Consider the following 57,671-nt stretch of genomic DNA (forward strand, 5'->3'; position numbering starts at 1 on the left):
TGCTCCCGGGAGGACCGCGCTGCAGGCCCCATCCTGGGGCCCAGCGCTTGACAGGCATCCATGCCTGTCACCTCCCTCCGCAAGCCCTGCGCTCGGCCTCCTGAAGTCGCGATCTGCGGCGCCTGAGCTACCGCGCGCTTAGAAGCCAAAGCAACAGCAACAGCAACAGCAACAGCAACGGCAACGGCAACGGCAACGGCAACGGCAACGGCAACGGCTAGTTGTATGGGACGATTTTAGTATCGCCCTGGCCATGGCTCATCCTCTGCCAGCCCTGGTGAATCGTCGTGCTCGTTCGTTCATGTAAAAAAGCGGCGGATAAGCCGCGATCACGCCTAGGACGAACGGACACGCCATGACACTTCGCAACCCGTCAATTCCCCTTGCCCAGATGTTACGCCTAACCTTGCTAGGCATTGCTCTCTCGCCCCTTGCTCACCAGCCCGCCCTGGCAGCTGATCAAGTGCAGACGATCTCCTTCGATATCGCCCCCGGCCCGCTCGGCAGCGTACTGGAGGAATACGCCCAGCGCGCCGCCATTTCGGTGTCATTCGCCCGTACAGCCCTCGCCGAACTTCGCTCAAGCGGCCTGCAAGGAAACTATGGCGCATGGGAAGGGCTCGATCATCTGCTGCAAGGCACTGGCCTGCGCCTTGGTCGCGACGCTAACGGTGGCTACCTTGTGCTTGCCCCTGCCCCGGGCACCAGCGGGGCAATGGAACTGACCGCCCTGAGCATTTCCGGCAAGGCCCCCGGTGCCCTCACCGAAGGTTCGGGCGCGTACACCACCGAATCGTCCAGCAGCTCTACGCGCCTGAACCTGTCACTCAAGGAAACCCCACAATCGATCACGGTCCTGACGCGCCAGCGCCTGGACGACCAGAAGCTCGATACCCTCACCGACGCACTGGACGCTACCACCGGCATCACCGTCATTCGCGAAAGCCTTGGGGCCGACAGCACGGCGTACTTGTCCCGGGGCTTTGCCATCCGCAACTTCGAGATCGACGGCGTCCCCACGTCGGCGAACATGGACAACTACACCCAGAACACAGCCATGTACGACCGGGTGGAAATCGTGCGCGGCGCCACAGGCTTGATCAGCGGCATGGGCAACCCATCGGCCACCATCAACCTGATCCGCAAACGCCCCACCGTTGATCCTCAAGTGCAGTTGAGCGCAGAGGCCGGAAGCTGGGACCGCTACGGCCTGGGCGTTGACGTGAGCGGCGCGCTCGATGAAAGCGGCAGGCTGCGTGGCCGCCTGGTGGCCGATCACAAGGACCAGCACGCCTGGATCGACCGCTTTGACCAACAGCTCTCGACCCTGTATGGCATCACCGAACTGGACCTGGGCGACGAGACCCTGCTGACGGTGGGCCTCAGCCATCAGGTCACCCACAGTACCGCCCCCATTCGCACTGGCTTCCCGCTGTTCACCACGGACGGGGCGCGCACGCATTTCTCCCGCTCGTTCAATACCGCGCCAGACTGGAGCTATTACGACCGGCAGCAAAGTACCCTCTTCACCTCGCTAGAACATCAGTTCGCCAACGGCTGGAGCGGCAAGGTGGAGTACAGCCATGCGCGCAACGACTACGACACCGTGATCGCCTACGTCGATGGCGAAATCGACCCAGCAACCGGTGCCGGGGCTACGATCAACCCGACCCGCTGGAAGGCCGCGCCCACCCAGCACAGCCTGGACGCCTACCTCACCGGCACCTTCGATGCCCTGGGGCGCGAGCACGAAGTGATCGGCGGCGTGACCCTGTCACGGACCGAGGAAAGAGGCACATCCAACTTCGGCGGCTGGCAGAGTGCTCGAACGGGCTACGACGACACCATCGACAACATTTTCAACTGGAACGGATCGTCCCCCAAGCCGGTGTTCACCCAAATCGGCACTACCGACATGACCGAAACCCAGTACGCAGGCTACCTGACCTCGCGGCTGCACCTGAGCGATGCCGCCAGGCTGATCCTCGGGGCACGCGTGGTCGACTGGAACAGGGTGAACAAGAGCGCGCTCTATACCGGCTCGCGTCAACGTACCGAGCGAACCGAAAACGGTGTAGTGATCCCCTATGCTGGGCTGGTCTATGACCTGAACGATACCTGGGCTGCCTACGCCAGCTACACGCAAATCTTCAACCCGCAAGGTAACCAGATTCGCGATGTCAAGGGCTCGCCCCTCGACCCGCAAGAAGGCACAGGCTACGAAGTGGGGTTGAAAGCCGATCTGCTCGACAAACGCCTGACCGCAAGCCTGGCCCTGTTCCGGGTGGAGCAGGACAACCTGGCAATCGCCGATGGGCGCTTGCTGCAGCCCAACGGGTTTCAGGCGTATCGCGCCGAGAGCGGCACCACCAGCGAAGGTGTAGAGCTTGAGCTCAATGGTGAGCTGGCCGATGGCTGGCAGGTCATGGCAGGCTATTCCTACAACGTCAGCTTCGATACCAACGACCAGCGCATCGTAACCGAGATTCCGCGCAATAGCGTGAAGCTGTTCACCACGTACCGCCTGCCGGGCGAGCTGGACAAATGGACTGTCGGCGGCGGGATCAACTGGCAAAGCGAAACGGGCTATGCCCTGAGCTACGCCACCACCCAGAGCAGTTATGCGCTGGTCAACCTGATGACGCGCTACCAGGTGACGCCGCAGCTATCAGCCAGCGTGAACGTCAGCAACCTGTTCGACAGACACTACTTGACGACCACGGCAGGCGGGATCTACGGCGCCCCACGCAACGTCATGACGACGCTGCGCTACAACTTCTGAGGCCCATGCCCGTCGGCGGATGAGCGGGCCCGTCAATGACGGGCCGCGTAGTTATGCCAACTCTCCCTCCCAGGGATGCTCCGACAGCAGCCGCAAGGTCAGCGACAGTGTCAGCTGACGCTCGGACGCGCTGCGCTCATCGGCCAGGTTACCCACGGCCTCGAGGATCTGCTGCTCGGTCATACCTTCCTGGCCCTGCAAAAGCCCCTCGAGCCGGACGTGATAGGGCTGGTTCAGCGTCTCGTATTCGCCTGAATACGAAGTTCGCAGAAAATCGATCCAGAACGTGCGCTGCAGCAGCGAGTCTGCAATCCGCGCATTGCTTTCTGCCAGCAGAATGCTGCGCGCGGCGTCACGCAGATGCACATCGTTGACGTCGGAAAATACCCGGTGATACATGTAGCGCGACTGAGCCGGCAGCCCCAACGGCCGGACCAATCCGGCCCGGTACGCTAGGTGTATCTCCACTTCATCGATCAGGCCGTAGGGGTTGGTGGCCCTTTCCCTGGCAATGTGCTGGGCTGCAACGCGGTCCACCTCGTCCAGGCGATAGAGCTCGCGACCAATGCGCACCAGCGCAGGCGCCGTGTCTGTGGCGGCAAGCCCTGCGGTGCGAGTCGTGACCAGTGCACGTACCTCGAACAGGCTAAGCATCAGCAGCATCTGATCAGCACAGGTGCGCGGCCCTGCTGCCTGCTGGAAGACAGCTTCACGGACTTGCGAGTTTTCAACGCAAACCTCGATCAACGCCCAGATGCGCCTGCGCAGATCGATGCCTTGAAAGTGATAATCGTTCGAGCGCCCGAGGTCGTTGAAGAACCGCATCAGGTCATCGCTGCCAGGTTCGTCGGCCAGCGCCTTCCAGTGCTCGGAGCGGAGCACACGCTCCTCAGGGCTGGAGTCAGCCAACCACCGTTCGAGGGATTCCTGCCCGCCAGGGCCATGACGGCGCAGGGGCAAGGCCGTTGCACCCGCATCGCCCAAGGTGCCGCGCAGCTCGGTCTGGGTTGGTTCGGGAACAGGGTTGTCATGCAGGCTGAGCCCGGCCAGCCGCCGGTGGGAGTGAGCAAGGGTTGGGCTCATGTCCGCAATGCGGTTATCGCGAAGATCGATTTCTTCCAAGGCAGGATGCATGTAAACCTCGACCGGCAGCTCAGCCAGGCCCGTGTCACGCAGGTGTAGCCGCTGTAGATCCAGCAGCCGTCCCAAAGGTGGCAGTTGGCCGATCGGGTTGTGCGACAGGTCAAGGGTGCGCAACCGGGTCAATGCACTGAGCCTTGCCAGGCCTGCGTCGTCGATAACGATCTGGTTGCGCGTCAGGCGCAGCTCGGTGAGCTGGGTCAGTGCCTGGACGCCCTCTGGAACACTGCTCAGCAAGTTGTGGCTCAGATCCAGGGTGCGCACATTAGGGAATCGCTCGAGAAACCCCTCGGTGATGTTCGACAAATGGGCGCGGCGCAGCGTCAAGTGCGTAACGTGATCGAATATAGCGTGCGCAGGCAGCACTGGCAGGCTGTCAATGCGTTCGCTGTCGATGACCAGGCGGTACTCGCCGTCGACGTCAGGTCGCTTGCGCCGCCAGCACTGGCGGATGCGACGGGCAATCTGTCGACGGCGCTCGGGCAGCGGTGCCGTAGTCGCTTCCCGGCGCCAGGCAGTCAGATTGTCACCCAGATCCACAAGGCATTGCTGCAAGGTACGCAGGTGATCCCATGGTTGCTGACCCTGCAAACGTACCCGCTCAAGATACACTTCGATGTCCATCTCGCTGAGTGTCGGAAAGATCTGCTGGTAGCCCTGAAGCATGGCTCGCCGCGACCCTTCCGGACGACCACTGAGCGCATAGCCAATGCGACCATCGCCAAGACGCATCGGGGGCCTGGATTTACCGGGCGGCGCCATGCCCAAGAGCTGCGCAGCCTGCACTCGGTCAGCAAAAGCATGGTCTGCAAGCGCATTGGCAAGCTTGGCTGGCGTGGCCGAGACTGCCCCCATATCTGCGCGTTGTGATGGATCAAGGGTGCGCAGAAGTGCGTGAAAAAAACCGTCATCAACGACGGCACCGGGCAGAGCGCGTCCTGTGTGATCGGCTGCCAGATAGCCCTGTTTCGTAAGGATAAGAAAACGCGTCTCAGACGCCGCTGTAGCGCCCACGCTGGCCCGTACGTCGCCGTCTAGCTTCGTCTCGCGCACTTCCACCCTGATTGACGAATCCCAAGGCCAGCTGGCGTCCAGCAAACCCAAAGCCAACTGCTCGGTGTCTCTGTTCACGGCGTTCGTCTGCTCGAAACCGGCGCACGCGCGGTCCAGGCGAGCGTCATGCAAAGCCCATCGGGCTCGCTCGGCCAGCGCAAGCGGGACTTTGTGCTGTTCCAGCAGTTGTTTGCGTTCACCATCGCCGGCAGTGGCGAGCAACTCTCGGCCTGCCCGGGTGGAAAGCGTAGGAAAGTCCCGGTGCAGCGGGCCTGCTGCCCGCTCAGGGACCGTCTGTACAGCCCGCCAGTGAGCTTCGAATGCTTGCCCACGTAGCCGCGCAAACGCGTCATGCAACTCATAGCGCTGCACGGCATCACACAACCGCGCTGGTGCGGGTGCATTTTCCAGGTGCAGGCGTCGCAGGGAGGCTTCGTTCATGCCTACGCTACGCAGTACTGCTCGCGCAGCCGATTGCCCGACCAGAGCAAGATTCGAACCTAGACGTCTCATTAGCACATGCGCTTCATGCCACTCCTGAGGGCGCTCAAGCGCATGTCGCATACCGCCTGTACCATTGTCCTCCAGGCCGATAGTGGGTGCGTGGTCACGCTCGGGATGCTCGATGGCGAGTCGCTGACCACTTGCCTCGAGTCGGTAAGCACTGCTGTCGATACCTACATGGAGGCGGTCATGCAACAGGCCACGCTGCCCCTGTGCCAGGTGCATGTCCGGTACCGCATAACCCGGCAGATCGACGCGGGCCAAGCGGTGTTCGCCGGCGCGCGACAGTACGGGGACGAGTTCATCTATCACACGCTCCCGCGCCACTGCATTCCCGGCCGCCCCAGCCGCTGCGCTCACCCCGATCATGACCACATTCTGCGCCACAGACACCAGGTGACTGAGCGCTGCCTCCCGATCGCCCAGCGTCCAATCATGATAACCCTCGATTACCTCATCGGTGATCTGACGTGCTGCCAGCGCAAGTAATGGCAGCCCGAGTTCCGGTACGAAAAAACTCGCCAGCCCCAGCAAGTCAATGCCCAGTCCGTGGAGGAAATGTGTGCGTCGGTCGCGCGCACTGCTATCTACGGAGCCATTGGGCACGGCCAGCACCTGAGCATTATCAAGTACGGTATCTACTTGCACTTCACGCAGATACCGGATCAAGTCGCCCTGAATGGCTTGGTGTCGCCCGTCCAGTGCGATTGGCTCTTGGGCAGCCGTGCTGGCCAGCAAGTGCTTGAAACCCTTTACAAAGTGCAGTCGGTCGCGCTCTTTGACAAAGCGTTGGAAGAACTGCCGGTAGGCAGGTTCACGCAAACGCATACCCAAGCTGCGGAACAAGTCCGACCACGAAGCAAAGGTAGCGATGGCACCATGCGGATCGTCCGGTACCCACAGAAGCAGGCCCTGCGCCGTGGAGGAGCCGTGATCAGTCTGCGGTTCGAATACCGTGATGCCAGTGATGACCCGACCCAGCAGCCGAAGCTCGCTGAACGTACCCAGCGACTTTTCGCCTTTCCCTTCAACGGCGCCGCTCAGGTAGTCCAGGAGTTGCCCGGCAACGACACCTTGCACACGCGCCAGCTCAGTTGCAGCCAGCAGGCTAGTGCGCCAACCTTCTTCGAGCACGGCGTTAACGTGACGTCGGCGGCTATCGTCGGCGAACAGCACGTGCTTGAGGTGTTGCTGATAAGTAGCGCCCAGATCCAGGGATCGACAGACCCCCGCGAATGCACGGGGACGCAAGGCAATCATATTCCCATCGGCGTCCACCAGGTCCGATTTCGGCAACCAGGCTACTTCAGCAGTCTCACGTCTATCGAAATTATGCAACGCACAGACTAGCAACGGTTGCACCAAGGTCGTCGGGACCACGTGATCAGGCACGGTGCCGAGACCGGATGGGTAACGCACATGCACCGCGCGGCGCAGCTTGGCGGTACGAACGTCTACCGGACGATGCAGAAGTTTCTCCAATGCGGCCTCCAGCAGCGTGCTGGCGAACGTATCGAGCGGCTTTATGCCGGCGAATACGGCTTGAACCTGCTCGCGGGCGCGCTGCTGGGCGCTTAGTGCCTGGTGCAGGATCTTGATCTGCTCAACCGTAGCGCTCGTCATCCAAGGCGGTAATCGATTGGCGATGAATGTATCAACGGAGTCATCGGGGAAGGGCTGGTTGGTCATGTAGCACCTGCACGTAGTAAAACCGAAAGTGAGCCAGCTCCGGCAGCCAGCCCCGAGGTAATTATCTAGAGCCATCGAAACAGCAGCGGTGTTCCACGCAACTGCACGTCCCCTGAAACGGTCATTTGCGCTACAATCGCGCCCGGGTGCTAGCTGCTTGGGGCAGTGACGCAGGTTAAAAAAGCTACGCAGGTCGGGCCGCCATGCGGGAGTCATTGCGCCTATGCAAAACACCAAGGTCCCCAAAGCACAGCAACTGGCCGAGCGTGCGCTGGCCAGCCTCGAACGTTTCCTGCACATCGAAGCCGTCAGTGGTGTGGTACTGCTGATCGCCGCCATCGCCGCCCTGATCTGGGTCAATTCCCCGGCCGCCGCCAGCTACGACGCCCTCTGGCACACACCAATCACGCTGGGTATCGGCTCGCTGGTCTATTCCCAGTCCCTGCATTTCTGGATCAATGATGGCCTGATGACGATCTTCTTCCTGGTGGTCGGGATGGAGATCCGCCGCGAGATCCATGAAGGTGCCCTTTCCAGCCTGCGCCAGGCGTCCTTGCCCATGCTGGCAGCCATGGGTGGGGTAGCCGTGCCTGCCATGGTCTACCTGGGCTTCGGCCATGCGCCTAGCGAGCAGCAAGGCTGGGCGGTGCCGACAGCCACCGATATCGCGTTCGCGGTCGGCGTCTTGGCGCTGCTGGGCAAGTCGATCCCGTCGAACATTCGCGTCTTTCTGCTGGCACTGGCGATCATCGACGACATCATCGCGGTGCTGATCATCGCCGTGTTCTACTCCGGTGGCCTGGACTACCTGGGCTTTGCCGTCGCGGCAGCGGGCCTGCTGCTGGTCCTGATCATGCAGCGCATCGGCGTGGGCTCGGCCTTTGCCTATGTCATCCCAGGCGCGATCACATGGGTGGGTGTGCTGATGACCGGTGCCCACCCTACCCTGGCAGGCGTCGTCCTGGGGCTGATGACCCCCGTCACCAGCCGCCCTATGTGGGAACGTCCTGTAGAGGCCGTATCGCGCCTGAGCGAAGAAGTGGTCGGCCGGGCCAAAGCCGCGACCCAGGACGCCAGCCAATTGCTTACGCCACTCAAGCACCTGCGGGTGGCGCAACGTGAAGTGCTGCCGCCGGTGTTGCGTGTGCAGAGTGCGCTGCACCCTTGGGTGGCATTCGGCATCATGCCGCTGTTCGCCTTGGCCAATGCCGGGGTGAGCCTGTCGGGCGTCAACCTGGACAGCGAAACACCGCGCTGGGTGATGGAGTCGGTGATGGCGGCGTTGGTCATCGGCAAACCGGTAGGCATCGTCGGCATCAGCTGGCTGATGGTGCGCTTGGGGCTCTGCTCGTTGCCGCCAGGGGTCAACTGGAGCGGCATCACCTTGATCGGGCTGCTGGCAGGTATCGGCTTCACCATGTCCATCTTCATTGCCAACCTGGCGTTCGCCAGCCCTGCGGCGCTGGGTGCGGCCAAGTTGGGCGTGCTGGCAGGTTCGGTGGTTGCGGCCTCGCTGGGCCTGGCATGGGGCGCATGGCGCGTGCGCGGTAAACACTGATAGCGTCCAAGCTGTTTCCCCATGCTCAAGCGCATGGGGAAACACGCTGAGGGGTTGCCCACGGCCGCTCGTCGTCCCAATCGTCGATCCAAGTCAACCCAGGGCAACGGGACCTTTCGAACAGGTACGAGCATTCTCAACTGCAGGAGCTTCTACCATGCGCGACTACCCTACCCCACCCTTCCCCTCTCAGCCCCAGACCGTACCCGGCTCCCAGCCGAAAATGGACCCGGTACCGGACTGCGGCGAGCAGACCTACGTCGGCCATGGCCGGCTCGAAGGCAAGAAGGCGCTGATCACCGGCGGCGACAGCGGCATCGGCCGCGCGGTGGCCATCGCCTATGCCCGTGAAGGCGCCGATGTCGCCATCTCCTACCTGGATGAACACGAAGACGCCGAAGAGACCAAGCGCTGGGTGGAGGCAGCCGGGCGCAAGTGCTTACTGCTGCCAGGCGATCTGGCGCAGAAGCAGCAATGCCACGCGATCGTGGAGCAGACCGTTGCCGAGTTCGGCCGCATCGACATTCTGGTGAACAATGCCGCCTTCCAGATGGCCCACGAAACGTTCGAGGAAATCGAGGACGAGGAATGGGTAAAGACCTTCGACACCAACATCACGGCCATCTTCCGCATCTGCAAGGCCGCCCTGCCGTCCATGCCCAAAGGCAGCTCGATCATCAACACCAGCTCGGTCAACTCCGATGATCCGTCTTCATCGCTGCTGGCCTACGCGGCGACCAAAGGCGCCATTGCCAACTTCTCTGCAGGGCTTGCGCAACTGCTGGCCAAAAAAGGCGTGCGCGTCAACAGCGTCGCGCCAGGCCCGATCTGGACGCCGTTGATCCCCGCGACCATGCCCGACGAAGCCGTCAAGAATTTCGGCTCCAGCTACCCCATGGGCCGCCCTGGCCAACCGGTGGAAGTGGCGCCGATCTACGTACTGCTGGGTTCGGACGAAGCCAGCTACATCAGTGGCTCGCGCTATGCGGTCACAGGCGGCAAGCCCATTCTCTGACTGACGCGGGGCTCTGCACGACAGAGCCCCTGCGCCACCTCACGGCATCAGGATCGCCTGGGCGCGGTCGATGGAAGGCACTGGCATACTGTCTCTGCTCACCATGAGCCACTGACGCATGCGAGCAGTGTCGAATATCTGGCCTTCTTCCATCATCGTCAGAATCAATGCCTGGGACATTCGGTAACACCCACACTGGGCGCACTGGCGCTGCTCCCACCCGCCGGCACATTCGATGGACTCTGCTTGTCCTGCGCATATCAGACAGCTCATATAAGCCCCCTTCTTGTTCTTGTTCACCAGAGCGTGGTCCCATGACCTGCCCAACCCGGACATGGCCAACTTTCATGAGATATCCGTGCCAATGCTTAAATTCAGTGAAATGCGCTGCCCGATTGTCGGTTAGGTCAGCAGTTGACTCAGCACCGCGCGCAGTTTCCCGAGTTTGACCGGTTTGTTCAGCACCGGCATGCCCAGCGCCTGCAACGCCTGCCTGCCTTCGTCGCTGCGGTCGGCGGTGATGATGACGGCGGGGATCGTGCACCCGAACTGCTCACGCAACCGCTCCACCACGTCGCACCCCAGAATGCCGTGGTCCAAGTGGTAATCTGCCAGGATCAATTCCGGCGGCTGCCCTTGCAGCGCGTCCAAGGCTGCATGCTGATCGATGGCCGTGACGACCTTGCAGCCCCACTGCCCCAACAGGGCGCCCATGCTGTGCAAGATACTCGCCTCGTTGTCCAGCACCAGTAGCCGCCGCCCCGGCAGGGGATCGCCCATGCTCGGCTGCGGTAGCGCCACTGCCGTGGCCGCTGGCAGACAGCTTGCCATCGGTACCTGAATCGTGAACACCGACCCTCGCCCTGGTCGTGAGCGCACCCGTACCGGATGCTCGAGTATCTTGGCGATGCGCTCGACGATCGCCAGGCCCAGCCCAACCCCCTTGCGCTCGGCTGCCCGGCCCACATCCAACTGGTTGAACTCGAGGAAGATCGACTCCAGGCGATCGTCCGGGATACCGCGCCCGGTATCCCACACCTGCAGTTCGAGGTTAGGGCCACGCCGCCGCGCCGCCAACAGCACGCCGCCCTTTGACGTGTAGCGGCAAGCATTGCTGAGAAAGTTACGCAGGATGCGGGTCATCAGCCGCACATCGGTGCCCATGGCAACGTCGGGAATACGTGATCTGAGCTTGAGGCCTGCGGCTTCGGCCACCGATTCGAACTCGGACACCAGTGGCGCGAACACGGTGCTCAGGTGGTACACGCCGATGTCCGGCTTCACGGCGGCCTGATCAAGTCGCGAGATGTCCAGCAGGTCGGTCAGCAGGTCTTCGGCCCCTTCCAAGGCCTGATGAGTGCGTTCCACCAGCAGTTGTTCGGCCTGCGCCAGCGGCCGCTCGCGCAGGGTCGAAATCAGCAAGCGGGCGGCATTGAGCGGTTGCAGCAGGTCATGGCTGGCCGCCGCCAGGTATTTGTCTTTGCTGCGGTTGGCCAGCTGTGCGGCGTCCCGGGCCTCGCGCAGGGCCCGGGCAATCTGCTTGCGCTCGGTGATCTGCTGATGCAGGTTGCGGTTGGCTTCGAGCAGTTGATCGGTGCGGTCGGCCACCCGCTGCTCAAGCTCATCGTTGAGTTGCTGCAAGTGCTGCTGCGCCAGCTTGCGCTCGGTGATATCGGCCACGAACCCTTCCACCAAGCCTTCATGCCCAGGTTTGCGCAGCAGGTTCATGAGCACGTCGATGTGGCTGCCATCGCGGCGGCGCAGGCGGGTTTCGTAACCGTGCAGGCTATGCTCGCGGGCCAAGGTCGTGGTGATGGCGTGCAGTTCCTGAGCGCCCCCGACGAAAAGGTTGCCGGCAAGGTCGGTCAGCGAAAACAGTACGGCTTGGGGGTCGTCATAGCCCAGCATCCGCGCCAGGGCCGGGTTGGCGGCGCGCATGCCGTCCTGCAGGCTGGCCTGAAAGATTCCGTGAACGGCATTTTCGAACAACCACTTGTAGCGGTTGCGCTCAGCTTCTAGTTCTTCCAGCCGCGCAGCCAGTTCCGGGTAATGACTCTTGCGCGCGGACTGGTCGCCCAGCCCCAGCAGCCCGGCCAGGGCTCGCTGCTGCGCTTCAGAGGGCTTCGCCATAAACAACCTCGACGTCGCGCTGGCTGGAGGCGCGTGGGTTGGTCAGGATGCACGGATCGTCCATCGCGTGCTGCGACAGGAATGGAATATCGCTGGTGCGCACACCGTGCAGCCCAAGGGTTTCATGAAAACCCATGGCGTATTTCAGGGCGGTCAGGTGCTCGACCAGGCGCGCGCAGATCTGCCGGTGGTTCAGGCCCCGGCAATCGATGCCCATCACTTCGGCAATCACCTTGAAGCGCTCGGGCGCCGAACTGTAGTTGAAAGCCACCACATGCTCGACCAGCACGGCGTTGCACAGGCCGTGGGGTAGATCCAGGAAGCCGCCGAGGCTGTGCGACATCGCGTGCACGGCACCGAGAATGGCATTGGAAAAGGCAAGCCCCGCCTGCATGCTGCCCAGCATGACTTTTTCGCGCAGGCTGATGTCGGTCGGATTGGCGATCATCTGCACCAGGTTACCGTTGATCAGGCGCATGGCCTCAAGGGCATGCGGGTCGGTCAAGGGGCCGTGGCCAGTGGAGACGAACGCCTCGATGGCGTGCACCAGGGCATCGATCCCGGTACAGGCCGACAAGAACGGGTCCATGCTCAGGGTGGTCTGTGGATCGATCAACGATACGTCGGGCACCACCGCCTTGCTGACGATGGAGAACTTCATGCGTTCTTGCTGGTTGGAGATGATCACGAACTGCGACACATCCGCCGAGGTGCCGGCCGTGGTCGGGATCAGGATCAGCGGGGGGCTGGGCACGCGGATCATGTCCACGCCCTCGAACTCAAGGATGCTGCGCCCGTGCGCCACCACGATGCCGATGGCCTTGCCGCAGTCCATCGGGCTGCCCCCGCCGACAGCGACGATGACATCGCAATGGTTTTGCCGGTAGATCTCGGCGCCGAGCATCACCTCCTCGACCCGGGGGTTGGGCGACACCGCGCTGTAGAGGCAATAGTCGATGCCCTGGGCTTGCAGGCTGGCCTCGACGTCGGCCACCCACCCGGCAGCGATCACCCCAGGGTCGCTGACCACCAGCACCTTGCGGGCCCCGAAGGTCTTGGCATAGTTGGCCACGTTATGCCGGCAGCCGGCACCGAAGATGATTTCAGGCGAAACGAATTTGCGAAGCGGGCTGAAACTCTGGCTCATGGGCAAGCCTGTTCTTATTGTTCTGGAAGGTGAGTGCCAGCGTAATGCATCCATCGACGAAAGCAACCAGACCTAGGTGGCATCGTGTTCACTCGACCCAGGCCCTGGCCCTGGCGAGCTCGAGAAAGCCCAGCACGTCCTCCTCAAGACCTTGCACATCGGCAAAGCGCTGACGCAAGCACTCGATGACACCCGCCACGCTGAGCTGACCGTCCAGCAGCTCCAGCACCCAGCCAGCACTGCCGTTCAGTTCGATGACCACGCCCGGGCACTGCAGCACATGCATGCCTGTGCTCGGTTCCCAGCGCAAGCGGGCCCGACGGTGCACTTGCAAGGCTTGCTGACGGGTGATCGGCTCCACGGCCCAGATTGTTCCTGGCGGTTAGAAAGACACCGGCCACCGCGTGGGTGGCCGGAGGGCGGATCAACGGTTGGCGAAGTACATCGTCACTTCAAAGCCAATGCGCAAGTCGGTGAAGGCGGGTTTGGTCCACATGGCGTGTCCTCTTCTTGTGCCGGACGATTCCGGTACAGCCATTAATGCACGGGCAGCCGCAGGGCCAAATGCTACTTTGGAACGAACTCACGGCGCCCATGGACGAGAGTGTCTGGGCCTTAGAAGAAGCCCAGTGGATTGATGTCATAGCTCACCAGCAGGTTCTTGGTCTGCTGGTAGTGGTCGAGCATCATCTTGTGGGTTTCACGGCCCACGCCCGACTTCTTGTAGCCCCCGAATGCAGCGTGCGCCGGGTACAAGTGGTAGCAGTTGGTCCAGACACGCCCGGCCTTGATCCCGCGGCCCATGCGGTAGGCACGGTTGATATCGCGGGTCCACACGCCGGCACCCAGCCCGAATTCACTGTCGTTGGCGATGGCCAGCGCCTCGGCTTCGTCCCTGAAGGTGGTCACGCCCACCACGGGCCCGAAGATCTCCTCCTGGAACACGCGCATCTTGTTGTCGCCCTTGAGCAGCGTGGGCTGGATGTAATAGCCGCTGGCCAGGTCGCCCTGCAGGCGCTCGGCAGCGCCGCCGGTCAGCAACTGAGCGCCTTCGTCCTGGGCAATCTGCAGGTAGGACAGGATCTTGTCGTACTGCTGTTCGGAGGCTTGCGCACCGACCATGGTCTCGGTATCGAGCGGGTTGCCACGGCTGATCTTGGCGATCTTCTTCATCACCTCAGCCATGAACGGCTCGTAGATCGATTCCTGAATCAGCGCCCGCGACGGGCAGGTGCACACCTCGCCCTGGTTGAAGAAGGCCAGCACCAACCCTTCGGCCGCCTTCTCGATGAAGGCCGGTTCGGCCTGCATGATGTCCTCGAAGAATACGTTCGGCGATTTGCCGCCCAGCTCTACCGTCGAGGGAATGATGTTGTCCGCGGCGCACTTCATGATGTGCGAGCCCACCGGCGTAGAGCCTGTGAAAGCGATTTTGGCGATGCGCTTGCTGGTGGCCAGGGCCTCCCCGGCTTCACGGCCAAACCCCTGGACGATGTTGAGCACGCCAGCTGGCAGCAGGTCGGCGATGAGCTCGGCGAAGACGGTAATCGACAGCGGCGTCTGCTCGGCGGGCTTGAGCACCACGCAGTTGCCGGCGGCCAGTGCCGGGGCCAGCTTCCAGGCGGCCATCAGCAAGGGGAAGTTCCAGGGGATGATCTGCCCCACCACACCCAGCGGTTCATGGAAGTGGTAGGCGACGGTGCCCTCGTTGATCTCGGCGGCGCCGCCCTCCTGAGCCCGGATGCAGCCGGCGAAATAGCGGAAATGATCCGCTGCCAGCGGCACGTCGGCATTGAGCGTTTCACGCACGGCCTTGCCGTTGTCCCAGGTTTCGGTGACCGCCAGTACCTCCAGGTTCTGCTCGATGCGATCGGCGATGCGCAGCAGCATCAGCGCGCGGTCCTGCACCGACGTCCTGCCCCAGGCATCGGCGGCGGCGTGGGCGGCGTCCAGGGCCTTGTCCACGTCTTGGGCCGTGGACCGAGGAAACTCGGCGATCGGCTGGCCGTTGACCGGCGAGCTGTTGGTGAAATACTGCCCCGCCACTGGCGGTACGAACTGGCCGTTGATGAAGTTGCCATAGCGTGGCTTGAAAGACACGACGGCGCCTGGGGTTCCGGGTTGTGCGTAGATCATGCTGAGCCTCTGCGGGTCGATGCCTGCCTGCGACAGGCGATACGACGATGGTAAAAAGCCCCGCCTGCCAGGCGAATGCATCGTTGGCAGCGGGGCGCTCGTCATTTGGTAGTAGGGTTCAGCGCTGCGCAGTCGCGCTGGTGCCTTGCAGGTGCTTGGGCAGCTTGAAGGTCCAGAGCATGCCGCCCTGGTTGAAGTCCTTGACCCGCTTGGCCACCTCCCCGCCCCACAGCGGCACTGCGCCCCCCCAGCCGGAGACCACCGAGACGTACTGCTCGCCGTCCATTTCCCAGGTCACGGGTGAGCCGAGCACACCGGAGCCGGTCTGGAACTCCCACACCTTTTCGCCGGTCTTGGCATCGAAAGCCTGGAGGAACCCCTCAGGGGTGCCGGTGAAGACCAGGTTGCCCTTGGTGGTCAACACCCCACCCCACAACGGGGCGTAGTTCTTGTGGCGCCAGACTTCCTTGCCGCTGACCGGATCGATGGCACGCAGCACGCCGATGTAGTCCTCGTTGAGCGGCTTGATGGTGAAGCCTGCGCCCAGGAACGCTGCGCCTTTCTTGTAGGCGATGCCCTCGTTCCAGATGTCCATGCCCCATTCGTTCGAAGGCACGTAGAACAGCCCGGTGTCACGGTTGTAGGCCATGGGCATCCAATTCTTGGCGCCCAGGAATGCTGGCGCGACGAAGACCGAGCTGCCCTTGGCTTCGCTGCCCGGCGCACCCGGGCGACTGGCGTCGTTGTAGAGCGGGCGGCCGTCCTTGTCCAGGCCCGTGGCCCAGGTGATCTTGTCGACGAAGGGGAAGCCGCGGATGAACTTGCCGTTGGTGCGGTCGAGCACGTAGAAAAAGCCGTTGCGGTCAGCCGTGGCGGCGGCCTTCACCTCCTTGCCCCCATCCTTGTAGTTGAACGATATCAGCTCGTTGACGCCGTCGAAGTCCCAGCCGTCGTGGGGCGTGCTCTGGAAGTGCCACTTGATCGTGCCATCGTCCGGGTTCAGTGCCAGGCGCGAGGACGAATACAGGTTGTCGCCGGGACGCAGGTGCGAGTTCCAGGGGGCGGGGTTACCGGTGCCGAACAGAATCAGGTTGGTTTCCGGGTCGTAGTAGCCGCCCAGCCAGGGAGCAGCACCGCCGGTCTTCCACAGGTCGCCCGGCCAGGTCTTGCCGGCTTCACCGCCCGAGATGCCGTTCTCGATGGCCTTGCCGTCCTTGTAGACATAGCCCATGTGGCCCTCGACGGTGGGCCGCATCCAGAGCAACTCGCCGTTCTGCGGGTTGTAGGCCTGGATCTTGCCCACCACCCCGAACTCGCCCCCGGCAACGCCGGTAATGAGCTTGCCGTTGACGATCATGGGTGCAGCGCTGATGGAGTAGCCTTCCTTGTGGTCAGCCACCTTCTTGCTCCACACCACCTTGCCAGTGTCCTTGTTCAGGGCCACCAGCTTGGCATCCAGGGTGCCGAAGAAGACCAGGTTGCCGTACAGCGCAACACCCCGGTTGATGACATCGCAGCAAGGGCGGATATCGTCGGGCAGGCGGGCGTCGTATTGCCACAGTTTCTTGCCGGTGCGTGCGTCCACGGCAAATACCCGTGAGTAGGAGCCTGTGAGGTACATGACCCCATCCTTGATCAACGGCTGCGCCTGCTGGCCGCGTTGCTTCTCCCCGCCGAAGGAGAATGCCCAAACCGGCCGCAACTCCTTGACGTTGCCGGTGTTAAGCATGTCCAACGGGCTGTAGCGCTGGCCCTGCACGCCCAGCCCGTTGGTCACGATCTGCTGGGGGTTCTTGGGGTCTTGCAGGATTTCGGCATCGGTGACGCCGGCATGGGCTGCGCCGGCGAGCAGCAAGGCGCTGAACACAAGGCTCAAGGCAAACACGGGACGGCATGGAGTACGGGTCATGGCAGTACCTTTGGCTTTTTGTTATGCCGGGAAATTTTCCCGGTGTGGCGGGAATTCTTGTTCCCGCCCTGGCTGCCAGCAATTGACCGCAATACGCAAAACCCTAGTTCCTTGGTACAAGAGCACTAGGCCTGGCCGTTATCAGGGCCTGAGATCCACCCGTTGCATTACCTGCTTTTCATAGCGCGGGTACAGGTGGCTGACACTTCGAATCAGCTCATAGCGCGTCAGGCTGATCGCGGCAAACCGCTCAGGCACAGGGCTGCGGATCAGCTCGACCATGTCGGCCCCCCGCTCGGCGCCCTCGCGCATCAGGCCGTCCAGCCAGCCCAGGTAATCGTGCATCTGGACAAAGGGCCTGGTATCGCTTGCGACAGGGCCATGGCCCGGTACCAGTTGCTTCCAGGGCAAGGCCTGCAACGTGTCCAGGTCACGCTGCCACACGTCCAGCCCCGGGCTGTTGGGCGTGGTCAGGGCGCGCTCGTAGAACACCAGGTCGCCAGCGAACAGCACGCCGGTCGTTTCATCGAAAATGGCCAGGTCAGCGCCGGTATGCCCTGCCAACCCCAACAGGCGCAATCGATGCCCGCCCACTTCACGCACGCCGGGTTGAATCACCTCGGTCGGCAAGAGCACTTCGGTGCCACGCATCCAGTCGCCGACCAAACGGTACATGTTCTCGGCCATCGCATCGCCCTGCTGGCGCAACAGCTCGGTCGTACCGGCCAGCGCAGCGATCGGCACATCGGCGAATGCCTGGTTACCCAACACATGATCAGGGTGGTGGTGGGTCAACAGGACTTCGATGACAGGCTTGTCCGTAACCCCGGCGATGGCCTGGCGCAAGGCCTCCCCATAGCGCTTGGATGGCCCGCTGTCGATCACTACCACGCCAGTGTCGGTCACGATGAACGCCGTGTTCACGACATTGCCGCCGTTGGCCTTGGCGAAATTCTCGGTGCTACCTTCAAGCACCCAGGTGCCCTGGGCGATCTGGCGCGGCGCCAGCCGGTAGTCGAAGTCGGCCAGCGCCGGCAGGCACACGCCCAGCAGCAAGAGCATCATCCATCGCATCAGGTGCCTCCTGTTGAGCATGAAAACAAGCCAGTCACGTTCAGGGCACGGCGGCTTCGAACCGATTGCCGCTGTTATCCTGCAGCACCAGGCGGGTAAGCCCTGGTGCGCGCACATCGAACCCAAGGCTTGGGTTTTCACTCACCGCCGGATAAAGCACCAAAGCCGCCAACCGCTGCCCATGTTCATCCAGCAGCTCAGCTTGGTTTATGAAGAATTCCGGAATCCCGCTGACCAGGCCATTGTCCATGGGGTGAGCGATCTGCAGGCGCAAGCGGCTGCCTTCCTGGCGCCGATAGCGCCCGCCGAGCACTTCACCCAGATGCTCCTCCCACCCTGGCTGGGTGCGCACCACGCTGGGTGCGGTGCAACCTCCACCGGCTGCGTCGACCAGGGCCGACCCCACATGCCAGATGCCGTCGCGGGTCAGCGCAGCTGCTCGTAACGGCGTGGCCTGCTCGACCCGAATGCGCACCGACAGCCAAGGCATGACCTGTTCCCCTGGTTCGAAGTCGACGATGCGCGGCAATGGATTGAGCTCGGCCCAGGCCAGAATCCGCACCACATCAGGCAAAGCCCTGGCATCGATCTCCAGCGGGACCTGGCGGGCATCCTCGGCAAAAGGCGGCGCCAGCAGTTTGACCCGATCATCGAAGACGAACGGCGCCTGGTTCAGGATCTGCTTGTGGTAGAACGCCCACATCACCGAAGGGACAGGGTCGGCATTGCTGGCGGGCGCGTCGCCCAGCCCATGAGTCGACCAGCTCAGGATGCACAGCAGCCCCAACCCCGCTCGCCAGTTCATCGCTCGCTCCTATTGGTACATCTCCGGGACCTCATAGCGCAGCCCGTAGTGCGCGTAGAGCGCCTGCATGCGACCCTCGCGGATCATCGCTTCGAGGGTTTCTTCCAGGGCGTAGGCCAGCTGCCGGTTGCTTTCATGCACCGCCATTCCGATTTCCCACACCTGCTTGCCCAGGCTGGGGTAGGCGTTTTCGGCCACCTGCAGATGCGGGTTGCGGGCCTGGTGCAGTTGCCAGTCCACTTCACCGCGCATGGCCATCACCGCATCCACCTCGCCTTGGCCCAGGGCCGCAAACGCCCGCTGCACGCTGGGGTAGTGGCGTGCGCTGGCACGCAGTAGCCCGTCGAACACCGATGTCAGGTAGAACGAAGGTACGCTGTCTACCTCGACTCCGACCGGGTGGCCCTTGAGTGCCGCGATACTGCCAACCGACGGCAGGCGCCTGCGATCGAACGCCACCTGCCAGCGCTCCTGCTGGTAAGGGCCGAACATCACCACCTGGCCATTTTCCAGCTCGCCCAGTTCGTTGCGCTTCTGGGTATACGCCTGGTCGTAAGGCACGCGCATCATCACATCGGCCAACTGCTGGTGACGCAGCGGACTCGCTCGCCAGATGTAATCGCGCAGGTCGTCGTCGAGCTTCTCGCCAGGCGGCGCCCAGATCAGCTGGAGCCGCACGCCCATCGCGTCGGCAAGCGCCTGCGCCAGCTCCACGTCCACCCCACGCGCCTGGCCATGGTCCTGGAAACTGTAGGGGGCAAAGTCCTTGTAGACCGCGACCTTGAGCTCGCCTGCGGCGATGATCGAATCGTAATTGCGCACCTGCCCCTGCACCGCCGCCCCCCACAGCAGCAGGCCGGCGATGGCGCAAAGCCTGGCTGCCCAGGGGCGCACGACGTTCATTCGTCCACGTGTACGCTGTCCAGGTAGGTGCGCACCGCCCATAGCGCTTCCTGGCTCAGGTAGTCCGCCATCTTGGGCATGTACACGCGGCCATCGCGCACGGCACCGTGACGCACACGTTCGACAAACCATTCATCGCCCGCTTCGCCGACGTCGAGCATGCGCAGGTCAGGTGCGATGCCGCCGGACTTGGCTTCCAGACCATGGCACGCTGCGCAGTTCTGGTTGTACGCCGACGCGCCGATTTCAACCGCCTTGTCGTGCTCGGGAGACTCCCGGTAAGGGTTGACCGCCGCCCAGCCATCGGCATCCAGGCTCACGCCGGCATCCTTGATCGGGGTCAGCCCCTGGGTTTCCACCGCCTGAGGCACCACGTTGCCGTGGGCCCAGGCCGACCCGGTCAACACGGCACCGGCCAACAGGCCTGCAGCAAGCACGACGTTGCGTTTGATTGTCATTGTTATCCCCTCACGGTTGCACGCAAGGCCTCAACCACAGAGGCCGTGCCGCCATCTTAGAAACCGCAGCGCCGACGCCGTATGCTGCTTTGGTGGTCGGGTGTTCGTTCCTTGGTAGTAGGGCTTGCGACGAAGTGCGAAAAGAGGTTGGCGCTGGGAAGTTTTCCCGGCCACGGCGGGATTTTCTCCCTGTTGCGCAGCGCCCAGGCGGACCACGCTGTGCGGGCCAAACTCCACAGGGAATCGCAACCATGACAACAAGATCGCTACCCGCCCCGTCTCCCCTGGCCCTGAGCGTGAGGGCCCTGCTGCTGGCCGCAAGCCTGGCCACCGGGACAGTGGCCACGGCGGCCACCACAAGCCCGGCACCTGCCAGCAAGAACGTGATCTGGGAAGACATCGCCAACGACCACCTCACGCCCGGCGATGTGCTGCAATACGGCATGGGCACCAACGCCCAGCGCTGGAGCCCGCTGGCCCAGGTCAACGACAAGAACGTGTTCAAGCTGACCCCGGCCTGGTCCTACTCCTTTGGTGACGAAAAGCAGCGTGGCCAGGAGTCCCAGGCCATCGTCAGCGACGGCGTGGTGTACGTTACCGGTTCCTACTCGCGGGTATTCGCCCTCGATGCCAAGACCGGCAAACGCCTGTGGACCTACAACCACCGCCTGCCGGACAACATTCGTCCGTGCTGCGACGTGGTCAACCGTGGCGCTGCCATCTACGGCGACAAGGTCTATTTCGGCACCCTGGACGCTCGGGTCATCGCGCTGAACAAGAACACAGGCAAGGTGGTGTGGAACAAGAAGTTCGGCGACCACAGCGCCGGCTACACCATGACCGGGGCGCCCGTGCTGGTCAAAGACAAGACCAGCGGCAAGGTGCTGCTGATCCACGGCAGCTCGGGCGATGAATTCGGTGTGGTGGGCCAGCTGTTCGCCCGTGACCCGGAAACCGGCGAGGAAGTGTGGATGCGCCCCTTCGTGGAGGGCCACATGGGCCGCCTCAATGGCAAGGACAGCACCCCCACCGGCAACGTCAAGGCACCGTCCTGGCCGGATGACCCGACCACCGAAACCGGCAAGGTGGAGGCCTGGAGCCATGGCGGCGGCGCACCCTGGCAGAGCGCAAGCTTCGATGCCGAGACCAACACCATCATCGTCGGTGCCGGCAACCCCGGCCCCTGGAACACCTGGGCACGCACCGCCAAGGACGGCAACCCGCACGATTACGACAGCCTCTATACCTCCGGCCAGGTGGGCGTGGACCCCAGCACCGGCGAGGTCAAATGGTTCTACCAGCACACCCCCAACGACGCCTGGGACTTCTCTGGCAACAACGAGCTGGTGCTGTTCGACTACAAGGACAAACACGGCAAGGTGATCAAGGCCACGGGGCATGCCGACCGCAACGGCTTCTTCTACGTGGTCGATCGTAACGACGGCAAGCTGCAGAACGCCTTCCCCTTCGTCGACAACATCACCTGGGCCAGCCACATCGACCTCAAGACCGGCCGCCCCGTGGAAAATCCAGGGCAACGGCCCGCCAAGCCGCTGCCGGGCGAAACCAAGGGCAAGCCGGTGGAAGTGTCGCCACCCTTCCTGGGCGGCAAGAACTGGAACCCCATGGCCTATAGCCAGGACACCGGGCTTTTCTACATCCCGGGCAACCAGTGGAAAGAGGAGTACTGGACCGAGGAGGTGAACTACAAGAAAGGCTCCGCTTACCTGGGCATGGGCTTTCGCATCAAGCGCATGTACGACGACCACGTAGGCACCCTGCGTGCCATGGACCCGACCACCGGCAAGCTGGTGTGGGAACACAAGGAGCACCTGCCGCTGTGGGCCGGGGTGCTGGCGACCAAGGGCAACCTGGTGTTCACCGGCACCGGTGACGGTTTCTTCAAGGCGTTCGACGCCAAGACCGGCAAGGAGCTGTGGAAATTCCAGACCGGCAGCGGCATCGTTTCCCCGCCCATTACCTGGGAGCAGGACGGAGAGCAGTACATCGGCGTCACCGTCGGCTATGGCGGCGCGGTACCGCTGTGGGGTGGCGACATGGCCGAACTGACCAAGCCAGTTGCCCAAGGCGGTTCGTTCTGGGTGTTCAAGATACCGAGCTGGGACAACCCGACCGCTCAACGTTGACCGACAGCGGGGTGCGGTCTGGCTGCGCCCTGCCCTTTTCCGTCTGCCCAGAGAGCTCGATCATGACTTTTCTACCCCTGGCCTTGTTGCTGGCCGTCACACCCGCGATGGCGCTGGCCACTGACATCGACGACAGCGACACGCCGTTGAGCATCAACGGCTGCGTGATTGCCGAAGCCAGCCAATGCCCCGGCGCCGACCTGCGGGGCGCCAAACTGGCCAACCAGGACCTGCGCAAGATGAACCTGGCCGGCGCCGACCTGCGCGATGCCGACCTGCGCCACGCCCGGCTGGACCTGGCCAACCTCGAAAAGGCCCGATTGCAGGGCGCCAACCTGACCCGCGCCAGCCTGCAGCAAAGCAACCTGCGCTTGGCCAACCTAAGCAGCGCACGGCTGATGGCCATCCAGGGCTGGGGGCTGTTCGCCCAAGGCGCCCAGTTCGCCAACGCCGACCTTAGCGCCGCCTACCTGCAATTCGCCCGGCTCTCCGGTGCCAGGATGCAGCAGGTCAACTTGCAGGCTGCCGACCTGGAAATGGCCTGGCTGAACAAGACCGACTTGCGCGGCGCTCAGCTCAATGACGCCAACCTCCAGGAAGCCAAGCTCGGCCAGAGCAACCTCGAACAAGCCCATCTGGAGGGCGCGCGCCTTCACTACGGCAACTTCCAGGACGCCAACATGCAAGGCTGCACCGGCTGCCCAGCCACTTGGGAACATTGACCTGCAGAACTTGGCTACCCCGCTACACGTACCAGACCTAGGTCGATACCCACGTGCACCAGTTCAGCATGGGAGCCGACCTGCAGTTTGCTCTTGAGCGTGGTCAGGTGATTGGAGACGGTCTTTGCGCTGATGCACAGCTGCTCGGCGATCGACCGGGCTGGTGTGCCACGAACCAGCATCACGAAGATTTCCAGTTCACGCTGGGTCAGGCGTTGCAGCCTGGGATCACAGGCATCGTGCGTCGTGCTGCAGGCCAGCTGCGTGGCCAGCCCCTGCTCGATGTAGGCGTGCCCGGCAAGCACGCGCTGTACGGCCTCGACCAACACTTGCGGGGCCGAGTTCTTGGTCAGGTAGCCGGCGGCGCCGGCGTCCAGCGCCTGGCGTACCAGTGGCAGCTCGTCATGCATGCTGAAGAACAGCACCCGCAACTGCGGCAGGCGCTGGCGCAGGCGTCGGGTGGTTTCCAACCCACTGATGCCGGGCAGGCCGAAGTCCATGATCACCAGGTTCGGTACCTGCTCCTGCACCCGGGCCAGGGCTTCTTCACCGCTGGCAGCCTCGCGCACCTGCATCGCTGGCAACACGGCGCGCAACAGGCTGGCGTAGCCCTGGCGGACCACGGCGTGATCGTCGACCAGCACGATATTCATGACACCTCCAAAGGGATCGTCAGGGCCAGTGCCCACCCGGCACCGGGATGGCTGAGTATGCGCAATTCACCGCCCAGGCTGCGGGCGCGCTCGGCCATCGAATGCAGGCCTACCCCTGGGCGTCCAGGCTGGCTGGCACCACAGCCATCGTCGCGAACCAGCAGGCGCAGCCCGTTGGCGCCGCGTTGCAGGCGTATCCGCACCTGACGGGCGCGGGCATGACGGGCGACGTTGGTCAGCGCTTCCTGCAACAACCGGTACAGATGCGTGCGTCGAGTGGGTGACAGCGCCGGCAACTGGGCGCCGACCAGCAACTGGCACTCGATGGCCTGGCTGGCACGCCATTGGCTCACCAACTGGTTGAGCGCCTCCGCCATGGGCAGGTGCTGCAGCGCAACCGGATACAAGTCCCGTACCAAGGCGCGGAAACCGAACTGCAAGCCTGCGCAATTGCTTTCCAGCGTCTGGGTGGTTTGCCGCACCTGCTCAGGCTGGTGGGCACACAATTGCAACAGGCACACCTGGGCGCGGATGCCGGCCACGTACTGGCCCAGGTCGTCGTGCAACGCCTGAGCCAGTCTGGTCCGCTCCTGCTCCTGAACCGCCAGCAAAGCGCCAGTCAGTTGCCGGTTGTCGGCCTGGGCCTGCTCGATCGCCGCAGCCATCTGGTTGAAGTGCCCGGCCAACTGGCGCGCTTCCGGGCCACCGGTCTCTTGCAGGCGCACGTCCAGCTGACCTCCCGACACCTGACGCAATGCACACAGCAGCGCGGCCAGCAGCCGCAGCCCGCGCCGCACGGCCCAACTGATGGACAGCAGGCTCAGGGTCAACGCGACAACACAGACCGCCAGCAACTGTTGCAGCGAATCCCAGACTTCGTCCACCTCATCGCGGGCGTCCACGCTCAGCGCGACGCGCCGGCCGTCATCGAGGGCCAGCAGGCGCGTGCTGTCGTAGTACTTGCCTGCCAGCACCGCGCCCAACCAGCCATCGAGCCCGGCCGCGGACGGCACCGACGCTTTTTCAACCTCGCCAGGGACCAGCCACTGCACGCGCACGTGGCGCAGGTGCTCGGTCAGCGTAGGTTCCAGGCTCGCCGGATTGTGGCTGGCGGCTTGGGCCATGTACGCCATCACCGCTTCGGCCGACTGCAACTCCCGTTTCACATCGGCTGATGCCTGATGCAGCACAACCCCCGCACAGGCTAGGGTCAACACCGCGAAACAGCCGGTGACCCACAGGTTGATACGCCATAGGGCAGACAGATTGGCAGCGAGCATGACCGGACTCCAGGGTAACTGCTGTCATCCTAGGGCCCGGCGCGGGCGCATCGGCTACTACCTTGGTAGCGGCTGGGCGCTACTTTCTGCATATTCCCCGGCCCCGGCAGGCTTTCTATGCTGGCGCCATCTGCCGTGGAGTGCGATATGCGCCAGCCTGCCCACCTTGTCCTGACCTGCCTGCTGACCTTGCTCGCGCCGACGGTTTGGGCGCAAGACCAGCAGGCTGACACCCGGGCTGCGAGCGCGTTGTACATCCGCATCGGCTACCTGGGCTATCGTCCTGACAGCGGGCCGCTGTTGTCCAACATCCTGCCTGAACCGGACGATGCCGGCCTGCAAGGGGCGCAACTGGCCATTGCCGACAGCAACAGCACCGGGCGGTTTCTCAAGCAGCAGTTCGAGCTGGTCAGCGCCCGTGCCGACTCCGCCGAGCAACTGCTGCATGCTGCCCAGGCCCAGCATGGGGAAGGCGTTCGGTTGTTCGTCGTCAATGCGCCGGTCGCCAGCCTGCGGGCCTTGTCTGTGGCCCTGCCCGACAGCCTGCTGTTTAATGCCGGCAGCCCGGATGACGCCGTACGCAGCACGCAGTGCCTGGGCAATGTGCTGCACGCCCTGCCTGGGCGGGCGATGCTGGCCGATGCGCTGGTGCAGTTTCTGGTGCTGCGCAAATGGCAGCGCGGCTTGCTGATCGTCGGGCAGACCCCGGACGATGAAGCCTACGCCGCCGCACTGCGCCGCGCGGCGAAGCGCTTTGGCCTGCACCTGGTGGCCGAGAAACGCTGGACGTTCGACAACGACCAGCGCCGCAGCGCCCAGGCCGACATGCCGCTGTTCACCCAGGCGCGCGAATACGACGTGGTGCTGGTGGCTGATGAACGTGGCGACTTCGGCGAATACGTGCCCTACCAGACCTGGTTACCCCGCCCGGTCGCCGGCACTCAGGGCTTGACGCCCACTGGCTGGCACATGACCGTGGAAACGTTCGGCGCCGCGCAATTGCAAAAACGTTTCCAAGCGCAGGCCGGCCGCTGGATGAACGACCGTGACTTCGCAGCCTGGATGGCCGTGCGCAGCATCGCTACGGCGGTCAGCAAGCTGGGTGAAGCCAGGCCCGAGGCCTTGCAGCAGCTGCTTGTCAGCGAACAATTGCCACTCGATGGCTTCAAGGGGCGCAAGCTCAGCTACAGGCCCTGGAATGGCGAGCTGCGCCAACCCATCCCCCTGGTGCAGCCCAGGGCCCTGGTCAGCACCTCACCGCAGGAAGGCTTCCTGCACCCTTCCAATGAGATGGACAGCCTGGGGTTCGACAAGGCCGACGTGACCTGTACGTACCCCTGACACGCCCACACAATAACAAGGAACCTGCCATGCGCCGCCTCCCCTCACTACGCAGCCCGCTGTGCGCCCATCTGCTGCCGGCCGTGCTGGCCATAGCCTGCGAGCCTACCCTGGCCGCCACCGCCTGGGTGTCCAACGAGAAGGACAACACCCTGAGCCTGATCGACCTGCAGACCCTGACGGTAACCGACACCCTGCCCGTCGGCCAACGCCCGCGCGGCCTGCTGCTGTCACACGACAACAAGCTGCTGTACATCTGCGCCAGCGATTCGGATCGGGTGCAGGTGATGGACGTGGCCAGCCGTACCCTCGTCAAGGAACTGCCCTCAGGCAAAGACCCCGAGCAGTTCGCCCTGCATCCCAATGACCGTTGGCTGTACGTGTCCAACGAAGACGATGCCCTGGTCACGGTCATTGATACCGTAACCGACACGGTACTGGCCCAGGTGGAGGTGGGCATCGAACCTGAGGGCATGGCCGTGAGCCCGGATGGCAAATGGGCGGTCAATACCAGCGAAACCACCAACATGCTGCACTGGATCGACACCCAGACCCAGACCCTGGCCGACAGCACGCCGGTGGACCAGCGCCCGCGTTTCGTGGAATTCAGCCAGGACGGCAAACACCTGTGGGCGTCGGCGGAAATTGGCGGGACCGTCACCATCCTGGACGTGGCTTCGCGCCAGGTCCTCAAGACCCTGAACTTCGCCATCAAGGGTGTGCACCCTGACAAAGTCCAGCCGGTGGGCGTCAAGCTCAGCGCCGATGGCAAGTACGCGTTCGTGGCGCTGGGCCCGGCCAATCATGTGGCGGTGGTCGATGCCAGGACATTCGAGGTGCTGGACTACCTGCTGGTGGGGCGCCGCGTCTGGCAGCTGGCCTTCACCCCTGACCAGCAGCAGCTGCTGGCCACCAATGGCGTGAGCGGCGACGTGTCGGTGATCGACGTGGCCAGCCTCAAGGTGCTCAAGTCGATCAAGGTCGGCCGCTACCCATGGGGTGTGGTGGTCACGCCATGAACGCACTGCACGTAACGGGGGTCAGTTTCGCCTATGGTCAGCGCGCAGCGCTCAGGGACGTGACCTTCAACCTGGCGCCGGGCCACTTTACCGCCTTGCTGGGGCCCAATGGCGCCGGCAAGTCGACCCTGATTGCCTTGATGACCTGCCTGTATGACTTGCAGCACGGCGATATCCAAGTATTGGGCTGTTCGCTGCGCCACCAGCCGCGGGCGGCCCTGGGCCAGTTGGGCGTCGTGTTTCAGCAGAGCACGCTGGACCTGGACCTTGGCGTGGAGCAGAACCTGCGCTATCACGCGGCGCTGCATGGCCTGCCCCGACGGGAAGCCCAGCGCCGCGTGGACGCCGAGCTGGCCCGCCAAGGGCTGGGGGAGCGGCGTCGTGACCCTGTGCGCGAACTCAATGCCGGGCACAGGCGCCGCGTCGAAATTGCCCGGGCCTTGCTGCACGGGCCCCGCCTGTTGCTGCTCGACGAAGCCAGCGTGGGCCTGGACCCGGCCAGCCGGCAGGCGCTCAACCAGCACGTACGCGATTTGTGTCGTGGCGATCAGTGCTTGAGTGTGCTGTGGACCACCCACCTGCTCGATGAAGTGCAGCAGGCCGATGACTTGGTCATCCTGCACCAGGGTCGGGTGGTGGCAAGTGGGCCTGCCGAAGCCATGATGCAGCCCCACGGCGGCGACCTGGGCCGGACATTCGCCCATCACACGCGGGACATGGCCGGAGCACCCACCTGATGAACGCCTACTGGTACTGCTTCAGCGGCATCCTCATGCGTGAAGCACTGCGCTTCATACGCCAGCGCACACGCCTGTTCAGCGCACTGGTGCGCCCTTTGCTGTGGCTGGTGGTATTCGCTGCCGGGTTTCGTGCGGCACTGGGCATCGCCATCATCGAGCCTTACGACAGCTACATTCCCTACGAGGTCTACATCGTGCCGGGGCTGGCCTGCATGATCCTGCTGTTCAATGGCATGCAGGGTTCGCTATCGATGGTCTACGACCGGGAGATGGGCAGCATGCGGGTGCTGTTGACCAGCCCGCTGCCCAGGGCTTTTCTGTTGTGCAGCAAGCTTATGGCGACGTCGCTGATCTCCGTGTTGCAGGTGTACATCTTCCTCGTCATCGCCTGGCTGTACGGCATTGAGCCCCCGGTCGGCGGCCTGGGGCTGGCCCTGCCCGCAGTGCTGCTGGTGGGGTTCATGCTCAGTGCATTGGGACTGCTGCTGTCCAATGCCATCCGCCAGCTGGAGAATTTTGCCGGGGTGATGAATTTCGTGATCTTCCCTCTGTTCTTTCTGTCGTCGGCGCTTTATCCGCTGTGGAAAATGCAGGAGGCCAGCCAGTGGCTGTACTGGCTGTGCGCGGTCAACCCGTTCACCCATGCCGTCGAGCTGGTGCGCTTTGCGCTCTACGAGCGGCTGAACCTGCTGGCGCTGGCGGTATGCCTGGCGCTGAGCGTGCTGTTCACGCTGCTGGCCATCGTCACCTTCAACCCGCAGCACGCCGCCCTGCGCAAGCCACGGTGAGCCAGGCCCTCGCCTCTACTACTTTGGTACTGCCCAGGGTGTCTATGGTCGCATTCACAAAGCCACGGCACTGGCATGTAATGCGCCTATAACAAGAAGGAACAGACCATGCCACGTGCCCTCCAAAGGCTGCCCCTGCGTTTGCTGGCCGCCGCCTCGCTGAGCCTTCTGCTGGGCCATGCCCAGGCCGACACCCCACCGACGTTCACGCCAGATGGCTACCGCGCCACGCTGTACCGCAGCCCCACCCCACCGCAGGTCGAAGGTGGCAGGGTGATAGACACTGCCGCACTGCAGGCGATGATGCGGGGCCATCCGGCGCCTGTCCTGATTGACGTTTACCGCCGTCAGTGGCTGCATGAACGCTTCATCGAAGATGAACCCCATGCCAACCTGCCCGGTAGCCTGTGGCTGCCCAACACCGGGGACGGCGTGCTCAGCCCAGACTGGCAACGTTACTTCGAGCATCACCTGCGTCTGGCCACAGGGGGCGAGCCTCAGTACCCCGTCGTTTTCTACTGCCGGGCCGATTGCTGGTTGAGCTGGAACGCGGTAAAACGCGCAGCACACCTGGGCTACACCAACCTCTACTGGTACCGCGACGGGCTCGACGCCTGGCAACAGGCCAACCTGCCCGTGCAGGCGGCCCAGCCAGCACCGTTTCCCTGACCGGGCCCTTGCCCCTGCGCGCTCAATCATTCAAACAAGAACAAGGTGAATAGGCCATGTACAAAATCTTGATCGCCGACGATCACCCGCTGTTTCGCGAAGCGATCCACAACGTCATCAGCGACGGGTTCCAGGGCAGTGAAATCATGGAAACCGCTGACCTTGACAGCGCGCTGACCCTGACCAAGGACCATGACGACCTGGACCTGATCCTGCTCGACCTGAACATGCCGGGCATGCATGGCCTGAACGGGCTGATCACCTTGCGCAACGAGGCACCCACCACCCCGGTGGTAATCGTCTCTGCCGAGCAGGAAAAGCAGATCGTGCTGCAAGCCATCACCTATGGTGCGGTGGGCTTCATCACCAAGTCCTCGCCGCGCGCGCAGATGATCGAAGCGATCGAGCAGATCCTCAACGGCAATGTGTACCTGCCGCCGGATATCATCCGCGCGCAGAAAAGCAGTAGCCGCCGCTTGAGCGATGCCCCAAGTTTCCCGCCGGAAATGCTCCAGGCCCTGACCCGCAAGCAGTTGCTGGTGCTCGAGCGCATGACCAAGGGCGAATCGAACAAACAGATCGCCTATGCCTTGGACATCGCCGAAACCACGGTCAAGGCCCACGTCTCGGCCATCCTGCGCAAGCTGAACGTGCACAACCGAGTACAAGCCATCCTCAGCGCCGGCGACATCGACTTCGCTGACTACCTACGACGTTGATCCCTTGAGGGCCCGGGTGGCCAGCAAGTGGCTCATGGCAGTCTTGAGCTTCATGGGTCGGATGGGCTTGTGCATCAGCGTATGGCCTCGCTCGCGGATCTGCTGCTTGAGTTCGTTGCTGTAGTTGGCGGTGATCATCAGCGCCGGCAGCGCCCTGGCGCGGCGGGCATTGATGCGTGCAACGGCATCGACCCCATTGCAATCGTCGTCGAGGTGATAGTCGGCAATCAGCAGGTCGGCATCGGCGTGGTAGTTGTCCACCTGGCGGGCCAGGTCCTGCTCCGACAGTGCCGTGATCACGCAACAGCCCCAGCCTTCTAGCAACGTGCGCATGCCGGCACAGATGGCAGCGTCATTGTCCAGCACCCACACCCGGGCCCCGCGCAGGCACTCGAGCATCGACTCGCACACGGCATGCTGGGCCCTGGCAATCGGGGCGGTGGTGCTCAATGGCACTTCCACACTGAATACCGACCCCTTGCCGGGCCGGGAGCGCACGGCAATACGGTGGCCGAGGATGCCCGCAATCTTCTCGACGATGGCAAGCCCCAGGCCCAGGCCGCGGTCCTGATCCGGCCGCTGCACGGCGCCACGCTTGAATTCCTGGAACATTTCCTCCAGGTGCTCCTCGGCGATGCCGATACCGGTGTCCCACACCTCGATGCGCACGCGACCCGGCTGGCGGCGACAGCCCAGCACCACGCGTCCGCTTGGGGTGTAGCGAATGGCGTTGCTGAGCAGGTTGCGCAGAATGCGCGCCAGCAGTTGGATATCGCTGCGCACCACGACCGAGCAGCCTATGAAGTGCAGGGCCAGCCCTTCGCTGCGGGCAACCTGGGCATATTCTGCTGCCAGGTTGTCCATCAGCTCCGCCAGGGCGAAGGGTGCCACGTCGGCCGTGATGACACCGGCATCGAGCTTTGAGATGTCCACCAGCGTTCCCAGCAGGTTCTCTACGTCTTCCAGGGAGTTGCTGACGTTACGCACCAGCTGTGCACTGGCCTGCGGATCACGGCGCTCGAGCAAGGCGCTGGTGAACAAGCGCGCCGCGTTCAGGGGCTGCAGCAGGTCATGGCTGACCGCGGCGAGGAACTTGGTCTTGGACAGGTTGGCCTGGTCAGCCTCATGCTTGGCCTCGCGCAAGCGCGCCTCGGCACGTCGCCGCTCCTCGATTTCCCTCAGCAATTGTTCGTTGAGGCTGGTCAACTCGGCCGTACGTTCCCTGACCCGCAGCTCCAGGTGCTGATAAGCCTGGTGCAACGCCTGGGCGGTGTTGCGCCGTTCGGTGATGTCACGGATCAACACGAAGATACCCACCACCTCGCCAGAGGCCAGCCGGTTTGGCACATAGGAGCGCAGCATGTGGCGCTCCTGTCCGCTGATGTTGGTTTCCGGGAATTCGAACGTAACGCTCTCCCCTGCCAGCGCCTGCGCCACGTAGGCTTCCAGGCGCTGGTAGTGCTGTTCGCTATGGGCCTGGCGCAGGCTCTGGCCCAGCATCAGCCCACTGGGCCAGCAGTACCACTGCTCATAGACCTTGTTGGTGAACTCATACACCAGGTCGGCGTTCAGGTAAGCGATCAGCGCCGGCACATGGTCCGTGATCAAGCGAATCCAGCGCTCGCTTTCACTCAGGGCCTTGGCATGCAGGTAGCGTTCGGTGATGTCGGTAAAGGTGTTGACGAATCCGCCAGTGGGCAGTGGGTGCGTGCGGATCTCCAGCATGCGCCCGTCGAACAGGCGTTGCTCGCACTCGTGCACGACACGCCCGCTGTCGTCGCGGCTTTCGGGGGTGAGCAAGCGCAGCTCGCTGTCGGCGATCACGTCGGCGAAGGGACGGTGGGCGGCAACCGGAGCCAGCCCGCTCAGCTCCAGGAACCGGCGGTTCCACAACTCCAGCACACCGTCCGCGTTGACCATGGCCACGCCCTGGGACAAATTGTCCACCGCCCGCTGCAACAGGTGCGATTTCTGCGCCACAGCCTGTTCCCGGCGCAGGGTTTCGCTGAGTTTGACCTCGGTGATGTCGGTGAACAGGATCACCCGGCCACCCTCGCAGGTGGGCCGCTCATCGACCTGCAGCCAGCGGCCGTTGTGCTGTCGGTACAACAGGTGTTCGTCGGTCGGGCTGCGCGGCTCCTCGCTGAACAATCCGCTGCTGGTCATCAGCCTGCGCACTTCGGCCAGGCGCATGCCGGGAATGATGCGCACGCGGCGGTTTTCCCAGAAGGCCTTGAAGCGGCTGTTGCACAGCACCATGCGCAGGTTTCGGTCGAACAGGATGAATGCATCGGAAATGCTTTCGATGGCATCGATCAGGTGCTGGTGCGCGGTTTCGGCGCGCAGACGCGCCTCGCTGAGCAGCTGGTTGCCCGCCTTGAGCTCGGCCATGGCCTGATTCAACGCGTCTGTACGTTCGCGCACCTGCTCGGCCAACACCACCGAATGCTGGAACGCCGCATAGGGGTCGCTGCCGCGCGTCACGCCCGACTCGATGCGCTCGATCAGCGCGGCGTTGATCCGCTGCAGCTTGCGGTTTTCGTAGCGAAGCTGCGCCAGTTCGGCCTGCACCTCATCGGCCGGGGCGGGTTCGGTTGCGGGCAATGGCAACCCCGGTGAAGGTCTGGTTGATATGCATGCCATTGAACTGTTCTCCATAGGTGTTGAAGCCCATCACCCGCTGCTCACGCAGAAAATCGCCCACCGCTTCAAGACTTTGCTGGGTCTCAAGCTCCAGGCGGCGCAGAAAGCAGTCGCAACCGATGGTGAGCAACAGCGGACCCAGGCGCTGCTGCAGGCCATCGAACAAATCCTGCAGGTTCGGCAGCAACGGGCCAGGCGTCATGGGCGTGAGCACGATGCCGTTCTCTACCGCACAGTAAAAGCTCAGGCTCAGATCCGCATGTACCTGCTGGATGGCCCGCACGTAGTACCGATCGTGCATGCGCACCGCGAGCGGGTGGGCGGCAAACAGCCTGTGGTCCAGGGCGCTGACCGGCACCCCGATATGGCGTGCATATTCTTCGGCAGCAGGCTCGGCATTGAGCTCATAGACCCGCCGCTGGGCGCTGTCGGCGCCGGTGACCACCAGTTTTTCCTGCCGTGGCTCAAGGTGGTGGGTGGTGAACACTTCGAAGTCCAGCCAGGTATTGACCAGCACCACCACGGCAGCACCGTGGTGAAACGCCCCGCCGTAGAAGACGTGGGTCCGGGTCAGGTAGTTGTCGTCCCCGGCCGAGCCACCAAAATGCGGGATATCGCCCAACGCTGCGCTCAGGGCCGCCAGCACCGTTTCTTCACGGCTGGACAAGCCATCGAGCAAGGTCAATGCAAAGCTGTGCCCCTTGATTTGGGCCAGGGCATTCCCACGACAGCTGCCGACCAGTCGTTCGACCATCTGCTGGGCGTCGATCAGGCTGAAACGGTCCATCTCGTCGATCAGTTCGGTGGCGATGGAAAAGTGCCGGTGATCAAAGCCCACGGCCGTCACGCAACTGCGCCCATAGCCCAGCGGTGTGATCTCCCCTGCACTGGTGCACCCTACCAACGGTATGCCGCCAAAGCTTTGTTCAAGGGCCTGGCCCAGGGCCTGCAGGTCGTACTCGGCGGTGCAGAAGAACAGCACGAAGCCCAAATGCGGATGCAGCAGTTGCCGCGCAAGCTCCTGTGCCGCCACGCGTGCATCGCTGGCCTGGGACATGGCGCTGACCACGCCCTCGTTATGTGCTTGCTGCATCGGGATCTCCGGCAAGGGCTGGCTGAGCGCTGAGTGTACGAAGCGTGGGCTGGGGTTCGAATGCTACTTGGGTCGCGGGTGCACGCTTCGTTGGGCGTAGTCGGCACAGGAGCCTGACCCTGAGGGTTTCGAATACCGCGCAAGCCCGTTGAACACCGGGCCTGCGCCAGATCGCTACCAGGTCAGCACCGCACCCACGGCGAAGGTATCGGTGTCTTCGTTCTGCGCGCGGGTGTCATGGCCCTCAATGGAAAACTGGTTGTACTCGGCCACCAGCTTGAGGTTGTCGTTGATGTCATGAAACAGCGCCACCCCGCGGGTTTGATAATCGGCACCGCTGCCTACCGCGCCGTTGCCGTCGTCCTTGGTCTTGCCGTAGGAAAGCGCAACCCGGTTCTTGCCGACCTTATAAGAGGCTTGCAGCAGGTAGCCTTCGCTGTCCACGTTGCGCAACACCGGCTCGCCCGCATTGTTGGTGAAGAACGGGTTGATGCCCTTGGCCTGGAAACCGGACCCAGTCAGGGACAGCCCGCCCAGCTTGGCTTGTACGCCGTAGCCAAGGCCTTTGGAAGTGACTGACCGCACCGAGTCGTCGGTGTTGTCGGAGGTCTGGTAGCTGCCGTTTAGCCAGCTGTAGATCTGCGCGCCTGCCAGGTCGAACTGGTAGGTGATCTCGGACTCGGTGCGGGGGTTCTTCTGGTAAGCCTTGCCCGTGGGGCTGCTGTCGTTGGTGTCGACCGGGTCCATGATCCCCACGGCGATCCGCAGGCCCTCCATGACCGGGGTACGGTAGGTGATCTGCGAGGTCGGGAACGGGTATGGATAGCCGCTACCGATGTTGCCAAACGACACCCCACCGCCATCGACAAGACCCAGCGTGTCACTGACCTGGCCGTAACCGGCGAGCAACTCGTCCAGCAGGATGTTCGAACGGGCGAACAGCCCGAAGTCCTTGCCGATGAGCACCTCGCCCCATTCGGGGTTGGCTACGGTGCCGTAGAACTGCCGGACATCGATGGCCGTGTCGGTACCGTTGCTTTCGCTGTCGTTGATGGTGACCCAGAACGAGGCACGGGCACCGAGCTTCAGGTCGTTGACCTGCTTGCCCATGTTGAAACCCAGGTAGTTGGGCAGGAAACCCATTTTCACCCGGGACTGACGGCGGTCGAATTGTTCACCTTCGCGGTCGACCTTGCTGTTGACGTAGAACGCGTTGATATAGCCGTCGGTGGAAAAGGTGGTCTGATTCTGGTCGTACAGCATGATCTCGGCCTGCGCCAAGGGGCTCAGGCTGACAGCCGCGAGGCTGGCGATGGCAACTGCCAGGTACTGAGTCGGCAGAGACTTGTTTTTGTTGTTGTGCATGGCGCGCTCCAAACGGGGACAGAGTGTCGGAGGCGATTATCGAAAGGTGGGTAGCGCTCAGAAACGGTGCTTTGGCGCAGTCTTGAGCCTGCTTGCGAAGGGCGTGCAAGGCCCGGTGGTTTGGGACCACTACGGGCTGTGCCGGGTCGTGCGACCTAGGGCTTACGCATCAATGATGGACACCGAAGACCGGCAGGCAGGTAGCCAAGCGTATGAATGGGAACGCCTACCAGCTGTGGCCTGCCTGGCCTCTGGCGGGTCAGGAAGCGAGCATCGATCCGCGCTGCGCACGTGCTGTGCTAAAGCGATGAGGTTGCTGCCAAGCCAGCATGGCCTGAACATCGGTAGCCGCTTGCTTGACCTTCTGCGTCCATTGGTCGTCCTGGGGGCACACCACTACCACGCGAAAACCATGTTCGAGCCCCTCGAGCCGTACACCGTCGGAGTCGTCCACATGCAGGTCGATGTCGAACGCCGAAGGCAGCTTGGACGGGGAATTGACCAGCCCCCGCTGGCCCAGCATATGCTGGTGGCGGTCGCTGTTGACCACGCCATCGACACGGATGCCGTACAGCAGCAACCAGCGGCGGATATAGGCCGGCGTGCGGCCGGACGATGTGTAGATCCACACGCTGCAACCCTGGTGGCGCAGGTCGCTGATCAGTTCGCGGGTACCGCTGCGCAGGGGCTCGCCCAGCCAGCGGTGGATGAAGCTCGGCAGCCGATTCGGCTCGGCTTCGGCGTGTTCGGGCAGGCAGGCCAAGGTATCGTCGATATCGAACGAGATGCGCACTTGGGCTTGACGTGTAGCGCTGTCGAGCACCGCTCGGCAGCGCTGCCAGGCTGATCCGCGACTCATCGAAGGCTCCTCTCGCGCAGGGGGGTTGGCAGGAAAAACGTGTCGGGCGCCGGTGCATGGGCTTCCAGGAACGCGGCGTACTTTTTCTTGATCTTGGGCAGCTCGTACAGCGCCTTGACGCCATGCTTGGCCGAGTTGCGGATGACTGACGAAGGATTGAAGTAGCCTTCGGCGTTCTCGAGCGACAACACGAATGGCGGCAAGCCTGCGCGCATCAGCAGATAGCTGACGATCAGCGAGCCGGTACGGTTATTACCTTCGATGAACAGCTGCGGCTTGCTGAGGATGCGCACGTATACACCGGCAGCCCGCTTCCATACCGAATCGCTGCCATAACCGCAGTACCAGTTGTACAAGTCCTTGATGCCGCCTTCGACGTTGTTGAAAAAATGGGCTTCGGTAGCGGCCAGGTGCGCGGCGAACTCCTCGCGACGGGCGGCGTCGCTGCCACAGAGCACGGTGGCATTGATTTCCAGCATCAGGTTCACCTGCTGCAGGTGAAACAGGTCGATGCCGCGCGCCACATAGTGATCGACCAGCGCGTAGCCCTCCAGCACGTTGCACAGCACCTCGTCCGTGAACGGGTCGCGAGGCTCGGTGAAGTGGCGGCTGAGCTCGGCAAAATGCGCCTGCACTTGGCGCAGGGCGTGCTCGACGGCATTGAGATCCAGGCGGGGTGTCGCTGGCATCGGATGTCCCTGAGTACGGTATTCGAGTAAAGGCAGCCGCGGGCCTGGGCCGTCCTGGCACTGGCGCGCGGGCGTTCTCAAGCGAGGGTCAGCTGAACTTGCCACTGATGTAGTCGGCGGTCAGCTGTTCACGAGGGTCTTGGAAGATCTGGGTAGTGGGACCCATCTCTACCAGATAGCCCGTGCGGGTGCCTTGGGAAATGTCGACCGAAAAGAACGCCGTGGTGTCGGCCACGCGAATGGCCTGCTGCATGTTGTGGGTCACCAGCGCAATGGTGTAATCCTTTTTCAACTCCACCATCAGCTCCTCCACCCGCCGGGTCGCGATCGGGTCCAGGGCCGAACAGGGTTCATCGAGCAACAACACTTCGGGCTCGGTGGCGATGGCCCGGGCAATGCACAAGCGCTGCTGCTGGCCACCGGACAGGGACAGGCCACTGACCTTGAGCTTGTCCTTCACTTCATCCCATAACGCAGCGCCTTGCAGGGCATGCTTGACCCGGTCGCCGATGTCGCCTTTGTAGCGGTTCAGGCGCAGACCGAAGGCCACGTTGTCGAAAATGCTCATCGAGAACGGGTTGGGCTGCTGGAACACCATGCCGATGTAGCGACGCACCACGACTGGATCGACCCCTTTGCCGTAGACGTCCTGCCCCAGAAAGTGCACATGGCCTTCGAAGCGAAAGCCCTTGACCAGGTCGTTCATGCGGTTGAGGCTGCGCAGCACGGTGCTTTTGCCACAACCGGACGGGCCGATGAAGCCAGTGATCTCGTTCTTGCGGATCGGCACGTGGCTGTCGCGCACGGCCATGAAGTTGCCGTAGAAGATCTTGTCCAGCTTGCAATCCATGACGATGGGGGTTTCGCTGGCCAGGGGAGCGGCTCTTTGGGCGGTGGATACGTTCACGTCGAATGCTCCCTATCAGTACTTGGGCTTGCCGAATACTCGGCTCAGAATGTTGATAACCAGCACGATCATTACCAGAACCAGCGATGCCGCCCAGGCGAGCTCCAACTGGTTGTCGAACGGCATGCCGGAGAAGTTGTAGATCAGCACCGCCAGCGAAGCGGTCGGGTTCATCACCGCCAGGCTGCCATCGTGGTAGATCCAGTAGTTGCTGAACAACGCGGTGAACAGCAGCGGCGCGGTTTCGCCGGCCGCCCGGGCCACGGCCAGCATGACGCCGGTCAGGATGGCTGGCAGGCCGGTGGGCAACACGATCTTCCAGATCACCTGGGCCCGGGTACAACCCATGCCGTAGGCGGCGTCCTTCATGATCTTGGGCACCATCTTCATGGCTTCCTCGGCGGTCAGGACCACGATTGGCAGCATCAGGACGGCCAACGCCACGCCGCCTGCCGGCGCCGAGTAGGTTCCGGTGGTCATCACCACCAGGGCATAGGCGAACACGCCGGCCAGGATGGACGGCAAGCCGGTCAGCATCCTGGCGGCGAAACGTGCGGCGTTGGCCAGCTTGCTGTCAGGCCCAAGCTCGGCCAGGAACACGGCGGCCAGGATGCCCACCGGCACAGCGATGGCCGCTGCAATGCCGACCATGACCAGGGTACCGGCCATGGCATTGCCGAAGCCGCCCCCCATTTCGAAGCCGGTTGGCGGCAGCTCGGTGAACACTTCCAGATTCAGCCGTGCGCCACCACGGGTGATGAGCATGTACAACACCGAAATCAGGGGCACGCTGGCCACCAGCGCGGCGAGCCAGGCCAATGTGGTCAGCAGTACGCTGCGCAGCGCCCGTCCTTCGAGCTTGCGCTGCAGGCTTGGCAGCGCGGCCACTGGGGTGGAGAGATCGGTCATCAGCGGTTACCTCGTTGCGCGTAGAGCATGATCATCGAGCCCAATACGTTCACCAGCAGGGTGATGAACATCAGCACCAGGGCGGCGTACATCAGCACTTCCACCTCATTCGGCCCGGCTTCGGGGAAGTTCAATGCCAGCAGCGCTGCCAGGGTATTGGCCGGCGCGAACAGTGACAGGGAGATGGTGTTGGCGTTGCCCACCAGCATCGCCAGGGCCATGGTCTCCCCTAGGGCGCGGCCCAGGCCCAGCACCAGCGAGCCAAAGATGCCGGTCGCGGCCGAGGGCACCATGACCTTGAGAATCGCCTCCCAGTGCGTCGTGCCCATGCCGTAGGCGGCTTGCTTGGTTTTCATCGGCACACTGGTCAGCGCGTCCTGGGAGACAGCGGCGATGGTCGGCAGAATCATGATCGCCAGCACCAAGGCTGCCGGCAGCAACCCCGGCCCGCTCAGGGACGTGCCAAAGAACGGGATCCAGCCCAGCTCGCTGTTGAGCCATGTGGTCAGTGGCCGTATGGCTGGAATCACCACATAGATGCCCCACAGCCCGTACACCACGCTCGGGATAGCGGCCAGCAGCTCGACAATGGTGCGAAAGACGGCCGCGAGCCTGGCCGGCAGGAAATCCTGGGTCAGAAAGATGGCCATGCTGACGCCGAAGAAACCGGCGATCAGCAAGGCGATGAATGCGCTGTACAGCGTCCCCCAGATGGCCGGAAGAATGCCGTACTTGCCTTGGTTGACGTCCCAGACGCTGCCCAACAACACATCGAAGCCATGCTTCTCGATGCCCGGCAAGGCCTTGCGCCCCACTTCGTAAACCAGTGCGAAGACCAGTGCCAGTACCAGCACAACCCCAATGCGGGCCAGCGCACGGAAGGTGCGGTCCACCAGCACGTCCTTGGCAGACGGCGGCCGGCAGGCGGAGTCGGGGTTATCCGGTAGGTCGAAAGGTGTGTTCATTGGCAGGTTCCGGGACAGGGTGCTGACACCCCCGGCGTGTCAGGCGCACGCCGGGGACGCCGGTATCACTTGATGTTGGCGGAGGCTTTGCGCACTTGCTCGACCACCGAGGGGGGCAGCGGGATGTAGCCCATCGAGTCGGCGATTTTCTGCCCTTCGGTGAGGCTGTACTCGACCATCTCGCGCATGGCCTTGGCCTTGGCGGGGTTGCCATTGTCCTTGCGGAAGATCATCCAGGTGTAGGAGGTGATGGGGTAGGACTTGGCGCCGTCCGGATCAGGCAGCCAGGCCACCAGGTTTTCCGGCATGTTCACGGCGGCCAGGGCCTCGGCGCCGCTTTCGGCATTGGGCACCACGTACTGCCCAGCCTTGTTCTGCAATTGGGCGAAGTCCACCTTGGCCAGCTTGGCAAAACCGTACTCGATGTAGCCGATGGCGCCTGGGGTCTGGCGTACGGTGGCGGTCACGCCATCGTTTTTCGGTGACTTGATGAACTTGTCAGTAGCCGGCCAGTTGACGGTATTGCCCTCACCCAGTTCTTGCTTGAAGTCGGCATTGATGGCCGACAGGTGCTTGGTGAACACCGCTGTCGTGCCGCTGGAGTCGGCACGCACCACGACGGTGATGGGGGTATCGGGCAGCTTGAGCTCGGGGTTGGCGGCTGCGATCTGGGGGTCGTTCCAGCGCGTGATCTTGCCAAGGAAGATGTTGGAGTACACCTCGCGCGGCAGCTTGAGCCCTTTGGGGTTGCCTGGCAGGTTGTAGGCCAGCACGATCTCGCCGGCGGTCATGGGCAGCAGTTGCACGCCCTCACTGACCTTGGCCATGTCGGCCTCACTCATGGCCGAGTCGCTGGCAGCAAAGTCAACGGTCCTGTTCAGGAAATCCTGCACCCCGGCGCCGCTGCCCTTGGACTGGTAGTCGACGGTCACACCCTCGGATTTCTTGCTGAAGTCCTTGAACCAGGTCAGGTAGATAGGTGCGGGGAAGCTGGCCCCGGAACCGGTCAGGCGAATGTTTTCTGCGGCGATCGAAGCCGATGTGGCGCAAAGGGAGACCGCGACGGCGAGTGCAGCAGACTTCATCAGGCGTATCATTGAAAGCGCTCCGTGTGATGGCCGGCACACTTTGCATCAGCTGTGTTACAGCTTTGTGACCGCCGCATGGCACCGAGCCCTTACCCACGCCAGGCCATGTCCTACGCCCTGTTGAACCGTAGCATCGGCAAGCCTGACGCTCACCTCCATGGAACGCTGACCGTTTGCCGCACTCACACCCTTTATCAGGGCAGCAGCCCGCACATCCCGAGCTGGAGGACAGACCTGCATGAAGAAGATCCTGATGGTGTTGACGTCCCACGATCAATTGGGTGACACCGGCAAGAAAACCGGCTTCTGGCTGGAAGAGTTCGCGGCACCTTATTACGCATTCGTGGATGCCGGAGCCGACGTCACGCTCGCCTCGCCAAAAGGCGGACAGCCGCCGCTGGACCCGAAAAGTGACGAAGACGATGCCCAGACCGAGGCCACCCGACGCTTCGCCAAAGACACCGAGGGCCAGGCTGCCCTGGCCGATACCGTACCCCTTGGCGAAATCGACCCCTATGATTTCGACGCCGTGTTCTATCCAGGCGGCCACGGCCCCCTGTGGGATCTGGCCGAGAACCAGGACTCGATCGTGCTGTTGCAAGCCTTTTATGCCTCCAACAAGCCCATCGCAGCGGTATGCCACGCCCCAGGTGTTCTGAAGAACGTCAAAGCGCCTGACGGTCACCCTGTCGTGAAGGGCAAAAAGGTCACGGGCTTTACTAACAGTGAAGAGCAAGCTGTGGGCCTGACCGACGTCGTTCCGTTTCTGGTGGAAGATATGCTACGTGACCATGGGGCGAACTACGCCAAGGCCGAGGACTGGGCAAGCCATGTGGTCGAGGATGGGCATTTGATCACAGGGCAGAACCCGGCATCGTCAGAGGCAACTGCCAAGGCATTGCTGAAACGGGTAGCCCAGGAACCCGGCGCCTGACCCCTATTTCTGCGCTGGTGAAAAGGCAACTGCTCAGAGACGGAATTTTTTGCTACAGCCCGAGGTCATAACGGTAGCGCACAGTTATCGCTTGCACCTCTGGCTGCAAGCCTACATCGGATGTTCCCTTTATTCAGCGTGCGCAGAGCCAGAGTATTGCCATGAAAACGTGCGAATTCCCCAGCTGTCCAACCGTTCTGCTGGTTGAGGACGAACCTATCATCCGTGAGCTGATTGCCATCGCCCTTGAAGATCTGGGCGTAGCGGTAACCAGCGTGGAAACAGCACAAGAAGGTCTGGAAATTACCTCGCGCTCTGCATTTTCGATGCTCCTGACCGATGTCCGCACCCCTGGCGCGGTCAACGGCCTGGAGTTGGCCTATCAGGTCGGCCAGTCGCAGCCTGACACTCGCATCGTGGTCATGAGTGGTTATCACGACCCTTCAAGCCACGCCCTACCCTCTGGCGCCGTGTTCCTGCCCAAGCCCTGGACCCTGGATCATTTCATTGGCGTGATCAGTGATCAGCTTGCGCGTTCAACGTCGCTGCGGGCGCAGCCAGCGGCATGATTAAGTTCCAAGGCTTTTGCAGCAGTCAAATGCTGCAAAGTAAACCCGGCAACTGCAGCCACTGGTGTACACGGCGGATGAGTCGTGACACGCGATTCTTCCAGCCTGCGCCATGTTTAACTGGCAAGCGTTTGGAATCAAGCCCACCTGGAAAGGACTTCTAGCTCTTCACTGATACGCTGTTTGTCGACAGGCCTCACCCATCGTTAGGCTGAAATTACCCCCGCCCCACGCGCCTAGTGCGTTGATGCGTTGCGTATATGAGAAGAGCCGGCTTCAAGCCCTGAACACCATACAGCAGGCTCACCCCGTCCTACACAACCCTGCAACTAGAACACAAAACTCCAAACGGCATGGAATCACTTTGCTGTCCATTGCTCTGCACATCAACGCGGGCGCTAGGCGAACGCTTTTCAGCGACACGTTTGAAACACCCCACTAGGGCACGCCGTAATGGGTCAACCGCTCCCACTGATAATGTACATGGCCAGCAAACGTCGGATGCTTTTCGATAAATTCAAGCGTATAGGGTAGCGACATTCCGAGGCGCATGGCGTATTGATTGTACCCGATGAAGAGGGTGCCCCGAGGCCATCCGTCAACGCGTTTACCGCATATCTGTGGATAATCACTGTTCTGCTCGTAAAGGTCCAGGCTATAGCGGGATAATGTTTCCATCCCTTGTGTCAACCGTGTAGCGTATTCTTGGTAGAGATCAACCCCTTGAATGCGTGCCGTCTCCGCAACATTGATCAGTGCTGCGACACCATAGCCTGAGTGAGGCAAGTCTCTACAAAATTCCATCGGCATGCCGCTAATGAGTCGGGTGGGGTTACCCCATTTCTGCATGACTTCGTTATAAGAGCGTCCAAACCACACTGCGTCCAAGGGTCGCGCTCCGTCCCACGGCAGATAGATATAACTGCCCAGCAATGATTTCCACTTGCTGAGTGCTTCATGGAAGCCCTGCTCATCCTTAGTGAAGATTGCTATATTAACCAAGGCTTCTACAGCACTGGCCTGCCAGTTACTGTTGTTTTTGAAGTCATTACCGGTACTAGGCAGAAACATCTGGCTGGCATACGGTCGGTATTGCTCCCTAAACATTCTCGTCACAGCATCCTTTTCAACCTGCGGCCAGCCCCCATAGCTATACTTGACGATCTCCGCTGCACGGGTAAACAATTGAGCGGCCCATGAGGCTTGCAGGCGCCTGTTATTGCCCGTATGCTGCTCTAACGTTTCAGTCCAGGCTTTGAAGATTTCCCGTACATTTTCGGCATATGCAGGGTCCCCTGTATAACGCCACAACAGCGCTTGCAAGTAGGCAGCCTGAGCATCCCGGATTTCGTCCGAGCACCCGTAATCCGGTACAGAATACGCACCGCAGTGAACAATGCTCCAAGGCCTAGCCCGATAATTTCTGTCAGCCAACGGTGACGCCAAAGCAGCGTGCATGGATGTCGCCCAAGGCTCGAGATGCTTGTGGTCACGCACATACCGCAACTGCACCTCGGACGTCAGTATTCCAGGGTGAACAAAGTTAAAATCCGCCTGCGCGCCTGCGCTGAACGCGCAAAGCAAACATGCCCCGACACTACAGTAGATTCGCATTCCGCGCCCAACCCTTGCATTCAGAACTCAGAGCTAGACGTTAGCAAGTTGCCTTGAATTACACGACTGACAAAATTATCAGGTCAAAGCGCTTGAGCGACTGAATGTTCTAGCAGGGCATGTGCGAAAAATACTTGTTTAAGCAGTGGGCGAATGTTGCATGCGAACCGAATCATCCATTTGTTGAATGACCGAAGCCTTTTGATGCTCGCTGCAATGACCTGTCAACCAGTTGTCGAAGATCCCGCCACTGCTGCCAAGCGATCAGTTGGAGACGTCTCATCTCGTCTGCTTGGCTTAGCAATTCCTCGCGGTAGGCACTGGGGCAGGCGTTGCGTAACGCGTGATCATCGAAGGTCGAGAACCAACGGTTGATTGCCTCCAGGTGCATCAGGTCATTGGTAGGCTGCTCAATGAATGCCGTCATGCCAGTTTCCCTGCGCTCGCTTTTTCAATCGAGCCCAGGGAATAACCGATGGTTCACTTCGATTGGTGTTCAGCCGCGCCAGCCTCACACAATGCCCGTATGACCATCGAGTACCTGCCGCACACGGCGTGCCAGATCATGGGGCTGGCAGGGCTTGGAAATCACATCGAATTCAGAGCCGCCGATGTCGGTGCGTTCAATCGAGTTTTCCGCGTAGCCGGTCGTGAGCAGCACCTTGATCTGCGGCTGCAAACGACGCACCTCGCGCGCCAGCATCACCCCATTCATGCCCCCGGGCATGATCAGGTCGGTGAACAACAAGTCATAGCGCTCACCTGCTTCGATGAGTTTTAGCGCTTCGCGTGCGTTGAGCACCATGTCGGCGTCATAGCCATAGTTTTCCAGCACCATTTTGGCCAGCTCGGCGACATCAGGGCGGTCTTCGACAATGAGAATCCTCTCGGTGCCGGAACTGCGTTCAACCAGCTTCACGGGCTTTTCCTGAATCGGGCTGGCTTCGTCCACCGGGAAATACAAGCGCAGCGTGGTGCCTTCGCCCTCTTCGGTGTAGATCCGGGCAGCACCACCGGACTGACGCGCGAACCCGTACACCATGGACAGCCCTAGCCCTGAACCCTTTCCCTCCTCCTTAGTGGTGAAGAAAGGGTCCATGACACGGTCTCGAATGCTGGCAGGCATGCCGATGCCATTGTCGGTAATGGAGATGCTCACGTAACTGCCTGGCAACAGGCCATCGAAGGACAGATTGATGTCGCTTACATGCACGTTCCGCGTTTCGATGAATACATGGGGCCGTTTGCGGCCGATCAGGGCGTCCCGGGCGTTCATGAAGATGTTCAACAGCGCCACTTCGGCCTGGGTCGGGTCGATGCGACAGTTGCGCAAGTGCTCTTCCAAGTCGTATTCGACCGTCACCTCGGCACCGAAGGTGCGCTCAATGATAGGGACCACGTCATCGAGCAGATGATTGAGGTTGAGCACCCGGCCGTGCAATTTCTGCTTGCGAGCAAAGGCCAGCAACTGCTTGGTGAGGGTGCTGGCACGATCGACCGCCGTTTGCGCGTGCCCGACGCTTCGGCGAATGCGACTCAGGTCAGGCTGCGCCTTGTCGGTCTCGCTGGCCACCAGCCCCATGTAACCGCCCATCACTTGCAGCAGGTTATTGAAGTCGTGGGCAATGCCGCCCGTCAACTGACCCAGGGCTTCCATCTTCTGCGCCTGACGCAGCGCATCCTCGGCATCGCGACGACGGCTGACGTCCAGCTGCGAGGCGAAGAAGTAGATCAGGTCGCCACGCTCGTTGAAAATCGGCGAGATGAACAGCGCATTCCAGAAACTGGAACCGTCCTTGCGGTAATTAAGCACTTCGGTAGCGATGTCCACGCGCTTCTCGATCGCCTCACGGATGGCGTCGACCACCGTCCGCTCGGTTTCCGGCCCCTGCAGGAAACGACAATTTCGCCCGATGATCTCACCGGTTTCATATCCGGTCATTTCCAGAAACGCGCGATTGGCAAAGATGATAGGATTGTCGTCGCGGCCGGGATCGGTCACGATCATGGGCATGCGCGTCGTTTGCACGGCAGCAAAAAACATGTCGTGCGGCAGGTTGGATATGTCTCCGGTCGCCTGATTGCTGACGCGGGCCTTCTTGTCCGTCACGTGACTCTCCTGGTTGGGCAATGGTGCAACTGGTCACTTCTTGACAACGCCAAGCGGCAAATTGCTCCGCCTACTTGGGCTCGTTACGAAACTATTATTCGCTAGCCAATGTCGACTCGTCATCTTGGGCCTACACTTGCTGTTAAGCGGTAGCGTCAACTGCCGACGATGGCCAAGCATGCCCTACCCACCCTGCCACGGATGCTGCACAGCCTCTTGGAAAGCCATGACCTTATCTAAGCGTAACAACGTGCGCATTGCGGGCGCAGGCCCTGTCACGTTGATCTTTTCCCACGGTTTTGGCTGCGATCAATCGATGTGGAAGTACCTTTTACCGCATTTTCAAGCGCGCTTTCGCACCGTGACCTACGATCTGGTCGGCGCCGGGCAGTCGGACCTGACTGCCTATGATCGCGTTCGCTATGACTCCCTGGCAGGTTATGCGACGGATCTGAACGAGATAGTCACCGAATATGGCCAAGGCACCGTGATTCTGGTCGGCCACTCGGTCAGCGCCATGATCGGCGCACTGGCGGACAGGCAGCAACCGGGTCGCATTGCGGCCCATGTGATGGTGGGTCCTTCCCCGTGCTATATCGACGATGGTGATTACATTGGCGGTTTCAAGCATCAGGATATCCACGAACTGCTTGAAACCCTGGACAGCAATTACCTGGGCTGGTCGAGCACCATGGCGCCGGTGATCATGGGGGCGCCCGGCCAGCCCATGCTGAGCGAGGAGCTGACCAACAGCTTCTGCCGCACCGATCCAGACATCGCGCGGCAGTTCGCGCGTGTCACGTTCCTGTCTGACAACCGGCTGGATGTGCAAGGTTTGCCCACACCTGTACTGATTCTCCAATCCATCGACGATCTTATCGCCCCGGTTTCCGTAGGCCAGTACCTCAATGCAGTGCTACCCAACAGCACGCTGTGCCTGATCGACAACATCGGCCACTGCCCGCACATGAGCGCCCCTACAGCCTGTTCCCAAGCCATGGATGCCTTCCTGCAACCCTGGGCACCGGGGCCATGACGGGGGCAGGCGAGACACCGCCTGTCGACGTGTTGTTCGAAGGGGCACCCTGCGGTCTGGTAGTCACCACTGAGACCGGAATGATCGTGAAGGTCAACCAGACCTTCTGCAAATGGTTGGGCTACGCGCCCGAGGACCTGGCGCAGTGCAGGTTTCAGGAGCTGTTGACCATGGGCGGACGCATCTTCCATCAGACCCATTGGGCGCCACTGATGAGAATGCAGGGTTCGGTGGCCGAGGTGAAGCTCGAGGTCCGGCACCGCGCCGGTCACGTCATCACCATGTTACTCAATGGCGTGCGCCGTCAATATGCCCACGGCGTGTTCCACGAACTGGCGTTGTTCGGCACCATCGAGCGTGATCGCTACGAGCGTGAATTACTTACCGCCCGGCGCCGAGCCGAGCAATTGCTGGCGCAGACTACTGAGGCCGAAGCTGCATTGCAGCAGGCCAAGGCTGAACTGGCCGACGCCTACCAGAGCGCCCAACGACGTGCAGCTTTTGCCGAGCAGATGGTCGCCATCGCCAGCCATGACCTGAAAAACCCGCTAACTGCGATCAAGATGGCTACGCAGTTGCTCGAACGCGGCGAGCACAGGGACAAGGAAAGACGCCTGCTGGGCAGTATCAGCCATTCCTCGGAACGCGCCAGGCGCATGATCGCTGACCTGCTCGACTTTGCCTCGGTCAGAATTGGCCAAGGCATTACCATCCGCCGCCAACCGATAGACCTGTGTTCAACGGTCGATCAGAGCGTAAACGAATTGAGAGTCGCCTTCGCCCAGGCGCGCATTCGTCACCTTTGCAAAGGCAAAGGGCAACTTGCACTGGACCCGGATCGCGTGCAGCAGATGATTGGCAATCTGGTGGCCAACAGCGTGGCCTATGGTGACCTCGCTCACCCCGTCACCATCACCACTGACCTTCATGAACATGGCGCCGTCGTCAGCGTGCACAACCATGGCCCTTGCATCCCCGACACCTTGCTTACGTCCCTGTTTGCGCCGATGACCCGGGGCACGGACCGTGCCGACGCGGTGCGCTCTGTCGGGTTGGGGTTGTTTATCGTCAGCGAAATAACGCTGGCCCATGGTGGCGATATCAGCGTCGCTACGGATGCAGCGCTCGGTACCACCTTCACGATACGCCTGCCGTTACTGGCAGCCTGAACAAGGACGCTCCGGCATACACCGGTCAAGCTTTCGACCTGAACTTTTGCTTACCTTGTGGTTTCACCTGCATAGCACAACCGCCTTCGCAGGAGTTGAACCATGAGAGCATTGACGTACCACGGTGCACAGGATGTAAGGGTCGACACGGTTCCGGACCCCATCCTGCAAGAGGCTGACGACATCATTCTGAGAGTCACGGCTACCGCTATCTGCGGGTCTGACCTGCACCTGTATCACGGCAAGATCCCACAAACCGAACACGGCGACATTTTTGGCCACGAGTTCATGGGGGTCGTCGAGGACGTCGGCCGCGCGGTGACCAATGTGCAAGTTGGCGACCGCGTGGTGATTCCGTTCGTGATCGCCTGTGGCGGCTGCTTCTTCTGCCAGCACGACTTGTTTGCCGCCTGCGAGACGACCAATACCGGCCGCGGCGCCATCATCAACAAGAAAGTCATTCCACCCGGTGCAGCGTTGTTCGGCTACAGCCATTTGTATGGTGGCATCCCGGGTGGCCAGGCGGACTATGTACGGGTACCCAAGGCCAATGTAGGCCCCTTCAAGGTGCCGACCTCGCTGTCCGACGACAAGGTGCTGTTCTTGTCGGATATTCTGCCCACCGCCTGGCAGGCGGTGACCAACGCGCAAGTGGGCCAGGGCTCGACGGTAGCCATCTACGGTGCGGGCCCCGTGGGCCTGTTGAGTGCGGCCTGCGCCCGCATGCTGGGCGCTCAAAAAATTTTCCTGGTCGATGACAACGACTACCGCCTGACGTTTGCCCGTGACGCCTATGGGGTAGTGCCAATCAATTTCGAGCAGGACGATGACCCTGCCGACAGCATCATTCGGCTGACCCCAGGCATGCGCGGCGTTGATGCCGTCATTGATGCAGTGGGCTTCGAGGCCAAGGGCAGCACCACCGAAACCGTCATGACAGCCCTCAAGATCGAAGGCAGCAGTGGCAAGGCGTTGCGTCAATGCATTGCTGCCGTGCGGCGCGGCGGCGTGGTCAGCGTCCCTGGTGTGTATGCCGGGTTCATTCATGGTTTTCTCTTCGGCGACGCATTCGACAAGGGCCTGACCTTCAAGATGGGCCAGACCCATGTGCAGAAGTTCTTGCCAGAACTGCTCGAGCACATCGAGGCCGGTCGGCTGCAACCTGAATTGATCGTGACGCATCGGTTGGCGCTCGAGGAAGCGGCGATGGGCTACAAGATGTTCGATCAGAAAAAGGATGATTGCCGCAAGGTGATTCTGGTTCCCGGTGCGGCAGCGGGTACATTGGCGCCTGAAGTAGCGATCTAAGCGGCACCGAGCCTTGTCAGGGCCTGGCCCACTGCCAGTGGGCCAGGCCAGACCTCAAGGGTGCATCAGGGTGATCAGGGCCTTGACCAGCGTCTGTTGATCGAATGGCTTGCTCAGCACCATGCCGCCGTGGGCAGGCCAGCTCTGCTGCCCAGGCGCGGGCGGTGCGTATCCCGTGATAAACAACACCGGTAGCCGCGGCCGTGTTCCCCTGGCAACGTCCACCATCTTCCTGCCGTCCAGCCCGCCAGGCAGCCCGACATCGGTGATCAACAGATCGATTCGAGTGTCCGAGCGCAGCAATTGCAAGCCCGCTAGGCTGTCGGCTGCTTCGATGACGACATAGCCCATACCACTGAGCGTTTCACTGACATACAGGCGCACCGACGCTTCATCGTCCACCACCAATACCGTTTCACCCGGCCGCGCCTGGTGACTCACTATGGGGGTAACGCTGTCGCTGACCACTCGGGCAGGCCCACCGTGACTTGGTAATTGCACAAACACCCGAGTTCCTTGCCCTGGTGCCGAATCGATATGCACATGCCCGCCGGTCTGGCGGGCGAAACCGTACACCATCGAGAGGCCCAAGCCCGTCCCTGCACCCAGTGGCTTGGTGGTGAAGAATGGCTCGAACGCCCTGGAGAGGGTCGCGGCGTCCATACCAATACCCTCATCCGTGACGCATATGCTCAGGTAATCGCCCGAAGCAATCTCCGGGTCCGCATCACCGTCGATGCGTTGGTCTGCGGTCTGAATGCAAATCCGGCCATTCCCGTCCATGGCATCGCGCGCATTGATGCAAAGGTTCAGCAATGCGTTCTCAAGCTGTGCTGGATCGACCAGACAAGTGTGCAATGAAGCGTACAACTGAACCTCAAGCTTCACGCAGGGGCCTACCGTGCGGCGCACGAGCTCAGCCATGCCATCGATCAGCGCATGCACATCGGTCTGCACAGGCACCAGGGTTTGGCGCCTGGCGAACGCCAGAAGTCGATGGGTCAGCGCGGCGGCCTTGCGTGTAGCACCGTAAGCCACGGTCATGTAGCGTTCCACGTCCTCAAGACGGCCCTGGGCCAGGCGAGACCTGATCAGGTCCAGACTGCCGGAAATGCCCGCCAACAAATTGTTGAAGTCATGGGCAATGCCCCCAGTCAGTTGCCCGACGGCTTCCATTTTCTGGGCCTGATGCAAAGCCGCTTCGGCCTCCTCTCGCTCGGCTACTGCCTGGGCAATACGCGCCTCGAGCGTTCGGTTGAGCTCGAGGAGTTGCTCCTCTACCTGCCGGCGGGCGGTGACGTCGATGGAAGATCCAACCAGGCCGATCACCTCCCCCTCGTCGCTGAGCAGGGGCGCCTTGACCGATAGCCAATACGTGGCCGAGCCGTCTGGCATGTCCACCCGCTCTTCGACCTGGACGGCCGTCCCGCCGGCCATCACACGCTGATCGGTTTCCATCACCTGCCTGGCCTGATCCTTATCCTCAAGGAACTCAAGGTCGGTCTTGCCCAGGTAGAACTCCGGCGGCTTGCCGATCAGCTGCGTGGCGCCATGGTTGGCCACCAGCATGCGCCCGTTCAGGTCCTTGGCATAAACCACGCCGGGGACCGCGGCAGTGAAGGTACGCAGCAACGCGGACATACGGTCGCGTTCGGCCTGGGCCTTGCGACGCGACTCGATGTTCATCAGCACGCCCGGAAAGCGCACCGCAACGCCCTGCTCGTCGAGTTCGACCCGACCGTTGGCTTCAACCCAGCGATAGCAGCCATCGTCCTGGCGGACCCGGTATTCACACCTAAACGGGCCGCCCAGGGCCATGGCCGCCTGGATGGCTTGCGCGACGCGTTCACGGTCATCGGGATAGATGGAGGCAAATGCTTCCGCCAGAGGCATCCCCGTCAGGCATCTGGCCAGCGGCAAGCCAAACGAATGCGAGAATCGCTCATCGGCCGTCACCCTGTCATTGGGTATATCCCACACCCATGTGCCGATGATCGCACCCGCATCCAGCGCAAGCTGCAACCGCTCTGCGGTTAGCGCGGCATCATCCTGGCCACTGGCAGCGACACCAGCGGTACGTTGATTCATCGATCGACCTCGAACTTCCTGAAAACAAGCATCGGCTACAGGCACGCTATTAAGCGCAAAAGACGCCTATTCTGAGCCTCACGCACAAGAGTTGGAAGGTCTGGTTTTCACGCCAGTTGAATAAATATGGCGTATGACCCGAGCAATACCCAGCATACGAGGAAAATCCAGGGTGTACGCAGCGAGAACAGCAAAGACTTGCGATGGCCGGCCTGGGAAGTCTCGGTTTCGCTAAATAATGGCGATTCGTCGTAAGCCAGCCCCATCATGGGTTCGCTTCGCAGCAGATGACTTTGCTTGAGTTGCCAATGCTCGATGATCTTGTAGGCAGCGTGAATACCTGGCCAGGCGTTCAGTGAACTGAGTACACCAAGCAGCGCCAAAAAGGGCGGCACCACCAGCGTGAACATTTCGCCCCAGCTCTGATTGGTATTGCCCATGGCTGAGGCATACGCAATGACTAAAAAGGACTGGGCGGCCAGGTAAGCATCCGTACGGTTAGCAAGGATACTCGTCTCGTACTGGATTTCCTGTCGGTAGAAGTCCAACCGCTCCTTGGGCGAGCCGAACATGCGAGCATTATGCTCCTGGATTTCGTGCTCTGGGGTGGCTGGGGTGATAATACGTGGCACAGTACGGCTCCTAGAAACTATCCATGGCCAGGGTGAGTGCCCATGCACGGGTCAACAGCATTGGCTGCCGTAGACATCGCGCGATGTAGCAAAGCTGGCTGAACATTGGTTTACGGCTTGTGCGCAGGCACGTCCCTTGCGGTCTTCTGCGCCGTAGTGTCCTGCTCGGTGCCCGTAGACCCGTCTGGGCGCTGAGCGTCGTTGTCTCGCTCTTTTTCGCCCGTGGTGCGCGCTTGCTCCACGCGCTTGGCGTCCTGCTCATTCGATGTGCTCATGAAGACACCTCAGCCTTTGCTATGTTCAGGGGAAGAGGGTCCAGTACCGCGTTTGATGCCACGCGGTCCCCAGATACCCCAGATCGCCAGACCCGCCACAGGCAGAGCCAGGAGCAACAGGGCCCAGGCCGCCTTTGTGGCATCGGTCTTGTCGCTACGAAACACACTGACGATGGCCCACAGGTCCACCAGTAGGATCAGGACCGCCACGGCGATCCAGAAGTACGTCACAGGCTCGTTCATAACCGCTCTCCCTTTTGACCGGTTTCTCAACCTTCTTTAAAAAGGAAGCCTGGAAGTCCCGCTAAGTTCAGCTCGATTGCTGCACGATGGACGGGCGGACGCACTTGCAGTGAACCAACAGCGTAGCGCTCGCGTCCACTGCAAAATGCTGCGCGAGTTACAGGTATGGCCATCGACGCGATTGAGTCCGTCTTCGAGTACTTGAAAAAACATGACCTAGTTTTGACCACTGCCGAATCCTGCACCGCAGGCGCCATGGTAGCGGCCCTGGCCGCCCTGCCAGGCACCGCCGAGGTGCTTGAAAGCGGCTATGTCGTTTACTCCCCCACTGCCAAACAGCGCTTGCTGGGCGTTAGCCCCGTGACCATCGAGCGTTATGGCCTGACCAGCGAAGCGGTTGCATGGGAAATGGCATTAGGCGCATTGAAAGACAGCGACGCGACCGTCGCCATTGCCACCACAGGGGTCGCAGGGCCTGCCGCGCAAGGCAAAACTCCGCCCGGTACGCTGTGTTTTGCCTGGGCGTTCTCCGGAGAGCCGCTTGCCGTTTTCACCGCCACCCAACGCTTTTTTGGCGAGCGTGACGAGGTGATGCGCCAGGGGGCGGCCTATGGACTGTCGCAACTGGCGCATTATCACCAACGTTGGCTACGCGGCGAACGGGCCTGATCACACCTTGATGAACGAGTACCCGATGACTTCCAAGCATTACCCAGCACCCGAAGGCGCCTTTGCCCATCACCGCTTTGGGCGCGCCGGACGCTTCAAATGGCTTGCACTTTTACTACCACTGGGCTTGGCGATCGCCATAGTGCCTGCCAGCCCTTGGTTGATCGATGCCAGGGCGACCAGTGCTGATGGCAGGGTACAGGTGCACTACAAGCGACTAGGTCGCAGCGCAAGCCCTGTCGAGCTATCGATCAGCGTGAAGGGAACGCCGAGCAAGCCGGTTTGGGTACAACTAGGCGGAAGCATGCTTCAGGAAGCCAGCATCGAAACCGTGCAACCTCAACCGCTGCGCACTCAAACCCAAGGGAAGGCGATGCTCATTGAAGTGGCGACCGACGAAGCAGGAATGGCCACCGTTCACCTGACCGTGCGCAACGACGCACCTGGCCAGGTTACAGGCCACGTGAGAGCCGGCGCCAACAGCGCCGTGCGACTGTCGACATTCTTGTACCCGTAGCCCTGTACGGTTCGGTACAGACGCTTGGACACGCCGGGGCATATGCCACCGGCGTGCAGCTGGTCGAATTCAGGACTTGTCAGTGGCAACCGCAAATTTCTTCATGTCCACCGGGGGCGCGACGAACTCCGGACCTTTGCCCGAGACTCGCCACCGCACGTTGGTCAACCCATAGCGCTCGGCCATGGGACGGCTGACTTTTTTGATCTTGTGCTGACCGAACCTCGGAATGATACCGACACCTGCATCGCAGCTAGCCCAGTGCCAGGCCTCGGCGTTGTCCATGCGTTCCAGTCGAATGATGAAAGTCCTGAATTCTCCGTGTAGCTCGTACTCGATCACATACAGTTGTTGTCCAGCCATTGGACTCTCCTCCATCAAACTCAGCCCAATGGAGCCAAAGGCGTAACAAAAGATTCCATTTATTTTGACTTAGTGGTCTTCGTCTAGCTGCTGTGCAATGGGTGACGAACTGTTGTCGCTTCGCTTCAGTCATATCAGTACCAATGGTGCAGGAGCTGCAATGTGGAAGACGTATCTGAAAGCCCGCGGCAATGTGCCGAGCCCCAGCGGGACGCCGGTGGATGGCTGGTGCTGGAGCAGTATGCAGCCCTTGGCGATGGGCGATCGGTAGCGCTGGTAGGCCTGGACGGCTCCATCGACTGGTGGTGCGTGCCGCACATGGATTCGCCCCCTCTGTTCGATCGACTGCTCTCGCCCAGGACCGGCGGTTTCTTCGCCATCACCCCGACCCAGCCCTATCAGGCAAAGCGTCGCTATCGCCCCGGCAGCAACGTGGTGGAGACCGAGTACATCACTGCAACCGGCCGGGCGCGGTTGACCGAATCGCTGAACAGTGGGCCTGCCGGGCGCCTACCTTGGGCGGAACTGGCCCGTCGTATCGAGGGCATCGAAGGGTCGATCGCATTCGAAATCGCCATCGATTTCGGCACCCAGGCCGACACGGTGAGCCCGTACCTGATGCCCAACGACAATGGCTGCGTTTTTCACGCGGGCCATATTCTCGGGATGTTCCTGCATGACCAACAGCTCAGCGTGCGGCGCAAGGACGATATGGGCGTGCGCGCCACGCTCGACACCTCGCCCGGGCAACGTACTGTAGTGGCCTTGATCGCGGGACACGACGAGCCCTTGGTGGTGCCGCCACTCAGCTTGATCGATGACCGAATCGACGGCTCTGATCGCGAATGGCGGCAGTGGTCGCAAAGCCTCATCTATGAAGGTCCCTACCAGTCAGTGGTGGTACGCAACGCGCTGGCGCTCAAGCTGCTGCTGTCATCGCCCAGCGGTTCGATCATGGCGGCTGCCACCACCTCCCTGCCAGAGCGCATCGGCGGCACCAAGAACTATGACTACCGCTTCGCATGGGTGCGCGATGCCGGGTATACCATCGAAGCCTTCCTCGGCATTGGCGCTCAGCCTGAAGCCAAGGCGGCATTTACCTGGTTGCTGCGCAGGCTGGCCGAGCATGGCGCGCAGGTCTTCTACACCCTGGACGGGGCCATGGGCGAATGCACACGCGCCATCGACCTGCCGGGCTACAAGCAATCGCCGCCCGTAGTGGGTAACGATGCCCGCGACCAGTTACAGCACGGCGTATTCGGCGACATATTCGAAACTGCCCGTTGCTTCATCGACACCGGCAACATTCTGGACGGCAGCAGTGCGATGCTGCTGTCACGCCTGGCAGATCAATGCGCCGACCAGTGGCGCCAGCCGGATGCCGGTATCTGGGAGCTGCCAGAAACGCGGCACTACACCTTGTCGAAGATCAGCTGCTGGCAGGCCCTGAGCCGGGCCATCGAACTGGCCGACGGCGGGCATCTGCCCACCACCTGCCGGCAGCGCTGGGCGCGCGAGCGTGACCGTGTTTTCGAGTGGATCGAAAACCACTGCTGGCATGAGGCCCGCCAGGCGTATGTGTTCTACCCAGGCAGCGACAGGCTGGACGCAGGCATCGCCCTGGCGGTGCGCTTCGGCTATCCGGCGCCTGAGCGGCTGCAGAGCACCCTGGACGCTGTGCAGCACAGCCTGTCGGCCGGACCCTTCCACTATCGCTACAGCGGTGCGGTCGAGGAAGAAGGCTGCTTCCTGGCGTGCACGTTCTGGCTGGTGGAAGCCTGGGTGCTGCTCGGTCAGCACCAACGGGCGCAGCACGCCTATGAAGCTGCCCTGCAAGGCCTCGATCATGGCGCAGGTATCTATTCGGAGATGGTCGACCCTGACACTGCAGAGTACCTGGGCAACCTGCCGCAAGGCCTCACGCACCTGGCGGCGCTACGCGCAGCGTTGGCACTGGGTGGTCGTGCACCGTGTCGATGAGGGGACACGCCAGGCACGTCATCTGTACTGCGGAACTGATGGCCTGGCGCTTGACTCAACCCATGGCAACCGTGACTACAACAACCTGCAGAGGTGATCCATGAACGCCATCGAATTGCTGACCCAGGACCATCAGTTGGTCAAGAAACTGCTTGAAGAGTTGTCTTCGACAACAGAGCGCGCAGTGAAAAAGCGTGCCGACCTGCTGGAACGCATCAAGCAGGAAGTCACTATTCATACCGCTCTGGAAGAGGAAATCCTTTATCCAGCCATCAAAGAAGCTGGTGGGAAGGAAGAAGAAAAGATGTACTACGAGGCCAAGGAAGAGCACCGTACCGTCGATTCACTGGTGCTGCCAGACCTTGAAGGCACAGACACCGGCACGGTTGAGTTCGCAGGGCGGGTCAAGGTGATGAAAGAGTTGTTGGAGCACCACATCGAGGAAGAAGAAAGCGAGCTGTTCCCCACGGCACGCAAGCTGCTGGGTAAGCAGCAACTCGAGGAAATGGGCCAGGCGATGATGGCGCAGAAGAAATTGCTCAAAAGCAAGTCGGAACAGCGCGCCGCGTAATTAAGCCAGCGCGCCCTCAAGGGGCGCGCAGCTCGCCCGTTATTCTGCCGGCGACTCGGCATCAACCATCGGCGGTACCGGGGCCAGGGCAAAAGCCCTGCGCTGCTCGGATCGACGCGCGAACGGCCGAGCGGGCAGTGGTTCGAGTCGTTGCGGTGTACCGGCTTCAAGCGCTCGCTTGATTGCCTCGACTACCCGTACATCACGCCAGCCCTCTTCCCCATCGGGTTCGGGCGCGACGTTATTGAGGATGCAATCGGAGAAATAGGCCGTTTCCCCGGCAAATTGGTCCACCACAGGGTTGACGTGCACACGCGTCTCGCCATCGATGGTGGCCCTGTAGCTGATCGCAACCCCTTCCCCATAACCGAAGCACGGCGAAGCCTCGATCTCGCCCTTGGTGCCCAATAGCTGGAACCGCTCGGTAGACGGCAAGGTATAGCTGACGGTGAACTGCGCCAGCCGCTCGTCTTCGAAGCGCAGGCTCACGGTGACCGTATCCCAGGTATCCATGGTGCTGCCAGGCGATCGAACACCCATGGCCGAGACTTCGATGGGTTCGGCGTTGAACAACTGGCGCACCATGTTCAGGGGATAGGGGCCCATGTCCGGTACCGGCCCGGCCTCGAAACCATTCTGGGCACGGTGGTTATTAGGTTTGACACGCTGCGTGAAGATGGATGTGAACAACCTG

52 protein-coding genes (1 of these 52 running past the window's edge) are annotated in these 57,671 nt (G+C 62.0%); 20 read left to right on the forward strand and 32 right to left on the reverse strand.

All coding sequences use genetic code 11. From position 1 onward, the window contains the following. Window positions 1-463 precede the first annotated feature (463 nt). Entirely contained in the window at window positions 464-2,782 is a 2,319-nt protein-coding gene (locus FS777_RS09415; protein WP_228385142.1) for a TonB-dependent siderophore receptor, read from the forward strand. 51 nt (window positions 2,783-2,833) lie between these two features. On the opposite strand, the gene FS777_RS09420 is transcribed toward FS777_RS09415, so the two are convergent. Then, window positions 2,834-7,168 (reverse strand): NEL-type E3 ubiquitin ligase domain-containing protein, encoded by a 4,335-nt coding sequence (locus FS777_RS09420; RefSeq protein ID WP_178091257.1) that lies wholly within the window; start codon window positions 7,166-7,168, stop codon window positions 2,834-2,836. Between the two features lie 223 nt (window positions 7,169-7,391). Here FS777_RS09420 and nhaA point away from each other — a divergent pair, with 223 nt between their 5' ends. Both nhaA and FS777_RS09430 read left to right on the forward strand, forming a co-directional pair. Beyond that, window positions 7,392-8,726: a Na+/H+ antiporter NhaA gene (gene nhaA, locus FS777_RS09425; RefSeq protein ID WP_145255213.1), complete on the forward strand. Its 1,335-nt coding sequence runs from the start codon at window positions 7,392-7,394 to the stop codon at window positions 8,724-8,726. A gap of 157 nt (window positions 8,727-8,883) precedes the next feature. Next, window positions 8,884-9,741 (forward strand): SDR family oxidoreductase, encoded by an 858-nt coding sequence (locus FS777_RS09430; protein WP_078478710.1) that lies wholly within the window; start codon window positions 8,884-8,886, stop codon window positions 9,739-9,741. 39 nt (window positions 9,742-9,780) lie between these two features. On the opposite strand, the gene FS777_RS21410 is transcribed toward FS777_RS09430, so the two are convergent. The 11 genes from FS777_RS21410 to pedF all read right to left on the reverse strand — a co-directional run bounded on the left by FS777_RS21410 (window position 9,781) and on the right by pedF (window position 20,303). Next, window positions 9,781-9,921, reverse strand: a complete 141-nt coding sequence (locus tag FS777_RS21410) for a hypothetical protein (protein WP_167340226.1) — start codon at window positions 9,919-9,921, stop codon at window positions 9,781-9,783. Window positions 9,922-10,143: 222 nt separating this feature from the next. After that, window positions 10,144-11,871 carry a NahK/ErcS family hybrid sensor histidine kinase/response regulator gene (locus FS777_RS09435; protein WP_078478711.1) on the reverse strand — a complete coding sequence of 576 codons (1,728 nt, stop codon included), beginning with the start codon at window positions 11,869-11,871 and terminating at the stop codon, window positions 10,144-10,146. Further along, entirely contained in the window at window positions 11,855-13,018 is a 1,164-nt protein-coding gene (gene ercA, locus FS777_RS09440) for an alcohol dehydrogenase-like regulatory protein ErcA (protein ID WP_078478712.1), read from the reverse strand. Before ercA ends, FS777_RS09435 begins: the two co-directional genes overlap by 17 nt. Window positions 13,019-13,106: 88 nt before the next feature. Next, window positions 13,107-13,379, reverse strand: coding sequence for a pyrroloquinoline quinone biosynthesis peptide chaperone PqqD (pqqD, locus tag FS777_RS09445; RefSeq protein WP_058637242.1), 273 nt, complete (start codon window positions 13,377-13,379; stop codon window positions 13,107-13,109). Window positions 13,380-13,442: 63 nt separating this feature from the next. Beyond that, window positions 13,443-13,514, reverse strand: a complete 72-nt coding sequence (gene pqqA / locus FS777_RS09450; protein WP_003253598.1) for a pyrroloquinoline quinone precursor peptide PqqA — start codon at window positions 13,512-13,514, stop codon at window positions 13,443-13,445. A 119-nt stretch (window positions 13,515-13,633) separates the two neighbouring features. Further along, window positions 13,634-15,154 carry an aldehyde dehydrogenase family protein gene (locus FS777_RS09455; protein ID WP_058637424.1) on the reverse strand — a complete coding sequence of 507 codons (1,521 nt, stop codon included), beginning with the start codon at window positions 15,152-15,154 and terminating at the stop codon, window positions 13,634-13,636. 118 nt (window positions 15,155-15,272) lie between these two features. Further along, the gene (pedH, locus tag FS777_RS09460; RefSeq protein WP_078478714.1) at window positions 15,273-17,063 is read right to left on the reverse strand and encodes a PQQ-dependent alcohol dehydrogenase PedH; all 1,791 of its coding nucleotides are present in this window, start codon (window positions 17,061-17,063) and stop codon (window positions 15,273-15,275) included. A 141-nt stretch (window positions 17,064-17,204) separates the two neighbouring features. Beyond that, on the reverse strand, window positions 17,205-18,137 hold the full coding sequence (locus FS777_RS09465) for a quinoprotein relay system zinc metallohydrolase 1 (RefSeq protein WP_078478715.1): 933 nt from the start codon (window positions 18,135-18,137) through the stop codon (window positions 17,205-17,207). A gap of 40 nt (window positions 18,138-18,177) precedes the next feature. Beyond that, complete coding sequence (locus FS777_RS09470; protein WP_145255216.1) at window positions 18,178-18,942, reverse strand: quinoprotein dehydrogenase-associated SoxYZ-like carrier; 765 nt, start codon at window positions 18,940-18,942, stop codon at window positions 18,178-18,180. 9 nt (window positions 18,943-18,951) lie between these two features. After that, window positions 18,952-19,845 (reverse strand): ABC transporter substrate-binding protein, encoded by an 894-nt coding sequence (locus tag FS777_RS09475; RefSeq protein ID WP_145255219.1) that lies wholly within the window; start codon window positions 19,843-19,845, stop codon window positions 18,952-18,954. Next, complete coding sequence (pedF, locus tag FS777_RS09480; protein WP_058605249.1) at window positions 19,842-20,303, reverse strand: cytochrome c-550 PedF; 462 nt, start codon at window positions 20,301-20,303, stop codon at window positions 19,842-19,844. The genes FS777_RS09475 and pedF overlap by 4 nt, the downstream gene beginning before the upstream one ends. A gap of 251 nt (window positions 20,304-20,554) precedes the next feature. Between pedF and exaA the strand changes: the two genes are divergently transcribed. After that, window positions 20,555-22,450: a quinoprotein ethanol dehydrogenase gene (exaA, locus tag FS777_RS09485; protein WP_145255222.1), complete on the forward strand. Its 1,896-nt coding sequence runs from the start codon at window positions 20,555-20,557 to the stop codon at window positions 22,448-22,450. 62 nt (window positions 22,451-22,512) lie between these two features. Beyond that, window positions 22,513-23,172 carry a pentapeptide repeat-containing protein gene (locus FS777_RS09490; protein ID WP_058637248.1) on the forward strand — a complete coding sequence of 220 codons (660 nt, stop codon included), beginning with the start codon at window positions 22,513-22,515 and terminating at the stop codon, window positions 23,170-23,172. A 14-nt stretch (window positions 23,173-23,186) separates the two neighbouring features. Here FS777_RS09490 and FS777_RS09495 read toward each other — a convergent pair whose 3' ends face one another. After that, entirely contained in the window at window positions 23,187-23,825 is a 639-nt protein-coding gene (locus FS777_RS09495) for a response regulator transcription factor (RefSeq protein WP_058605246.1), read from the reverse strand. Continuing rightward, window positions 23,822-25,105 (reverse strand): histidine kinase, encoded by a 1,284-nt coding sequence (locus tag FS777_RS09500; protein ID WP_058637249.1) that lies wholly within the window; start codon window positions 25,103-25,105, stop codon window positions 23,822-23,824. Before FS777_RS09500 ends, FS777_RS09495 begins: the two co-directional genes overlap by 4 nt. A 147-nt stretch (window positions 25,106-25,252) precedes the next feature. Here FS777_RS09500 and FS777_RS09505 point away from each other — a divergent pair, with 147 nt between their 5' ends. The 6 genes from FS777_RS09505 (at window position 25,253) to FS777_RS09530 (ending at window position 30,381) form a co-directional block, all read left to right on the forward strand. Next, the gene (locus tag FS777_RS09505; protein WP_145255225.1) at window positions 25,253-26,446 is read left to right on the forward strand and encodes an ABC transporter substrate-binding protein; all 1,194 of its coding nucleotides are present in this window, start codon (window positions 25,253-25,255) and stop codon (window positions 26,444-26,446) included. A gap of 29 nt (window positions 26,447-26,475) precedes the next feature. After that, window positions 26,476-27,465, forward strand: coding sequence for a YVTN family beta-propeller repeat protein (locus FS777_RS09510; RefSeq protein WP_256675163.1), 990 nt, complete (start codon window positions 26,476-26,478; stop codon window positions 27,463-27,465). Further along, window positions 27,462-28,202 (forward strand): ABC transporter ATP-binding protein, encoded by a 741-nt coding sequence (locus FS777_RS09515; protein ID WP_145255228.1) that lies wholly within the window; start codon window positions 27,462-27,464, stop codon window positions 28,200-28,202. Before FS777_RS09510 ends, FS777_RS09515 begins: the two co-directional genes overlap by 4 nt. Then, window positions 28,202-28,993: an ABC transporter permease gene (locus tag FS777_RS09520; protein WP_058637253.1), complete on the forward strand. Its 792-nt coding sequence runs from the start codon at window positions 28,202-28,204 to the stop codon at window positions 28,991-28,993. The genes FS777_RS09515 and FS777_RS09520 overlap by 1 nt, the downstream gene beginning before the upstream one ends. 108 nt (window positions 28,994-29,101) lie before the next feature. Next, window positions 29,102-29,662, forward strand: a complete 561-nt coding sequence (locus FS777_RS09525) for a PQQ-dependent catabolism-associated CXXCW motif protein (protein ID WP_058637254.1) — start codon at window positions 29,102-29,104, stop codon at window positions 29,660-29,662. A gap of 56 nt (window positions 29,663-29,718) precedes the next feature. Continuing rightward, the gene (locus FS777_RS09530; protein ID WP_078478721.1) at window positions 29,719-30,381 is read left to right on the forward strand and encodes a response regulator transcription factor; all 663 of its coding nucleotides are present in this window, start codon (window positions 29,719-29,721) and stop codon (window positions 30,379-30,381) included. On the opposite strand, the gene nahK is transcribed toward FS777_RS09530, so the two are convergent. The 9 genes from nahK to pstS all read right to left on the reverse strand — a co-directional run bounded on the left by nahK (window position 30,370) and on the right by pstS (window position 40,908). After that, window positions 30,370-33,024, reverse strand: coding sequence for a hybrid sensor histidine kinase/response regulator NahK/ErcS' (gene nahK, locus FS777_RS09535; protein WP_145255231.1), 2,655 nt, complete (start codon window positions 33,022-33,024; stop codon window positions 30,370-30,372). The two genes, FS777_RS09530 and nahK, sit on opposite strands and share 12 nt — an antisense overlap. Then, window positions 32,954-34,117, reverse strand: coding sequence for a nitric oxide-sensing protein NosP (gene nosP / locus FS777_RS09540; protein WP_058637257.1), 1,164 nt, complete (start codon window positions 34,115-34,117; stop codon window positions 32,954-32,956). The genes nahK and nosP overlap by 71 nt, the downstream gene beginning before the upstream one ends. Window positions 34,118-34,291: 174 nt before the next feature. Continuing rightward, the gene (locus tag FS777_RS09545; protein WP_078478724.1) at window positions 34,292-35,482 is read right to left on the reverse strand and encodes a porin; all 1,191 of its coding nucleotides are present in this window, start codon (window positions 35,480-35,482) and stop codon (window positions 34,292-34,294) included. A 259-nt stretch (window positions 35,483-35,741) separates the two neighbouring features. Beyond that, window positions 35,742-36,341, reverse strand: coding sequence for a hypothetical protein (locus tag FS777_RS09550; protein WP_145255234.1), 600 nt, complete (start codon window positions 36,339-36,341; stop codon window positions 35,742-35,744). Further along, window positions 36,338-37,030: a hypothetical protein gene (locus FS777_RS09555; RefSeq protein ID WP_058637260.1), complete on the reverse strand. Its 693-nt coding sequence runs from the start codon at window positions 37,028-37,030 to the stop codon at window positions 36,338-36,340. The genes FS777_RS09550 and FS777_RS09555 overlap by 4 nt, the downstream gene beginning before the upstream one ends. An 88-nt stretch (window positions 37,031-37,118) precedes the next feature. Further along, on the reverse strand, window positions 37,119-37,880 hold the full coding sequence (pstB, locus tag FS777_RS09560; protein WP_042139286.1) for a phosphate ABC transporter ATP-binding protein PstB: 762 nt from the start codon (window positions 37,878-37,880) through the stop codon (window positions 37,119-37,121). A gap of 72 nt (window positions 37,881-37,952) precedes the next feature. Beyond that, window positions 37,953-38,846 (reverse strand): phosphate ABC transporter permease PstA, encoded by an 894-nt coding sequence (gene pstA, locus FS777_RS09565; RefSeq protein ID WP_058605232.1) that lies wholly within the window; start codon window positions 38,844-38,846, stop codon window positions 37,953-37,955. Then, a complete protein-coding gene (gene pstC, locus FS777_RS09570; RefSeq protein WP_058605231.1) occupies window positions 38,846-39,811 on the reverse strand; it encodes a phosphate ABC transporter permease subunit PstC in 966 nt (321 codons plus the stop codon). Before pstC ends, pstA begins: the two co-directional genes overlap by 1 nt. 65 nt (window positions 39,812-39,876) lie before the next feature. Beyond that, a complete protein-coding gene (gene pstS / locus FS777_RS09575; protein WP_058637261.1) occupies window positions 39,877-40,908 on the reverse strand; it encodes a phosphate ABC transporter substrate-binding protein PstS in 1,032 nt (343 codons plus the stop codon). 229 nt (window positions 40,909-41,137) lie between these two features. On the opposite strand from pstS, the gene FS777_RS09580 reads away from it, so the two are divergent. Both FS777_RS09580 and FS777_RS09585 read left to right on the forward strand, forming a co-directional pair. Then, window positions 41,138-41,833 carry a type 1 glutamine amidotransferase domain-containing protein gene (locus FS777_RS09580; protein WP_058637263.1) on the forward strand — a complete coding sequence of 232 codons (696 nt, stop codon included), beginning with the start codon at window positions 41,138-41,140 and terminating at the stop codon, window positions 41,831-41,833. A 161-nt stretch (window positions 41,834-41,994) separates the two neighbouring features. Next, window positions 41,995-42,402, forward strand: coding sequence for a response regulator (locus FS777_RS09585; RefSeq protein WP_058637264.1), 408 nt, complete (start codon window positions 41,995-41,997; stop codon window positions 42,400-42,402). A 438-nt stretch (window positions 42,403-42,840) separates the two neighbouring features. Here the strand turns inward: FS777_RS09585 and FS777_RS09590 are convergent, their stop codons facing one another. The 3 genes from FS777_RS09590 to FS777_RS09600 form a co-directional block, all read right to left on the reverse strand. After that, window positions 42,841-44,016: an alginate lyase family protein gene (locus FS777_RS09590; protein WP_058637265.1), complete on the reverse strand. Its 1,176-nt coding sequence runs from the start codon at window positions 44,014-44,016 to the stop codon at window positions 42,841-42,843. A 172-nt stretch (window positions 44,017-44,188) separates the two neighbouring features. Beyond that, entirely contained in the window at window positions 44,189-44,443 is a 255-nt protein-coding gene (locus tag FS777_RS09595; protein ID WP_058637266.1) for a hypothetical protein, read from the reverse strand. 84 nt (window positions 44,444-44,527) lie between these two features. Then, complete coding sequence (locus tag FS777_RS09600) at window positions 44,528-46,126, reverse strand: hybrid sensor histidine kinase/response regulator (RefSeq protein WP_058637267.1); 1,599 nt, start codon at window positions 46,124-46,126, stop codon at window positions 44,528-44,530. A gap of 226 nt (window positions 46,127-46,352) precedes the next feature. Between FS777_RS09600 and FS777_RS09605 the strand changes: the two genes are divergently transcribed. From FS777_RS09605 to FS777_RS09615, 3 genes are all read left to right on the forward strand, one after another. Further along, entirely contained in the window at window positions 46,353-47,162 is an 810-nt protein-coding gene (locus tag FS777_RS09605; protein WP_058637268.1) for an alpha/beta fold hydrolase, read from the forward strand. Then, window positions 47,159-48,331, forward strand: a complete 1,173-nt coding sequence (locus FS777_RS09610) for a PAS domain-containing sensor histidine kinase (RefSeq protein WP_058637269.1) — start codon at window positions 47,159-47,161, stop codon at window positions 48,329-48,331. The genes FS777_RS09605 and FS777_RS09610 overlap by 4 nt, the downstream gene beginning before the upstream one ends. Before the next feature lie 102 nt (window positions 48,332-48,433). Then, window positions 48,434-49,639, forward strand: a complete 1,206-nt coding sequence (locus tag FS777_RS09615; RefSeq protein ID WP_058637270.1) for a zinc-dependent alcohol dehydrogenase — start codon at window positions 48,434-48,436, stop codon at window positions 49,637-49,639. Window positions 49,640-49,693: 54 nt separating this feature from the next. Here the strand turns inward: FS777_RS09615 and FS777_RS09620 are convergent, their stop codons facing one another. The 4 genes from FS777_RS09620 to FS777_RS09630 all read right to left on the reverse strand — a co-directional run bounded on the left by FS777_RS09620 (window position 49,694) and on the right by FS777_RS09630 (window position 52,877). Then, window positions 49,694-51,727, reverse strand: a complete 2,034-nt coding sequence (locus FS777_RS09620) for a PAS domain-containing sensor histidine kinase (RefSeq protein WP_145255237.1) — start codon at window positions 51,725-51,727, stop codon at window positions 49,694-49,696. 107 nt (window positions 51,728-51,834) lie between these two features. After that, window positions 51,835-52,359, reverse strand: a complete 525-nt coding sequence (locus FS777_RS09625; protein WP_023536033.1) for a hypothetical protein — start codon at window positions 52,357-52,359, stop codon at window positions 51,835-51,837. Between the two features lie 110 nt (window positions 52,360-52,469). After that, window positions 52,470-52,634 carry a hypothetical protein gene (locus tag FS777_RS21415; protein ID WP_167340246.1) on the reverse strand — a complete coding sequence of 55 codons (165 nt, stop codon included), beginning with the start codon at window positions 52,632-52,634 and terminating at the stop codon, window positions 52,470-52,472. Between the two features lie 9 nt (window positions 52,635-52,643). Then, complete coding sequence (locus FS777_RS09630) at window positions 52,644-52,877, reverse strand: PLDc N-terminal domain-containing protein (RefSeq protein ID WP_028687006.1); 234 nt, start codon at window positions 52,875-52,877, stop codon at window positions 52,644-52,646. A 165-nt stretch (window positions 52,878-53,042) separates the two neighbouring features. Between FS777_RS09630 and FS777_RS09635 the strand changes: the two genes are divergently transcribed. After that, window positions 53,043-53,546 (forward strand): CinA family protein, encoded by a 504-nt coding sequence (locus tag FS777_RS09635; RefSeq protein ID WP_058637272.1) that lies wholly within the window; start codon window positions 53,043-53,045, stop codon window positions 53,544-53,546. 25 nt (window positions 53,547-53,571) lie between these two features. Continuing rightward, window positions 53,572-54,063, forward strand: a complete 492-nt coding sequence (locus tag FS777_RS09640; protein WP_145255239.1) for a hypothetical protein — start codon at window positions 53,572-53,574, stop codon at window positions 54,061-54,063. Between the two features lie 69 nt (window positions 54,064-54,132). Here the strand turns inward: FS777_RS09640 and FS777_RS09645 are convergent, their stop codons facing one another. Further along, the gene (locus FS777_RS09645; protein WP_023535998.1) at window positions 54,133-54,426 is read right to left on the reverse strand and encodes a DUF6555 family protein; all 294 of its coding nucleotides are present in this window, start codon (window positions 54,424-54,426) and stop codon (window positions 54,133-54,135) included. A gap of 225 nt (window positions 54,427-54,651) precedes the next feature. Here FS777_RS09645 and FS777_RS09650 point away from each other — a divergent pair, with 225 nt between their 5' ends. Together FS777_RS09650 and FS777_RS09655 are read left to right on the forward strand one after the other, a co-directional pair. Next, window positions 54,652-56,406 carry a glycoside hydrolase family 15 protein gene (locus tag FS777_RS09650; RefSeq protein WP_145255380.1) on the forward strand — a complete coding sequence of 585 codons (1,755 nt, stop codon included), beginning with the start codon at window positions 54,652-54,654 and terminating at the stop codon, window positions 56,404-56,406. Window positions 56,407-56,506: 100 nt separating this feature from the next. Continuing rightward, window positions 56,507-56,977, forward strand: a complete 471-nt coding sequence (locus FS777_RS09655; protein WP_058637275.1) for a hemerythrin domain-containing protein — start codon at window positions 56,507-56,509, stop codon at window positions 56,975-56,977. Window positions 56,978-57,016: 39 nt separating this feature from the next. Here the strand turns inward: FS777_RS09655 and FS777_RS09660 are convergent, their stop codons facing one another. After that, on the reverse strand, window positions 57,017-57,671 hold the 3' portion of the coding sequence (locus tag FS777_RS09660; protein ID WP_058637276.1) for a Gfo/Idh/MocA family protein. It continues 455 nt past the right edge of the window; only the last 655 of its 1,110 coding nucleotides appear in the window; its start codon lies beyond the right edge, outside the window; its stop codon occupies window positions 57,017-57,019.

The organism is Pseudomonas sp. DE0157 (genome assembly GCF_007678615.1).
Taxonomy (GTDB): domain Bacteria; phylum Pseudomonadota; class Gammaproteobacteria; order Pseudomonadales; family Pseudomonadaceae; genus Aquipseudomonas; species Aquipseudomonas parafulva_B.

Coding starts and splice junctions, on each gene's coding strand:
- FS777_RS09490 (WP_058637248.1), top strand. CDS start 22,513: ATGACTTTTCTACCCCTGGCCTTGTTGCTGGCCGTCACACCCGCGATG.
- FS777_RS09605 (WP_058637268.1), top strand. CDS start 46,353: ATGACCTTATCTAAGCGTAACAACGTGCGCATTGCGGGCGCAGGCCCT.
- FS777_RS09435 (WP_078478711.1), bottom strand. CDS start 11,871: ATGGCGAAGCCCTCTGAAGCGCAGCAGCGAGCCCTGGCCGGGCTGCTG.
- exaA (WP_145255222.1), top strand. CDS start 20,555: ATGACAACAAGATCGCTACCCGCCCCGTCTCCCCTGGCCCTGAGCGTG.
- FS777_RS09645 (WP_023535998.1), bottom strand. CDS start 54,426: ATGGCTGGACAACAACTGTATGTGATCGAGTACGAGCTACACGGAGAA.
- FS777_RS09470 (WP_145255216.1), bottom strand. CDS start 18,942: ATGAACTGGCGAGCGGGGTTGGGGCTGCTGTGCATCCTGAGCTGGTCG.
- FS777_RS09590 (WP_058637265.1), bottom strand. CDS start 44,016: ATGCGAATCTACTGTAGTGTCGGGGCATGTTTGCTTTGCGCGTTCAGC.
- FS777_RS09495 (WP_058605246.1), bottom strand. CDS start 23,825: ATGAATATCGTGCTGGTCGACGATCACGCCGTGGTCCGCCAGGGCTAC.
- FS777_RS09520 (WP_058637253.1), top strand. CDS start 28,202: ATGAACGCCTACTGGTACTGCTTCAGCGGCATCCTCATGCGTGAAGCA.
- FS777_RS09550 (WP_145255234.1), bottom strand. CDS start 36,341: ATGAGTCGCGGATCAGCCTGGCAGCGCTGCCGAGCGGTGCTCGACAGC.
- FS777_RS09500 (WP_058637249.1), bottom strand. CDS start 25,105: ATGCTCGCTGCCAATCTGTCTGCCCTATGGCGTATCAACCTGTGGGTC.
- FS777_RS09545 (WP_078478724.1), bottom strand. CDS start 35,482: ATGCACAACAACAAAAACAAGTCTCTGCCGACTCAGTACCTGGCAGTT.
- pedF (WP_058605249.1), bottom strand. CDS start 20,303: ATGACAATCAAACGCAACGTCGTGCTTGCTGCAGGCCTGTTGGCCGGT.
- ercA (WP_078478712.1), bottom strand. CDS start 13,018: ATGAGCCAGAGTTTCAGCCCGCTTCGCAAATTCGTTTCGCCTGAAATC.
- FS777_RS09510 (WP_256675163.1), top strand. CDS start 26,476: ATGCGCCGCCTCCCCTCACTACGCAGCCCGCTGTGCGCCCATCTGCTG.
- nahK (WP_145255231.1), bottom strand. CDS start 33,024: ATGGCATGCATATCAACCAGACCTTCACCGGGGTTGCCATTGCCCGCA.
- nhaA (WP_145255213.1), top strand. CDS start 7,392: ATGCAAAACACCAAGGTCCCCAAAGCACAGCAACTGGCCGAGCGTGCG.
- FS777_RS09610 (WP_058637269.1), top strand. CDS start 47,159: ATGACGGGGGCAGGCGAGACACCGCCTGTCGACGTGTTGTTCGAAGGG.
- FS777_RS09580 (WP_058637263.1), top strand. CDS start 41,138: ATGAAGAAGATCCTGATGGTGTTGACGTCCCACGATCAATTGGGTGAC.
- FS777_RS09505 (WP_145255225.1), top strand. CDS start 25,253: ATGCGCCAGCCTGCCCACCTTGTCCTGACCTGCCTGCTGACCTTGCTC.
- FS777_RS09465 (WP_078478715.1), bottom strand. CDS start 18,137: ATGCGATGGATGATGCTCTTGCTGCTGGGCGTGTGCCTGCCGGCGCTG.
- pstC (WP_058605231.1), bottom strand. CDS start 39,811: ATGAACACACCTTTCGACCTACCGGATAACCCCGACTCCGCCTGCCGG.
- FS777_RS09430 (WP_078478710.1), top strand. CDS start 8,884: ATGCGCGACTACCCTACCCCACCCTTCCCCTCTCAGCCCCAGACCGTA.
- FS777_RS09595 (WP_058637266.1), bottom strand. CDS start 44,443: ATGACGGCATTCATTGAGCAGCCTACCAATGACCTGATGCACCTGGAG.
- FS777_RS09640 (WP_145255239.1), top strand. CDS start 53,572: ATGACTTCCAAGCATTACCCAGCACCCGAAGGCGCCTTTGCCCATCAC.
- nosP (WP_058637257.1), bottom strand. CDS start 34,117: ATGCAGCAAGCACATAACGAGGGCGTGGTCAGCGCCATGTCCCAGGCC.
- FS777_RS09475 (WP_145255219.1), bottom strand. CDS start 19,845: ATGAACGTCGTGCGCCCCTGGGCAGCCAGGCTTTGCGCCATCGCCGGC.
- FS777_RS09635 (WP_058637272.1), top strand. CDS start 53,043: ATGGCCATCGACGCGATTGAGTCCGTCTTCGAGTACTTGAAAAAACAT.
- FS777_RS09530 (WP_078478721.1), top strand. CDS start 29,719: ATGTACAAAATCTTGATCGCCGACGATCACCCGCTGTTTCGCGAAGCG.
- FS777_RS09420 (WP_178091257.1), bottom strand. CDS start 7,168: ATGACCAACCAGCCCTTCCCCGATGACTCCGTTGATACATTCATCGCC.
- FS777_RS09555 (WP_058637260.1), bottom strand. CDS start 37,030: ATGCCAGCGACACCCCGCCTGGATCTCAATGCCGTCGAGCACGCCCTG.
- pstA (WP_058605232.1), bottom strand. CDS start 38,846: ATGACCGATCTCTCCACCCCAGTGGCCGCGCTGCCAAGCCTGCAGCGC.
- pstB (WP_042139286.1), bottom strand. CDS start 37,880: ATGGATTGCAAGCTGGACAAGATCTTCTACGGCAACTTCATGGCCGTG.
- FS777_RS21410 (WP_167340226.1), bottom strand. CDS start 9,921: ATGTCCCAGGCATTGATTCTGACGATGATGGAAGAAGGCCAGATATTC.
- pedH (WP_078478714.1), bottom strand. CDS start 17,063: ATGACCCGTACTCCATGCCGTCCCGTGTTTGCCTTGAGCCTTGTGTTC.
- pstS (WP_058637261.1), bottom strand. CDS start 40,908: ATGATACGCCTGATGAAGTCTGCTGCACTCGCCGTCGCGGTCTCCCTT.
- FS777_RS09615 (WP_058637270.1), top strand. CDS start 48,434: ATGAGAGCATTGACGTACCACGGTGCACAGGATGTAAGGGTCGACACG.
- FS777_RS09455 (WP_058637424.1), bottom strand. CDS start 15,154: ATGATCTACGCACAACCCGGAACCCCAGGCGCCGTCGTGTCTTTCAAG.
- FS777_RS09655 (WP_058637275.1), top strand. CDS start 56,507: ATGAACGCCATCGAATTGCTGACCCAGGACCATCAGTTGGTCAAGAAA.
- FS777_RS09515 (WP_145255228.1), top strand. CDS start 27,462: ATGAACGCACTGCACGTAACGGGGGTCAGTTTCGCCTATGGTCAGCGC.
- FS777_RS09585 (WP_058637264.1), top strand. CDS start 41,995: ATGAAAACGTGCGAATTCCCCAGCTGTCCAACCGTTCTGCTGGTTGAG.
- FS777_RS21415 (WP_167340246.1), bottom strand. CDS start 52,634: ATGAGCACATCGAATGAGCAGGACGCCAAGCGCGTGGAGCAAGCGCGC.
- FS777_RS09525 (WP_058637254.1), top strand. CDS start 29,102: ATGCCACGTGCCCTCCAAAGGCTGCCCCTGCGTTTGCTGGCCGCCGCC.
- FS777_RS09630 (WP_028687006.1), bottom strand. CDS start 52,877: ATGAACGAGCCTGTGACGTACTTCTGGATCGCCGTGGCGGTCCTGATC.
- FS777_RS09620 (WP_145255237.1), bottom strand. CDS start 51,727: ATGAATCAACGTACCGCTGGTGTCGCTGCCAGTGGCCAGGATGATGCC.